At 43.2% G+C, this 44098-nt stretch carries 56 protein-coding genes and 14 tRNA genes; 63 read left to right on the top strand and 7 right to left on the bottom strand.

Features of this window, described 5'->3' with window-relative positions; genetic code table 11:
* The first annotated feature begins 2 nt into the window (after positions 1 to 2).
* The 14 genes from GKG41_RS20885 (at position 3) to GKG41_RS20820 (ending at position 7583) form a co-directional block, all read left to right on the top strand.
* Positions 3 to 74: transfer RNA gene (locus GKG41_RS20885), tRNA-Glu, on the top strand.
* Positions 75 to 129: 55 nt separating this feature from the next.
* Positions 130 to 202 (top strand) — tRNA-Thr (locus tag GKG41_RS20880).
* 57 nt (positions 203 to 259) lie between these two features.
* Positions 260 to 333 (top strand) — tRNA-Ile (locus tag GKG41_RS20875).
* Between the two features lie 23 nt (positions 334 to 356).
* Positions 357 to 430, top strand: a tRNA-Asp gene (locus GKG41_RS20870).
* Positions 431 to 455: 25 nt separating this feature from the next.
* A tRNA-Val gene (locus tag GKG41_RS20865) sits at positions 456 to 528 on the top strand.
* Positions 529 to 568: 40 nt separating this feature from the next.
* A tRNA-Leu gene (locus GKG41_RS20860) sits at positions 569 to 654 on the top strand.
* A gap of 154 nt (positions 655 to 808) precedes the next feature.
* Positions 809 to 1441 (top strand): DUF4317 family protein, encoded by a 633-nt coding sequence (locus GKG41_RS20855; RefSeq protein ID WP_154261754.1) that lies wholly within the window; start codon positions 809 to 811, stop codon positions 1439 to 1441.
* A gap of 3 nt (positions 1442 to 1444) precedes the next feature.
* Positions 1445 to 2068 (top strand): sce7726 family protein, encoded by a 624-nt coding sequence (locus tag GKG41_RS20850; RefSeq protein WP_154261753.1) that lies wholly within the window; start codon positions 1445 to 1447, stop codon positions 2066 to 2068.
* A 235-nt stretch (positions 2069 to 2303) separates the two neighbouring features.
* A complete protein-coding gene (locus GKG41_RS20845; protein ID WP_154261752.1) occupies positions 2304 to 3587 on the top strand; it encodes a DUF6070 family protein in 1284 nt (427 codons plus the stop codon).
* 53 nt (positions 3588 to 3640) lie between these two features.
* Positions 3641 to 4591 carry an NAD(P)-dependent oxidoreductase gene (locus GKG41_RS20840; protein WP_154261751.1) on the top strand — a complete coding sequence of 317 codons (951 nt, stop codon included), beginning with the start codon at positions 3641 to 3643 and terminating at the stop codon, positions 4589 to 4591.
* A 175-nt stretch (positions 4592 to 4766) separates the two neighbouring features.
* Entirely contained in the window at positions 4767 to 4991 is a 225-nt protein-coding gene (locus GKG41_RS20835) for a hypothetical protein (protein ID WP_154261750.1), read from the top strand.
* A gap of 74 nt (positions 4992 to 5065) precedes the next feature.
* The gene (locus GKG41_RS20830) at positions 5066 to 6112 is read left to right on the top strand and encodes an ABC transporter substrate-binding protein (RefSeq protein ID WP_154261749.1); all 1047 of its coding nucleotides are present in this window, start codon (positions 5066 to 5068) and stop codon (positions 6110 to 6112) included.
* Positions 6090 to 6866: an ABC transporter permease subunit gene (locus GKG41_RS20825; protein ID WP_347563373.1), complete on the top strand. Its 777-nt coding sequence runs from the start codon at positions 6090 to 6092 to the stop codon at positions 6864 to 6866. Before GKG41_RS20830 ends, GKG41_RS20825 begins: the two co-directional genes overlap by 23 nt.
* 3 nt (positions 6867 to 6869) lie before the next feature.
* Positions 6870 to 7583, top strand: coding sequence for an ATP-binding cassette domain-containing protein (locus GKG41_RS20820; RefSeq protein ID WP_154261747.1), 714 nt, complete (start codon positions 6870 to 6872; stop codon positions 7581 to 7583).
* Here GKG41_RS20820 and GKG41_RS20815 read toward each other — a convergent pair.
* Genes GKG41_RS20815 through GKG41_RS20805 form a run of 3 tightly spaced genes read right to left on the bottom strand, consistent with a single transcriptional unit; the run spans position 7516 to position 9561 of the window.
* A complete protein-coding gene (locus GKG41_RS20815) occupies positions 7516 to 8115 on the bottom strand; it encodes a TIGR04100 family radical SAM protein (RefSeq protein ID WP_154261746.1) in 600 nt (199 codons plus the stop codon). The genes GKG41_RS20820 and GKG41_RS20815 overlap by 68 nt on opposite strands.
* 17 nt (positions 8116 to 8132) lie before the next feature.
* Positions 8133 to 8687: a TIGR04002 family protein gene (locus GKG41_RS20810; protein ID WP_347563372.1), complete on the bottom strand. Its 555-nt coding sequence runs from the start codon at positions 8685 to 8687 to the stop codon at positions 8133 to 8135.
* A gap of 13 nt (positions 8688 to 8700) precedes the next feature.
* The gene (locus GKG41_RS20805; protein WP_154261745.1) at positions 8701 to 9561 is read right to left on the bottom strand and encodes a pyridoxamine kinase; all 861 of its coding nucleotides are present in this window, start codon (positions 9559 to 9561) and stop codon (positions 8701 to 8703) included.
* Positions 9562 to 10007: 446 nt separating this feature from the next.
* Here GKG41_RS20805 and GKG41_RS20800 point away from each other — a divergent pair, with 446 nt between their 5' ends.
* Positions 10008 to 10697 carry a Fic family protein gene (locus GKG41_RS20800; RefSeq protein WP_154261744.1) on the top strand — a complete coding sequence of 230 codons (690 nt, stop codon included), beginning with the start codon at positions 10008 to 10010 and terminating at the stop codon, positions 10695 to 10697.
* A 36-nt stretch (positions 10698 to 10733) separates the two neighbouring features.
* On the opposite strand, the gene GKG41_RS20795 is transcribed toward GKG41_RS20800, so the two are convergent.
* Positions 10734 to 11204, bottom strand: coding sequence for an 8-oxo-dGTP diphosphatase (locus GKG41_RS20795; RefSeq protein ID WP_154261743.1), 471 nt, complete (start codon positions 11202 to 11204; stop codon positions 10734 to 10736).
* Positions 11205 to 11405: 201 nt separating this feature from the next.
* On the opposite strand from GKG41_RS20795, the gene GKG41_RS20790 reads away from it, so the two are divergent.
* The 3 genes from GKG41_RS20790 (at position 11406) to GKG41_RS20780 (ending at position 13413) form a co-directional block, all read left to right on the top strand.
* Positions 11406 to 11924 carry a GNAT family N-acetyltransferase gene (locus tag GKG41_RS20790; RefSeq protein ID WP_154261742.1) on the top strand — a complete coding sequence of 173 codons (519 nt, stop codon included), beginning with the start codon at positions 11406 to 11408 and terminating at the stop codon, positions 11922 to 11924.
* A gap of 102 nt (positions 11925 to 12026) precedes the next feature.
* A complete protein-coding gene (locus GKG41_RS20785; protein ID WP_154261741.1) occupies positions 12027 to 12266 on the top strand; it encodes a hypothetical protein in 240 nt (79 codons plus the stop codon).
* A gap of 4 nt (positions 12267 to 12270) precedes the next feature.
* Positions 12271 to 13413, top strand: a complete 1143-nt coding sequence (locus GKG41_RS20780; protein WP_154261740.1) for a DnaJ C-terminal domain-containing protein — start codon at positions 12271 to 12273, stop codon at positions 13411 to 13413.
* A 460-nt stretch (positions 13414 to 13873) separates the two neighbouring features.
* On the opposite strand, the gene GKG41_RS20775 is transcribed toward GKG41_RS20780, so the two are convergent.
* A complete protein-coding gene (locus GKG41_RS20775) occupies positions 13874 to 14218 on the bottom strand; it encodes a helix-turn-helix transcriptional regulator (protein ID WP_154261739.1) in 345 nt (114 codons plus the stop codon).
* Positions 14219 to 14392: 174 nt separating this feature from the next.
* Between GKG41_RS20775 and GKG41_RS20770 the strand changes: the two genes are divergently transcribed.
* The 15 genes from GKG41_RS20770 to GKG41_RS20700 all read left to right on the top strand — a co-directional run bounded on the left by GKG41_RS20770 (position 14393) and on the right by GKG41_RS20700 (position 21979).
* The gene (locus GKG41_RS20770) at positions 14393 to 14653 is read left to right on the top strand and encodes a hypothetical protein (protein WP_154261738.1); all 261 of its coding nucleotides are present in this window, start codon (positions 14393 to 14395) and stop codon (positions 14651 to 14653) included.
* 17 nt (positions 14654 to 14670) lie between these two features.
* Positions 14671 to 14883: a hypothetical protein gene (locus tag GKG41_RS20765; protein ID WP_154261737.1), complete on the top strand. Its 213-nt coding sequence runs from the start codon at positions 14671 to 14673 to the stop codon at positions 14881 to 14883.
* A 65-nt stretch (positions 14884 to 14948) separates the two neighbouring features.
* Positions 14949 to 15146: a hypothetical protein gene (locus GKG41_RS20760; protein ID WP_154261736.1), complete on the top strand. Its 198-nt coding sequence runs from the start codon at positions 14949 to 14951 to the stop codon at positions 15144 to 15146.
* A 17-nt stretch (positions 15147 to 15163) separates the two neighbouring features.
* On the top strand, positions 15164 to 15403 hold the full coding sequence (locus GKG41_RS20755; RefSeq protein WP_154261735.1) for a hypothetical protein: 240 nt from the start codon (positions 15164 to 15166) through the stop codon (positions 15401 to 15403).
* The gene (locus GKG41_RS20750; protein ID WP_154261734.1) at positions 15396 to 15584 is read left to right on the top strand and encodes a hypothetical protein; all 189 of its coding nucleotides are present in this window, start codon (positions 15396 to 15398) and stop codon (positions 15582 to 15584) included. Before GKG41_RS20755 ends, GKG41_RS20750 begins: the two co-directional genes overlap by 8 nt.
* Positions 15577 to 15774 (top strand): hypothetical protein, encoded by a 198-nt coding sequence (locus GKG41_RS20745; protein WP_154261733.1) that lies wholly within the window; start codon positions 15577 to 15579, stop codon positions 15772 to 15774. The genes GKG41_RS20750 and GKG41_RS20745 overlap by 8 nt, the downstream gene beginning before the upstream one ends.
* A gap of 38 nt (positions 15775 to 15812) precedes the next feature.
* The gene (locus GKG41_RS20740; protein ID WP_154261732.1) at positions 15813 to 16076 is read left to right on the top strand and encodes a hypothetical protein; all 264 of its coding nucleotides are present in this window, start codon (positions 15813 to 15815) and stop codon (positions 16074 to 16076) included.
* A gap of 581 nt (positions 16077 to 16657) precedes the next feature.
* Positions 16658 to 17050 (top strand): hypothetical protein, encoded by a 393-nt coding sequence (locus tag GKG41_RS20735; RefSeq protein WP_154261731.1) that lies wholly within the window; start codon positions 16658 to 16660, stop codon positions 17048 to 17050.
* The gene (locus GKG41_RS20730; RefSeq protein ID WP_154261730.1) at positions 17050 to 17205 is read left to right on the top strand and encodes a hypothetical protein; all 156 of its coding nucleotides are present in this window, start codon (positions 17050 to 17052) and stop codon (positions 17203 to 17205) included. The genes GKG41_RS20735 and GKG41_RS20730 overlap by 1 nt, the downstream gene beginning before the upstream one ends.
* A gap of 16 nt (positions 17206 to 17221) precedes the next feature.
* On the top strand, positions 17222 to 17383 hold the full coding sequence (locus tag GKG41_RS20725) for a major coat protein (protein WP_154261729.1): 162 nt from the start codon (positions 17222 to 17224) through the stop codon (positions 17381 to 17383).
* A gap of 100 nt (positions 17384 to 17483) precedes the next feature.
* Positions 17484 to 19076, top strand: a complete 1593-nt coding sequence (locus GKG41_RS20720; protein WP_154261728.1) for a hypothetical protein — start codon at positions 17484 to 17486, stop codon at positions 19074 to 19076.
* Positions 19066 to 19320: a hypothetical protein gene (locus GKG41_RS20715; RefSeq protein ID WP_154261727.1), complete on the top strand. Its 255-nt coding sequence runs from the start codon at positions 19066 to 19068 to the stop codon at positions 19318 to 19320. Before GKG41_RS20720 ends, GKG41_RS20715 begins: the two co-directional genes overlap by 11 nt.
* Before the next feature lie 12 nt (positions 19321 to 19332).
* Positions 19333 to 20073: a zonular occludens toxin domain-containing protein gene (locus GKG41_RS20710; protein WP_154261726.1), complete on the top strand. Its 741-nt coding sequence runs from the start codon at positions 19333 to 19335 to the stop codon at positions 20071 to 20073.
* 99 nt (positions 20074 to 20172) lie between these two features.
* A complete protein-coding gene (locus tag GKG41_RS20705; RefSeq protein WP_154261725.1) occupies positions 20173 to 20979 on the top strand; it encodes a hypothetical protein in 807 nt (268 codons plus the stop codon).
* 10 nt (positions 20980 to 20989) lie between these two features.
* Positions 20990 to 21979, top strand: coding sequence for a tyrosine-type recombinase/integrase (locus tag GKG41_RS20700; RefSeq protein ID WP_154261724.1), 990 nt, complete (start codon positions 20990 to 20992; stop codon positions 21977 to 21979).
* A gap of 66 nt (positions 21980 to 22045) precedes the next feature.
* Here GKG41_RS20700 and GKG41_RS20695 read toward each other — a convergent pair.
* Positions 22046 to 22119, bottom strand: a tRNA-Arg gene (locus tag GKG41_RS20695).
* Positions 22120 to 22370: 251 nt separating this feature from the next.
* On the opposite strand from GKG41_RS20695, the gene GKG41_RS20690 reads away from it, so the two are divergent.
* The 30 genes from GKG41_RS20690 (at position 22371) to GKG41_RS20545 (ending at position 42967) form a co-directional block, all read left to right on the top strand.
* The gene (locus GKG41_RS20690; RefSeq protein ID WP_154261723.1) at positions 22371 to 22976 is read left to right on the top strand and encodes a cytidylate kinase-like family protein; all 606 of its coding nucleotides are present in this window, start codon (positions 22371 to 22373) and stop codon (positions 22974 to 22976) included.
* Between the two features lie 306 nt (positions 22977 to 23282).
* Positions 23283 to 23708: a DUF1700 domain-containing protein gene (locus GKG41_RS20685; RefSeq protein WP_173015676.1), complete on the top strand. Its 426-nt coding sequence runs from the start codon at positions 23283 to 23285 to the stop codon at positions 23706 to 23708.
* A gap of 330 nt (positions 23709 to 24038) precedes the next feature.
* Positions 24039 to 24275, top strand: coding sequence for a hypothetical protein (locus GKG41_RS20680; RefSeq protein WP_154261721.1), 237 nt, complete (start codon positions 24039 to 24041; stop codon positions 24273 to 24275).
* A 125-nt stretch (positions 24276 to 24400) separates the two neighbouring features.
* A complete protein-coding gene (locus GKG41_RS20675) occupies positions 24401 to 24730 on the top strand; it encodes a rhodanese-like domain-containing protein (RefSeq protein WP_072853788.1) in 330 nt (109 codons plus the stop codon).
* A 24-nt stretch (positions 24731 to 24754) separates the two neighbouring features.
* Positions 24755 to 25297: a phosphodiesterase gene (yfcE, locus tag GKG41_RS20670; RefSeq protein WP_154261720.1), complete on the top strand. Its 543-nt coding sequence runs from the start codon at positions 24755 to 24757 to the stop codon at positions 25295 to 25297.
* A 20-nt stretch (positions 25298 to 25317) separates the two neighbouring features.
* Complete coding sequence (locus GKG41_RS20665; RefSeq protein ID WP_154261719.1) at positions 25318 to 26472, top strand: class I SAM-dependent RNA methyltransferase; 1155 nt, start codon at positions 25318 to 25320, stop codon at positions 26470 to 26472.
* Between the two features lie 110 nt (positions 26473 to 26582).
* The gene (gene rdgB, locus GKG41_RS20660) at positions 26583 to 27197 is read left to right on the top strand and encodes an RdgB/HAM1 family non-canonical purine NTP pyrophosphatase (protein ID WP_154261718.1); all 615 of its coding nucleotides are present in this window, start codon (positions 26583 to 26585) and stop codon (positions 27195 to 27197) included.
* Positions 27198 to 27215: 18 nt separating this feature from the next.
* Complete coding sequence (locus tag GKG41_RS20655; protein WP_154261717.1) at positions 27216 to 27701, top strand: metallophosphoesterase; 486 nt, start codon at positions 27216 to 27218, stop codon at positions 27699 to 27701.
* 132 nt (positions 27702 to 27833) lie between these two features.
* Positions 27834 to 27908 (top strand) — tRNA-Pro (locus tag GKG41_RS20650).
* Positions 27909 to 27946: 38 nt separating this feature from the next.
* A tRNA-Gly gene (locus tag GKG41_RS20645) sits at positions 27947 to 28017 on the top strand.
* 25 nt (positions 28018 to 28042) lie between these two features.
* Positions 28043 to 28116, top strand: a tRNA-Arg gene (locus tag GKG41_RS20640).
* A gap of 7 nt (positions 28117 to 28123) precedes the next feature.
* Positions 28124 to 28197 (top strand) — tRNA-His (locus GKG41_RS20635).
* Positions 28198 to 28234: 37 nt separating this feature from the next.
* Positions 28235 to 28306, top strand: a tRNA-Gln gene (locus GKG41_RS20630).
* Between the two features lie 38 nt (positions 28307 to 28344).
* Positions 28345 to 28417 (top strand) — tRNA-Lys (locus tag GKG41_RS20625).
* A 95-nt stretch (positions 28418 to 28512) separates the two neighbouring features.
* Positions 28513 to 28593: transfer RNA gene (locus GKG41_RS20620), tRNA-Leu, on the top strand.
* A gap of 168 nt (positions 28594 to 28761) precedes the next feature.
* Entirely contained in the window at positions 28762 to 29874 is a 1113-nt protein-coding gene (locus GKG41_RS20615) for an ROK family transcriptional regulator (protein ID WP_154261716.1), read from the top strand.
* A 193-nt stretch (positions 29875 to 30067) separates the two neighbouring features.
* The gene (locus tag GKG41_RS20610) at positions 30068 to 31114 is read left to right on the top strand and encodes an NAD(P)-dependent alcohol dehydrogenase (protein ID WP_154261715.1); all 1047 of its coding nucleotides are present in this window, start codon (positions 30068 to 30070) and stop codon (positions 31112 to 31114) included.
* A gap of 114 nt (positions 31115 to 31228) precedes the next feature.
* Positions 31229 to 31480, top strand: a complete 252-nt coding sequence (locus GKG41_RS20605; protein ID WP_154261714.1) for a hypothetical protein — start codon at positions 31229 to 31231, stop codon at positions 31478 to 31480.
* Positions 31481 to 31674: 194 nt separating this feature from the next.
* Positions 31675 to 33195, top strand: a complete 1521-nt coding sequence (gene rho / locus GKG41_RS20600) for a transcription termination factor Rho (protein WP_154261756.1) — start codon at positions 31675 to 31677, stop codon at positions 33193 to 33195.
* A gap of 100 nt (positions 33196 to 33295) precedes the next feature.
* Positions 33296 to 33499, top strand: coding sequence for a 50S ribosomal protein L31 (rpmE, locus tag GKG41_RS20595; protein WP_072853805.1), 204 nt, complete (start codon positions 33296 to 33298; stop codon positions 33497 to 33499).
* Between the two features lie 147 nt (positions 33500 to 33646).
* Entirely contained in the window at positions 33647 to 34624 is a 978-nt protein-coding gene (locus GKG41_RS20590; RefSeq protein ID WP_154261713.1) for a DUF1385 domain-containing protein, read from the top strand.
* Positions 34621 to 35472 (top strand): peptide chain release factor N(5)-glutamine methyltransferase, encoded by an 852-nt coding sequence (gene prmC, locus GKG41_RS20585; RefSeq protein ID WP_154261712.1) that lies wholly within the window; start codon positions 34621 to 34623, stop codon positions 35470 to 35472. Before GKG41_RS20590 ends, prmC begins: the two co-directional genes overlap by 4 nt.
* A 13-nt stretch (positions 35473 to 35485) precedes the next feature.
* Entirely contained in the window at positions 35486 to 36562 is a 1077-nt protein-coding gene (gene prfA, locus GKG41_RS20580; protein ID WP_226904112.1) for a peptide chain release factor 1, read from the top strand.
* A gap of 31 nt (positions 36563 to 36593) precedes the next feature.
* The gene (locus tag GKG41_RS20575; protein ID WP_154261711.1) at positions 36594 to 37520 is read left to right on the top strand and encodes a sugar phosphate nucleotidyltransferase; all 927 of its coding nucleotides are present in this window, start codon (positions 36594 to 36596) and stop codon (positions 37518 to 37520) included.
* A 48-nt stretch (positions 37521 to 37568) separates the two neighbouring features.
* Positions 37569 to 38915, top strand: coding sequence for a phosphoglucosamine mutase (gene glmM, locus GKG41_RS20570; protein WP_072853813.1), 1347 nt, complete (start codon positions 37569 to 37571; stop codon positions 38913 to 38915).
* A 15-nt stretch (positions 38916 to 38930) separates the two neighbouring features.
* On the top strand, positions 38931 to 39968 hold the full coding sequence (locus GKG41_RS20565) for a tetratricopeptide repeat protein (RefSeq protein WP_154261710.1): 1038 nt from the start codon (positions 38931 to 38933) through the stop codon (positions 39966 to 39968).
* Positions 39969 to 40096: 128 nt separating this feature from the next.
* Positions 40097 to 40546 carry a transcriptional repressor gene (locus GKG41_RS20560; RefSeq protein ID WP_072853821.1) on the top strand — a complete coding sequence of 150 codons (450 nt, stop codon included), beginning with the start codon at positions 40097 to 40099 and terminating at the stop codon, positions 40544 to 40546.
* Positions 40547 to 41458 (top strand): metal ABC transporter substrate-binding protein, encoded by a 912-nt coding sequence (locus GKG41_RS20555; protein ID WP_154261709.1) that lies wholly within the window; start codon positions 40547 to 40549, stop codon positions 41456 to 41458. It abuts the gene before it with no gap.
* Positions 41459 to 41480: 22 nt separating this feature from the next.
* The gene (locus GKG41_RS20550) at positions 41481 to 42146 is read left to right on the top strand and encodes a metal ABC transporter ATP-binding protein (protein WP_072853824.1); all 666 of its coding nucleotides are present in this window, start codon (positions 41481 to 41483) and stop codon (positions 42144 to 42146) included.
* Positions 42143 to 42967, top strand: a complete 825-nt coding sequence (locus GKG41_RS20545) for a metal ABC transporter permease (RefSeq protein ID WP_154261708.1) — start codon at positions 42143 to 42145, stop codon at positions 42965 to 42967. Before GKG41_RS20550 ends, GKG41_RS20545 begins: the two co-directional genes overlap by 4 nt.
* Positions 42968 to 43023: 56 nt before the next feature.
* Here GKG41_RS20545 and GKG41_RS20540 read toward each other — a convergent pair whose 3' ends face one another.
* Entirely contained in the window at positions 43024 to 43890 is an 867-nt protein-coding gene (locus GKG41_RS20540; protein ID WP_072853828.1) for an AraC family transcriptional regulator, read from the bottom strand.
* Positions 43891 to 44098 lie beyond the last annotated feature (208 nt).

Genomic DNA, 44098 nt, shown 5'->3' with positions numbered 1-44098 from the left:
AAGGCTCCATGGTCAAGCGGTTAAGACACCGCCCTTTCACGGCGGTAACAGGGGTTCAAATCCCCTTGGAGTCACTTGACAAATAACTAATTATGTAAGATAATAGTTATATTGTCGGCAATAACTATTGCCGATGTGGCTCAATTGGCAGAGCAGCTGATTTGTAATCAGCAGGTTATCGGTTCGAGTCCGATCATCGGCTTGTATGAAACACTTGGCGAGGTCTTCTCGGACTTGTGAATAATACACATGTTATTTTGGACCTTTAGCTCAGTTGGTTAGAGCAACCGGCTCATAACCGGTCGGTCCTGGGTTCGAGTCCCCGAAGGTCCATTGTATTAATTTAATAGGTTTATGGCCCAGTGGCTCAGTTGGTTAGAGCGCCGCCCTGTCACGGCGGAGGTCGAGAGTTCGAGTCTCTTCTGGGTCGTTGTTATTACTAACAGTTTGTTTATGGGATCTTAGCTCAGCTGGGAGAGCATCTGCCTTACAAGCAGAGGGTCATAGGTTCGAGCCCTATAGGTCCCATTTTCACGGAAAAGTCCGAGCCGTGATTGTATCAGGACATGCCGCAGTGGCGGAACTGGCAGACGCACAGGACTTAAAATCCTGCGAGGGTTAAACTTCGTACCGGTTCGATTCCGGTCTGCGGCACTTAAGTGAAAAGCTTCAGGTTCTTATGAATCTGAAGCTTTTTTGTTTCCCCCAAGTGCTGGAAAAGCAAAAAGGGTAGCTTTGGAGGAGCTTCCGCGCTATAATGCATTTATACATAATCGAATAGAATGGGCAGAAAGGGTGAAGTGACAGAATGAAGAAAATTAACAGAGAGGATATGCTAGAGCTTACCCGGCGTATGACAGTGAAAAGAAACTGTTTTAGCAGGATTGCCGGGGCGTATATGGACGAGGAAGGTTATATAGACGGTACTTTTAACACTAATTTCTTAAAATTGTCTCCATCAGACCAAGCCGCCAATCTGCAAATTGCAAAAGCAATCCTATTTTCGAATACAAATGTAAACATAAAAGAGTACGGATTCACCGAAGAGGCAAAAGGTTCAGGGGATTTATGGCAGCTTTTTATGGGACTAAAGTCATGTGAATTAAAGAATGATGCTCTGCTGGATACCTTTTATGATTATGTCAGTGAACAATATAAATCAGAAAGACCATATGCCGTTTATCTGTTTTTTGGGGCATATGATGTACCCTTAAAAGCAAACGATAAGGAAGCTCTTTGGGAGTCAGAAGAAATATACTCCTTTCTGATCGGTGCGATTTGTCCGGTCCACGGTGAATATGAGGCGGAAGCACCGGAATCCGGATTTTTGTTTCCCGCTTTTAAAAACCGAAGCGGGGATGAATATCATATTAATATATATCATGCAGATGAAGACCTTCCTCATACAGAATTGTTTAGCGGTAAGATAAGGGTGGAGTAACGTATGTTATATGATAAGGATTTAAGAGAGCCTTTATTTGACTATTTGGAAGATTATTTTGGGAAGATAAGGATTTTAGAAGAAAAGCAAGTAGGAAAATCCAGGGCTGATATTGTAATGGTTATGGAAAAAGCACTTGTGGGGATCGAGATTAAAAGTGACGCAGATACGTATGCAAGACTTGCAGGACAAGTTAAGGATTATGATCTTTTTTTTGATTATAATATTGTTGTGGCTGGCACAACTCATGGGATACATATTAAGGAGCATGTTCCTGAATGGTGGGGAATTATAACTGCTGAGGAGGCAGACCATTCCGTTGATTTCTACATGTATCGCAAGATGCAGGCAAATAAAGGGGTCAGTTTGAAGAAGCAGTTATCCCTTCTGTGGCGGCCGGAGCTGGCCCATATCCAGAAGCTGAACGGCATGGCAAAGTATAAGGAGAAAAGCAAAAAGTTTGTTATTGAAAAGATAGGGGAGAAGATCCCTGCTGAGATTCTGAAACCGCAGATAAGTGAAGAGCTGTTTGAGAGGGATTATAATTTGATTGCAGAGCAGATACAGGAATTCAGGGCGCGGGAAAACAGAAATGATTCGAGGCTACGGAAAAGGAGATCCGGGTGAAAGATAAAAAATGATCGAATATGCTTGATTTTTAAATACTACAGATGTAATATTTATTGGGAGGTGTTTATGCTTTTAGCAGTGTCTGATATATTCAAACGGAAATCTTACATGTGTAGGAATGTATAAGATATGCAGCAAAGGAAGACAGGGTACAATATTGAGAGATGATAAATGGGAGACATACGATGGAAGATAGAAATGAAAGAATTATGGGAAAGGAGGTTAGCTCACAGTGAAAGGGTACAAGACTTTGTGGCATCCGGTGTTCCTTATCGGTCTGCTTCTGCTGGGGGGCTGCCAGGGAAAAGAGAATCATAAACCGGAAACCCTTCAGGCAACTGAATCTAAAAAAGCAGCATCTGAAGATAGTGGGGCAGCGGAGGATCAGGAAATGGGGTATGATCTTCCTGTTGAGGAGAAAGACAGGCAGGAGGCAGAGGCAGAATGCCAAACCGCAATGGAAAAAGTAAAGGAAACGTATCTTAATAACGGCTGTGGGGGAACTTCAGGAGGAGCTATAGGTGGAGAGACAGCCGAGCTGATGCTGGAAGAGCTGAAAGAGTTAGGAAGCCCGACAGCCGATCTGGGGTTCGGGTATAATATGAAGAATTATGAATCCATGGATAGTTTTTTGTCTTCTTCGCTAAAAGGGAAAGAGGGGGAGGTAACGCTCTATGAGCTTTACCCAGACGGGGGAGTCGGCAGAAAAAAATTCAGATTTGACGGAAGGCATATGTTTGTATGGTATACTAATGCAACATGGAGTAAATCAGATGCCCCTTTGATTTCTGAAACCTCTTATACCCGGATAAAAGATTGGGTGTACACTGAGAAGGGGTGGTTCAGCTATGAGCTGCCGGAGGCGCCGGATATCACAGACAGTATTATGAATGGCAATACTACCATACGGGTCAGGCCCATAAAAGAAGAATACAGAGAGATTGCAGCAAAATATTTGAGACCGGTAGGATACCAGGGAAATAATCTGTTCTGTTCCAATTGGGATGAGGATCATATGGAAGAGCTGGATTATAACGGGCTTTTTCAATATTTGTATCCTATGGAATATCAGAAAAGTTTTCCTTCGGACCAGTATGGAGAGGGGATCCCCAGAGAAGAGTTCGAGAGCCTGCTTTCTAAATATTTGCCGGTTACAGGAGAACAGCTGAAGCAATATGCGGTTTATGATCCGGAAGGGCAGAGATATGGGTGGGTGAGGCTTGGGTGCGGCAATTATATTCCAAATGCGTTCGGGAACTCAGAGCCTGAGATTACGGATATGAGAGAAAATGAAGACGGTACGATTACCCTGACAGTGGATGCAGTCTGTGTAATGACGGGGAATGATAAGGCAATGAGCCACGAGCTTACCGTAAGGTTCACGGAGGAAGAGGGAATACAATATGTAAGGAATCAGGTTCTGGGGGATGGCCTGGAGAGGATTCCGGAATATCAGAGAAGGTTAACCTTCCCTATCTCAAGTCTTTCCTGTCCGATTAAAGTGTGGTATACTTAAGTACAATAAAGATAGTGTATGCAGAATATAAATGGAGCGGGAAGGGAAGAATTATGAGCGACAAGGTAGTAGTTTTAAACGGGGAAAAGGTAAATTATGACGGCAGGATCGATTATTCTGTGTTAGCCCGTGAGGTAACCGTGTATGAGGATACACGGGAAGCGGATATTCTGGAGAGAATACAGGGGCATAGGATTGTTGTGACCAAGGAGATGCCTCTGAAGAGGGAGATAATTGAACAGTTTCCCGAGTCTGTAGCTCTTATCTGCGAGGCAGGCACGGGCTACAACAATATCGATCTGGATGCCGCCAGGGCAAAGGGAATTCAGGTATGCAACATACCGGCCTATAGTTCCAGCCGGGTGGCCCACACAGCGATAATGATGCTGCTGAATCTCAGTTCATCCATGCAGAAACAGATGAGTATGCTGGCCCGGGGGGATAAGTGTAACTTTACCAAATGTCTGCAGGTAGACCATGTGGAAGTAAATGGGAAAACGTTAGGCATTATCGGTGCCGGTAATATCGGGCGTGAAGTAATAAAAATTGGAAAAGCTTTGGGAATGAACATCCTGATCTACACCAGAACGCCGGGTACGGATGAGGAGGGCGTGCGGTATACCACATTCGAAGAAGTTATGAAAAACAGTGACTATGTATCTCTGCATTGTCCGCTGACACCTCAGACAAAGCATATCATCAATCAGGAGGCGCTGGAACTGATGAAGCCGTCGGCATTTTTGATTAACACCTCCAGAGGTGCTCTGGTAGATGAGAAGGCATTGATTCAGGCGCTTCAGGAGCAGAAGATTGCGGGTGCCGGCCTGGATGTCCAGGAGACCGAACCCCCTGCAGAGGACAATCCCTTGTATAACCTGGAAAACGTAATCCTCACCCCTCATATGGGATGGAAGGGATTAGAGACAAGGGAACGGCTGGTACAGATTCTAAAAGACAATATACAGGGATTCCTGTCAGGGAATCCTCAAAATATTGTAGCATAACAAGTAAGGGACGGGAACCGGGGTGTTCTTCGTCCCCTTTTCATGTTATTTTGGAGGCGACTATGAATAAGATACTGGTAATTGAAGAGGATAATGATTTGTTAGAAGGACTTTTGTTTATGCTGGAAACGTAGGGATATCGGGCTTTCGGGGCAGGCACCATGAAGAGAGTACTTTGCTGCGGTTTCTGGAGGAGAATTCGTGGTACGAGAAAAAGAAATTTACCATTGTGGCCATAGTGAGCCGGCCAATGGGGAATAATGATCAGCCTACAGGGAGTGTGAGCACGGGGATTATCGCCGGAGTGATAGGGGTGAATCTGCTGGTAAGAACGGCGGCGGTCATATTTCCCTCTCGGGAGATTGTAAGGGGATATATGATACAGGAAATTAATGAGTGATAAATAGATATCATCTTGGAAAAATTCCGAAAAAGTGATAAAATAATAGCAATTCGTAGGAAAAGAGGAATGATATGAAAAAGAAAAAATGGTGCAGCTTTTTTCTGGCTGTTTGTCTATGTGCGTTCATGCTGTCTGGCTGCGGGACAGGTAAGTCCTCCCAAAGTGAGGATAACAGCAAAAAGACGGAGCAAAAGGAAGACAACAGTGAGAAAGAGGCTGTGGAGAACACAGCAGATACTTCAGAGAGAACTGGTGTACGGATAGGTGCACTCAAGGGTCCCACAGCTATGGGTATGGCACAGATGCTGGATGATACGCAGTATGAGTTTTCTATTGCGGCATCCCCCGATGAGATTATACCTTTGATTGTCCAGGGGCAGCTTGATATAGCGGCAGTCCCTGCCAACCTGTCTTCGGTGCTGTATCAGAAAACCAATAAGCAGGTAAGTGTGATGGCAGTAAATACCCTTGGCATTTTGTATCTGGTGGAGAATGGGGAGGCTGTTAAGACCGCAGAAGATCTGAAAGGAAAAACCATATATGCCAGCGGGAAAGGGGCGACTCCGGAATATGCTCTGAATTATGTTCTTTCAGCTAATGGCATAGATCCCCGGAAAGATGTTACTATTGAGTATAAATCAGAGCATGCCGAGGTGGTGGCGGCGCTTGCGGCAGACCAAACGGCTGTGGGACTTCTTCCCCAGCCCTTTGTCACAACAGCACTTATGAAGAATAAAGGATTCAGAGTGGCACTGGATTTAAATGATTTGTGGGAATCTTCACAGGAAGAGGGAAGCCGCCTTGTGACAGGTGTGATTATTGTGAGAAATGAATTTTTACAGGAGAACCCTGAAAAGGTAAATAAATTTTTGGATGCCTACAAAGCATCTGTGGATTTTGTAAATTCTGATGCGGAGGCAGCTTCTGTCATCATAGATGCACATGATATTGTGGCAAAAGAAGTGGCAGTAAAAGCAATCCCGGAATGCAGCATAACCTTCGTGGAAGGCCAGGAGATGAAGACAATGCTCTCCGGTTATCTGGAAACCCTTCTGGATCAGAATCCTGAGACAATCGGAGGGGCAATGCCGGATGATGACTTTTATTTCCAGAGATAAAACACAGAGACATTCAGTATTTTGGAAAACAGGTGCAGTCTTATTCTGGCTGCTGCTGTGGCAGCTGGCAAGCATGGGACTACAGCAGGAGATACTTTTGGCATCTCCTGTTTCTGTTGCCGTAAAACTGGGACAACTGGTTTTTACGGCAGATTTCTGGACCTCCGTAAGCTTTAGCTTTATCAGAATTGTGTCAGGATTTCTTCTGGCTTTAATCCTGGGAATTCTGCTGGCCGCCCTGGCATCCCGCTTTTGGGTGTTCTCTGTGCTGCTTCGGCCGTTGATAACAGTCATAAAGTCAACACCCGTGGCCTCTTTTATTATCTTATGCCTTATCTGGATTCCCTCCAGGAATCTGTCAGTGTTTATCTCTTTTCTCATGGTACTTCCCGTGATTTATACAAATATATACCAGGGCATCCGGAATACGGATCAAAAGCTGCTGGAGATGGCCCAGGTGTTTTCCATGGGAACAGGAAGAAAGATCGTGTATATTTATGTATCCCAGCTGCTGCCCTACCTTATATCTGGGTGCAGCCTTGCTCTAGGACTGTGCTGGAAGGCTGGCACGGCGGCCGAGGTGATAGGGATTCCTGCAGGTTCTATCGGAGAAAAGCTCTACCATGCCAAGATATACTTAAATACTCCCGACTTATTCGCGTGGACCATTGTAATTATCGGGGTAAGCTTTTCATTTGAGAAGTGCTTTTTGATGCTGCTCCGCGGTATGGTGAGAAGAATAGAAAGGACGTAGTGTATGGACATAATAATGAAAGATATCTGTAAATCATACGGCGGATTGGCCGTCCTGGATCATTTCACCCATACCTTTGGGAAGGGAATGGCAACTTGTATTATGGGACCTTCGGGATGCGGAAAGACCACGCTGTTTCGGATTATGCTTGGGCTTGAGGAGCCGGAACAGGGCAGTGTTACAGGCATTCCTACTGGAGCCCTGGGGGTGGTTTTTCAGGAAGACAGACTGTGTGAGAATCTCAGCGCTCTGACTAATCTGCGCATGGTATGCAGCAAAGCATGGAAAAATGATGAACTGAAGAGAGAAATGGAGCGATTAAGACTCTCGGAGGCCTTTCACAAGCCTGTCAGAGAACTGAGCGGCGGGATGAGACAACGGGTGGCAATCTTAAGGGCCCTCGTGAGCGGTGCGGAGTGTTTTTTTATGGATGAGCCGCTGAAGGGGCTGGACGAGGAGACAAAAGCCATCACCATTTCGTATATCAAAGCGCATACAGCGGGTAAAACCCTGCTTGTAATTACACACGATGCCAGAGAGGCAGAGAGTTTTCATGCGGAGGAGATCATAAATATGAAGGCGCCTGGAAAGAACGGGCAGGGGGATACACCCCCCGCCGTGTCCATTCCCCAAAACCGGCAGATGCTGTCTATGAAGCAAAATGCCGGATCCGAAGTTCGATCCCCAGGGAATCAGCCAGAGCCTGGCAGGTTTTAATTTCGTCAGGGGGTAGTACATCTACGATGGATAGCTTTACGGAAGGAATGTTTCCCCTGCAGGCGGAAGCAAAATCCAGAAGCCCCTGAAAAGCATCCGGCCGGAACGGACGGGATACGGCATTATATTTATCTGCATCCGGGGCGTTTAGGCTGATAGAGACAGCATCTACGACACCTGCAAGGAGAGGGATGATATCTTTCTTGTGATAGAGGTTTCCCAGCCCATTTGTATTTACACGTATGGACAGCCCATAGGTCTCCCTGGCATACGCTGCAGATGCCAGCAGATTCTCCAGGGCGCAGGTGGGTTCTCCATAGCCACAGTAGACCAGCTCCTTGTATCCATTAAAGTCAAATGCATCCATGGCAGCCAGAATCTCGTCCAGAGAGGGATCCTTTTTGTGCCATAAGGTCTGGGCATCCCCAATTCCCTCCTCCTGTCCCCGGATGCAGAAGGTACATCTGCAGTTGCACTTATTTGTAATGTTAGCATACACTTGATGCTTGTATGTATATAAGATTTCAGCCATAAGTAAAAGGCTCCTTTCTAATCGGCGTGAGCCGTTTTTTTTATGGGATGAATTAACTGCTCTGTTCTGGACTTGATGTGGACCTTATCCAGGGCAGCTGCAAATACCAAAAATACCAGGGCACTGCCCCCGGACTGGATGGCACTGCCTGTAAGGGATGCCAGTAGTGCGCCGAAGGCACCGAATAAGACATAATCTGCCAGATAATAACCCGCAGCTGAAAGCAGGGCGGAGAGGAAAGGAGCAATTATATTTCTTTTTGTTAAAAGCTTTCCTGTCTGACTGGTAAAGGGGAGTACAATCAACATTTTAATGATGATTGTAGCAGGTGCCCACATAGGAGCAGTGAGCAGATCGGCCAGGCCGCCTCCGATGGCCGCCGCCGCCAGCGCGTAGGGGCGGGGCAGGATTACGGCTGCCACATAGATCAAAGCGTCTCCGAAATGTATATATCCGCCGTTTGCCCCGTAAGGCACATGGAAGATATAAGCAGTCATAACGGTAATCATGGAAGCAAAAAGCCCTGTTAACGTGAGCAGTACGGTAGTCTTGGTATTTTGTTCTTTCATCATCTATTCTCCTCTCTTACTGCTTCGGCAGCAGATAATGCAGATATTTTTCAAAATTTACACCATCGTTATAAGGAATCCCTTCTCTGACAGAATCCCTAAGTGCATCCTCCAGGAAAGAACCGGCGAGGAGGACTGTCTGAGCAAGGGAATCCCCCCGTGCATACCCTCCGGCCAGCACAGAGGCGAAGAGATCGCCGGTACCAGAAAAACTTCCATCCATATCAGGGAAAGAGGCCAGACCGCTTTCTCCAGGGGAAACATAAAGATTCCCTATTTTCTTGCTGCCCTCTGCAGGATCCTGAAAATGGATGCCGGTGACCACCACCGCCCTGGTCCCCTTTTTACAGAGCGCCTGAGCCATCTCTCTCACCGTGTCCAGGAGAACCTGGGGGTTCCCCGATTCGGGAAGACCATGGAAATCTGTACCCGTTAGGAGACAAAGCTCCGTAAGATTGGGAGTTATAAGATCTGCCTGAGCGGCTAATAATTTCATTAGCCGGCAAAGCTCATCACTATACATTCCGTAGGTATGCCCGTTATCACCCATCACAGGGTCCACCAGAAGAAAGGTTTCCTTTTGATAGAAGGTATCCAGAAATGAAAATATTTCATGGATCTGCCGCTCATTGGCTACGTATCCAGTATAGATCCCGGTAAATTCTACCTGCATTTTTTCCCATTCCCGGCGGTAATGCTCCATTTTTTCCGTATAGTCATCACAGTAGTAACTGGGATATCCTGTCTGGGCTGTGAGCAGAGCCGTGGGAAGCGGGCAGGGCTGCACCCCCATGGCCGACAGCACTGATATGGCAGCCGTGAGTGAGCATCGGCCAAATCCGGATAAATCGTTAATTACAGCTATCTTCTTCGTCATAATGTAGTTCCTTGTTTCCTTGTATTTTTGTGAGTAAGCAGTAAATCATAAGCAGATATACGCGTTTTTCTTGCTATGCATGATATCATATCACAAAAGTGGACATATTAAAAAGTCCAGATATATAATATTTGACCGGTCCAGTTTGAAGTATGATGAATGAACTCCTTTCAAGTTATGTGCAGGATAATGGATTGTACAAAAGTGAATACAAAAATTTTTTAGCATAAACCAAAAAAGTTTAAAATTATATTGTTGTTCCCGGGATTCTGTGGTAGAATGAGTGCAAGCAGCAGTTTGAAAGAAGTCTGTCAGGGATTGTGGGGTTTCGTAGAAGTCTTTAAACCGTCTGCGGTCTTTTTAGAGAAAGTAGTGTAGCAAATCAGGCAGTAAACGGACGGTGGGGGCTGTCCGTTTACACACAAGAAAACAGGAGGTTGATTCTTATGTATGAAGATGTTGTAGCATTTTGGCAGGCAAACCAAGTTACAGAACAGGAATTAAATGAATTCTGCATGCTGTTCGCGTATCACTGCAATGCCATTGGAAACCCGCAGACAACCCTTGAGGCAACGAAAGGAATCTATGAACACGGAGGGGTATCCAATTTTACCGGAGATCTGCATACGCTGATTGAGATTGAGAACCAAAAGTATATGGCTGTCTATCTGAAGGATAAGGTAGAGGCCAGAGAGCCTCTGTCTGTGGAACTGGTAAGGGCAGTACATAAAAAATTGATGGACAGATGCTATGATAGTGAGATATACGCCAAAGGAGAGAGGGCTGGAGAGTTCAAAAAAGGGAGCTGCGCCGTGCGCGTAGAGCTGGAGGATGTATGTTCCACCGTGAAGCAGACCAGTCAGGATGGAATCCTTCGGGCAGCAGCCTATTTTCACCTGAACTTTGAAGAGATCCGGCCGTTTGCTGACGGCAATGGACGTGTGGGCGAGATACTTATGAACTACTATCTTATCACTCATAACTATCCCCCTACGATCATATTCGTGGAGGATAAAGACAGGTATTTTGCAGAGCTGCATAAATTTGATGAGACCTCAAATATTGACGGATTCATCCAGTTTTTAAAAGAGCAGACAGTAAAAACATGGAAACTGTGCACAGAGGGGAAACTTTAGACAGGAAAGGCCGGGGAGTTCATTCCCCGGCTTCTTTTAATGAAGGATATCGGTGCCGTCCAGGCAGGCCTCTGCAAGGGTATCTCCTTCATAACGCAGTTTTAACGAGAAGAAGGGAGCATTCTCTTCCAGCAGACGAAAGAATATACGGTCACCCTCCCAGAGGTTTAGCTCTGAGAGCTGTTTTTTGGGAACCCATTCAAGGGTGCCCTCATCACAAGATATCATTTCTCCTTCATACTTGTCTGCCGTATAAAGGCACATATATTCCGGTTCCCAGCGGTCAGAAAGGAAGGTAACCAATCCCCGAAAGGAATAAGAGGTGAGCGTCAGGCCTGTTTCTTCTTTCACCTCTCTGAGCAGACATTCCTCCGGACTCTCACCGTCCTCGAAATGTCCGCCCACTCCGATCCATTTATCCTTATTTATATCAATTTTTTTCATGATGCGGTGGAGCATCAGATAGCATTCATCCTTTTCAATATAGCATAGTGTGGTCAGTCCCATAATTTCCTCCTGCAGTTATTGCGCATTTACTTTTCTATTCACACGGCGCTGCCCGGCAAAGCGTATTACCGGGAGCAAAGTGAACAGGAACGTATTTACTCATTATAGCGCAGAAACGGAGAGATTACCAGATGACAACAGGCAAAGATAAGCTTATACTGTAAACATAACAGATAAATTGCTAAGACGGAGGATTTCGCTATGATGAGACATGCAAGGCGCGAAGATCTAGAGGCGCTGCTGGATATTTATAATCATGAGGTACTATTTGGGACGGCAACTTTTGATCTGGAAAAAAAGACTCTAAGAGAGTGGGAAGCATGGTATGTTCTTCATACCGGCAATTACGCTTTAAGAGTATGGGAGGAGGACGGCAGGGCAGTAGGATATGCCACATTATCCCCTTACAGAGAAAAAGAGGCTTATTTGGGCACCGTAGAGCTGTCGGTTTACGTTCACAGGGAGTATCAGGGGAGAGGGATCGGGACAGAGCTGATAAAGGAAATCTTAAGGATTGCCAGAGAGAATCCTGCTGTTCATACGGTAGTTTCCGTTATCACAGGAAGTAATGACAGGAGCCGGAAGCTTCATGAACAATTGGGATTCGTCTATTGCGGAAAAGTCAGGGAGGCCGGATATAAGTTTGGAACCTATCTGGATATAGATACATACCAGATCCTGGTAACCCAGACAGGGGATTCTGGAATCCAGAAAAAGTAATATCAGGAAATTGGATGATTTTAGTTGATATTCCGTATCATTTGACTTAAAATAAGGATAAGCAGGAAAGCAGAGCAGGGCACAAGAGACGGAGGGATAGCCATGGAGTATCATTACAGCCAAAAGCAGATTTGGAATCAGCCAGGTTCTATTCTGGAATATATACAGCAGGTAGATATCTGCAATAAAAACAATTTGATGCATCTGGATGAATTAATATCCCTGGTGAAGCTGTCAGGGATGAAAGAGATAGAAGGCTATCTGCAGAAATCCATTGCTGATCTGGAAAACAGCCAGCTGTGGATTAAAATGGCCCTGTCAGCTTTGCAGGACGGGAGGTGATTGTATGGTGACGGAGAATTATTATCAGATACTGGGAGTTTCTTACCATGCAGACGAGTCTGAGATCAAAAAGGCATACAGACGGCTGGCAAAAAAGTATCATCCCGACAGTGACGGGAAAAACAAAGAAATGTTCCAGAAGATTGCCGAGGCATACAGGGTGCTGAGTGATCCAAAGCTGCGGCAGCAGTACCGTTATATGGGACATGAGGCCTTCCGGAAAAGCCACGGACGGAACAGTTTTTATTATCAGTATACGTATTCTTATGAGGAAAAGGAAGAAGACTGCTCCGGATGCGGTTCCTGCGGCGGGCATGATCACAGCGGCAGGAGCAGTCACAGCCACACAAAGGAAGGACACTGCGGTTCCTGCGGGGAAGGGCGTACCAGAGAAGAGGAGCCAGATGAGATTCCGCCATCCAGTATTCGCGCAGCGGTACATCTCACTATGGAAGAAACACTGAGGGAAGTGGTTAAGGAAATTACTATTCAGTATCAGGAGGAATGTCCCAGCTGTCACGGAAGCAGAAAGGAACCTGGTACAGGGGGAAAAGTGTGCCCGGAATGTATGGGTCACGGCAGAAATATGGTATATGCAAATGCAAGATATGATTCCGGAAGGAGAGAAGAAACCTGCCGTACTTGTCAGGGAACCGGGGAGATTCCGGAAAAGGCCTGTCACAAATGCGGCGGACGGGGTTACATTATGGTGTCGCAAAAAGTAAAAGTAAAGATACCTCCCAATTCCTGTCCCGGCCAGTTTTATTTTTTCCAGGATATTGTATGCGAACCGGGATTTGACAAAGAGCTAAGGAATTTGTTTGTAATTGTGCTTATTGACGAGCATCCTCACTTTGAGAGGCGGGATTATCATATACATGCTTCCATGAGTGTGGATTTTGTAACTATGACCCTCGGCGGGGAGATAAAGGTAACGACTTTGGAGGGAATTGTCCCCTATACATTGGCACCTGGAACAGAGGCGGGAACAAGGATACGCCTGGCAGGAAAGGGACTTCCGGCTCCCAAGAAAACGGGGGGAGGCAGAGGAGACATCTATGTAACCCTCCAGGTAGGAATTCCAAAGACGCTGTCGCCAAAACAGAAGGAAGCCCTGCTGACATTCGGAAAGTATATGGGTAAATAAATACAAAAAAGCCTTGTTTAATCTATAAACAAGGCTTTTGCCGTGCGTTAGAGGATTCGAACCCCCGGCCTTTTGGTCCGTAGGCTTGTACTATCCGAAAACTCGTTTTCAGATACTTTTGATGGCTGCAGCTCCTATTTTCAGATAATTTAATGATTTTTTGTGTTAATATGTAGTGATGTAATTTTCTGGATAAAAATTGACACTTTTGGTTGTGATATTTTATCTGTAAATGGTATAATTATGTCAAATACTAAAGAGGGGGTGTCATATGTTATTGTTTTTTGGTACGGGATTTTTATTGACATTGTTTAGTTACTTGATAATTATTTTTGCTATAATTGGATTTATAACAACTATAAAATGGTTTTTTAAGAGAGGTAAAAAGAAGAGGTAGGTTTTCCTACTTCTTTTTTTAATGGTATATGTTTCCAGTTTTTACCACTCATTACCATTTTTTTTAACCAGTCTTCGATTTTGATGATTTTTCCGAAAGATTGCTATACATTTTAGCGGCTCCTTTGATTTCTGAAATATATTCTTTCTTAGAAATATCCGGTAGTTCTTTAAAATAAAATAGCAGTTCTTTTTCTTCATTGTTTAATTCTTTTGTATCATATCCGAATAATTCATTTGGCGTTACATTCAAATATGATAGTAATTTGCTTATTTTATCTGCGGTAGGCTGTGAACCTCTTTTCCATCCTTGGAACGTAGATTGCTTGATTCCTGTGTCTTTTTCTAGTTTGTATTTAGATATTTTTTTCTCTTCCATGATTCTTTCAATATTATCTATTAAATTCATAAAAAATTCCCTTCGAAATAATGTTAAATATGATATTAAAAATGCTTGACTACTATCAAATTTGATAGTATAATATAACTATAGAAAGAAAGTGACACTTTCTTACGGTAGTAGTAACTATTAATTATATCAGATTTTTTTCGATTAGTAAAGAATCGGGAAGGTGAGGGAAAAATGAAGATTAAGAAATTTAAGTGCATTATTGACAATGGTGATGAAATTTTCAGAGAGTACATACCAGCAACTAGCAAGCGTCAGTTGATGGATGCATGGGGTAATATGGGTGATTTTATTAAAATCATAGAAATGCCCGAATATCTACCTTCAGCGGCCGCAGTGAGAAAAACGTTATCTGAAAATGGATATGGTAAGGCAGAGTGTGATTTTGTGTATAGAATTTTATCTAATTTTGTTGAGGGAACGGAAGCGGACTAATGGAAGGTGAGGTTTTTATGGGAAAAGAATTTGATTTAGGACATGCAAGAGAATTTTTAGATACTTTAGTTGATGATTTTTTAAAAGGTAATCCTGAAGGCTGTGAATTCTCTGTTTTTGATTTTGGCTTAAGGCGGCTCGAAGGACAGCTATCTTATGCTAATCTTTGTGGGATTATTACTGATGATGAATATGTGCAGTATGAGTCTCGGATAAAGATATCTAAGTAATATAGTAATGGCAGTGTGGGGGCTTCGGCCCTCACCTCACCCATAAATAAAAAGAGGAAATCAAGATGAAAAAATTAAAAGATTTAAAAATTGGCAGTTATTTTACACTAAAAGAAATTGAAAATCCTAAAGCTGAACAAGTATATATTAGAGGGGAATATGATAGGTCTTCTAAAAGCTTTAGCTGTGAAAAATTTAGTGATACAAATTCAGAAAGATTTTTTAGAAGTGATAAAGAAGTTTTTACAGATTTTATTTTTTAAGTTAAGGATGTGTGCTTATGACTTTAAAGCAGAAGCAGAGATATATTGAAGAATACATGCAAGGTGTTGTAATAAATTTTGAAAAACATTGTGAACGTGGCTATGATGAGAATTGTATGCAGGATTTTGGTGAGTATGCGTGGGTGCTTTCTCAGTTAAGTGGTTTTTCTAATTTCGGTTTAGTCTCGATGGAACTGACCCATGAATTATTAAAAAGAATTTGTAAGGCTAAAAATGGAGGTGATAATCATGTATAAAATTTCGCTGATAACAAATGATATGTCCTTTTTGGTGGAATTTGCGCATGATACTGGGGGTACAATTGGTCTTTCTGATGATGGCTCTATATATTACCTTTTTTATGCCGATTATGAGCAATTTTTACAGGCCCGTGGGCAACTGCACAGCTATATAAAGGGTGGTGATATCCTTGTTTGACAAGGGACATGCGGTATACATGACGGCATTTGATATTATCGACTATGACCGTTATTTGGCAACGCAGATTAGATATTATCAGGACTGCCAGTTTACCGGGTGCAAGGTCAGTAAAAAACAATATCTGGCATATCTAAAAATGCGCAGTCAGCTTATTGATATTATGGGACGTCAAGAGTTTGGTGCATAAAAAATAAATATAAATTTAAAAAAGAGAGGTAAAAAATTATGAAATTAACAGGTACATTTATTTTATCAGGAGCTTTTCAGCAGGTGGGGAAAAAGGACCCTAGTAAGACTTATTATCTGGTTTTGTTCCGGGAGTTGGACGGGGCACAAACAATGCAGTGTATGGCCAATGAGCAGGTATTTGCGGATGCCAAAAAACTGCCAGAGTTTTCCAGGGTAACGGCCTTGGTGGACTTCAATCCTACATATAATTCTATCCGTCTTGAGGGCATTTCCGGCGTTCCCGCCGCTAAAGTGTCGTAAATCGTGACTTGCTGTCGGTATACCGCCTGTAGGGCGGCTTATCCGACAAACATAAAATCAAGGTCTAAAGCGGAGACTTCCTGCACACAGCGGGAAGGATTCCAGCTTTAGATAAAAGAGAATTCGGCTTGATTACCCCCTCTTTTTGTTTTGGGTAGTAAGAGGTTAATGAAAGGGTGAGGCGTTTTGAAATCTGATAAAATTATGGTTTTTGTATTGGTTTCATCTGTTGTTTGTTTTATGACTATAGTGATTTTTTGGGCTTTTATTGATATGAAAAAAGAACTGGATACGACTAAAGTTGAACATATTGTATGTGAAACTTGGCAGTATTGTCCAAATTGTGGGTACTGTCTCGGTGAATGATATGCTCACTATATTGAGCTAAAGTGTTGTGTATACCAACTTGCAAGAGAAGGGGTGACTTATGTATCTACTTGACTTGGTAAAGGTTTTAGTGGTTTTAGGTATTATATATGTTTGTATTTGCATTCTGATAAAGGTTAAAGAATTGTTCCGAGAATTTTTTGAATTTCGTAGCTTTCGTAAAAAAACTCCTGTTATTAAGGAGGTACAAAAAGATGAATGATGAGTTGCTACAACAAATATTAGAAGCTATTAATGGAACAAATGAACGGTTGGATAACCTGCAGATGACAGTAGAAGGGATGGGAAAGAATGAAGAAAGTAGTAACAATGCGGGGAAGACCCCCGTGGTGGAAGAGGATAACAGCAAAGTGGAAGAATCTTTGCTGGATATCGGACAAAATGTTGCTGAAATTAAAGGCGTATTATCGGATGGGAAGTCTCAAGAAGTAGCTGCAGCGGCTACGGAAAATCCTGATTATACACAAATTTTAACGCAGGTGAAAGAAAGTACTATGGTAGGCAATACAATCTCCCTGTATCTTTGTATGGGAGTTGCGTTAATATTCGGAATACTTTTAGCAAGAACTGTATGGAGGAAAATGTGATGAATCCAGAGGAATATATATTATTGGATTATTTTTCAAGTTTGAATACGGAATTTTGTAGCTTTATGGCTGAAGGTATTGCTCTTGGTACGATTTTGATTTTTATTACTTATGGTATTTTTAAGGCATTCAGCCTTTTAAATATAAAAAAATAATAGGAGGTAGAATTTTATGAGTGAAGCGATGTCAACAGCATTCGAAACTGCTTTAACAGCAGTTAAGACTGATGTAACCGGAATGGTTACAACTGCACTTCCAATCGGTATGGGTATTATGGGACTTTTCCTTGCTATCCGTTTGGGTGTCGGATTCTTCCGCAGTGTAGCCAACTAATTTTTTTGTAACTATTAACTTTACCCCTGGTTTTATACTTAATTAGTCAACGGTACGGATTGAAGTCCGTGCCGTTTTCTAAGTTTTGGGAGGTGTGATATTGAAAAAGTGTAAACGCATATTATGTTTTTTGATTGCGGCATTGCTTGCTGTGATGAATTTTAGCCTCGTGTATGCGTCTGAAGGCGGGGGCGGTTCATCAGGCGGCGCTGGGGCATCTTCGGCTATAGATTATGGGCTTGCGCAGATGGGGGTAACTGCGTCTCCTGAAATCCGGGAACAAATTAGAAATTCCGATTATATGCAGAAATATTCCGAAGGTGTTTCATATAAAGAAGTTGAAAAAGATGGGAAAAAATACATACAGTTTGATTCTGCCTATTGGGGCGATTTGCATAATGCCGCACTTGATGCCATGCGTAATAGTGCTGGATGTTCTATGGGCGTTTCTTCTGGTATTTTTCCAAATGGTAAGCTATGTACGCCTGAAAGTTTTTTGGAAATGTGGACTACGATTACACCGTCCCAGTATGCTACCTTATTATCTTTTTTAAAGGGTAAAAATGTATTATTTATGAAAGATTATTCTACCTGGTATTTTTATATTTTAGATACTAGCAAGTACTATTATAGCCATTATGCTTCTTCTAGTTCTTCTTATATTCAAGCGTATGATCCGGTTACAAATAGTACGTTTTCGTATGGGGATTTATACTCTATTAATTTTAAAGAAGCTACTTGTTATCTCGGGCCTTTTTCACATAACTATAAAAATTTTAATAATAACAATGTATCTTATTATTATTTACCTACTTTAAAAATATTTTCATCCCCGGCTAAAGTAAATAGTTATATAAACAAGTCATCTATGTATGCTATTGATAATTTTTACAATTTTGATGTTAATGCACAGTATTCCATATCTAAAAACATGTTTGAAACAAATAACTGGGAGACTGTGCAGAATACTACTTATAATTCGGTGACAAATAATATATCAGAAGTTAATAGTAATGCGTCTATAACGCCAGATGAATTACAGGGCATTGTTGATGCTGGAATCGGTAAAATTTTAGAAGCATTAGACAGTATTAATGATAATTTGGATGATGTTGTTCAGAATCTGGATGACTTATTATCTGCAATAACTGCTTCTGGGAATAATCAGGTTGCTTGGCTGGCAAAGATATATAATCTACTGGCTGAACGGTTGGACGGCTCTGGCGGCTCCGGGGGTGATATCGCCTTTCCCCCAGACCTATCGGAAAAATTGGATGCCATATTGGCTGAACTTGTCCTATCAAATACAAAATTGGATTCTATCATTGACAATATGAGTGATTTGGAAGATGCAATTGAGCAGAGTGGTGGAGCTAATAATTTTCTTTTAGGACTTTTTAATAAATTTAAGGATGTTGGGAAGGAAGCTCAACAGCGGTTTCCTACTTCTATTCCTTGGGACCTTATGATTGTACTTAAGAAACTAGCTGCTACTCCTGAAACGCCTAAATTTGATTTTGCTATTAAAATAGAGCGGTATGGTATAGATGTACCCTTAACTTTGGATTTGGAGCAGTTTGCTCCTTTGTCTAAGGCTTCCAGAGCATTGTTGTCCCTGACTTTTGTTTTGTTTCTTATGACTATGACAAGGAAGCTGTTTTTAGATGGAGGTGGCGCTAAGAATGTTGGATAAGATAGATTTTATTGTTGATATTGTAATTAAGATTCTTCAAGCTATAATTATGCTTCTTCCTTTGTCTCCGTTTCAGAAAATGACAGATGCCATTGAGAGTTTTGACTTCCTTGGATTTTTGAACTATTTTATTCCGTTTGATGTTTGCTTGACCATGCTGGAAGTTTGGTTGGCCGCAGTGGCTATTTATTACATAGTTAAGAATTTGGATAAGATACTTGAGTTTGTAAAAAAGATTTTTTAGTGGGGTGATCGTATGATATATTTCTTTTCTGGGACTCCCGGCAGTGGCAAGAGTCTCCATGTCGCAAAGATGATTGACCAGTGGCACCGCCGTGGTAAAAATGTCATAGCGAATTTTGAAATTAATGAACATTTCTGGGATAAGAAGCATCTTTCCCGGCAGGCGGATATTCTGGAGGTAGGCAATGACGGGCTGACGGTTGATTTTCTGCTGGATTATGCTGATAAGTACCATGCACGGAATGAGAAAGGCCAGATTAAGGAGAAACAGACTCTTCTGATAATTGATGAGTGTCAGACCATGTTTAACTCCCGGAGCTGGAACCAGCGGGGGCGTTCTCAGTGGGTTGTATTCTTTACCCAACACCGTAAGTTCGGTTATGAGGTGGTTTTGATATCGCAGCATAAGGACCTGGTTGATAAGCAGATTAGGAATTGTTTTGAATACAATTATGTGCATCGGAATATCAAGAATTTTAAGTTTTTCGGCTGGCTCCTTTCCCGGTTTATTCCCGGCAAGAACTTTATTGTTGTGTCGGTTACCTGGATGACAACGGGTAAACATGATCATGCCAATTTTTTGTTTGGCATGAAACGGTATTTTAGTCTTTATGACAGCTATAAAATATTCGACACAAAGAATCTGCGTCAGCTTTCGCCAGCCGCTGGCCCTCAAGACGGGGTTAGGGGACCCGACGTAGGGGCCGGCGGCGGCGACGCCGACAGGCGCCCAGAGGGGTGTTGCTCTACTTGACTATAGCAACACTTAAGAGTATTTTCCGCCGTAGGCGAACAAATTTATTGTTTTTGTTTTTATATTACGTACATTAAATAATGTTGGGTGGTGGATTTTTTGTACAATGTACGGATAAAAAACTATGGTAATGGCCAAGTGCAGACGGCTATTTACAGCCATCCGGTATACACCGGAAAGAAAGCTGAATATGAATCTACGAAAGAATTTGAAACGAATCCTTTTAATAATGAAAAGACACTCGTTATTGATGATTTCGACTATTTTGAAAAAGAACATGAGCGAAGCGTTTTAAATTCTATGAAAAGGTCTAAAAATAAGATTTATGATTTGACACGTGCAAATATTTGGGATTGGTTTGTGACTTTAACTCTTAATCCTGAAAAAGTTAATAGATATGATTATTCGGACTGTACCAAAAAGGTATCTCAATGGCTGAAAAATATGCAAAAGGATTGTGGACTTGATTTTAAATATGTCGTAGTCCCGGAAAGACATAAAGATGGTGCATATCATTTTCATGGATTGTTTTCGCAATGTGGAAATTTGGATTTTGTTTTTTCTGGTCATTACGACAAACAAAAACGGGAGATATATAATATTGGAAAATATAAATTAGGATGGGCTACGGCTACAAAGGTATCAAATAATCAAGCGGCTACTAAATATATGACAAAATATGTTACAAAGGATTTGATGGAGCATACAAAGAATAAAAAGAAATATTGGGCTTCAAGAAATTTGAATGTTCCTACTGAATATACGGAAATGTTGGATTTATCAGATGCTAGATTATTGCATGAGGAATTAGTTTCTTTTAGTGATATTCAGCATTATAAATCGATTGGGTATGAAGTAGGGACAGCAAGACGAAATGTGAGTTACTATGAAACAATAGAAGAATAGGGGGTAAAACATGGGAATTAATATGCAACAGGCTTTCGAATTATTTATTTTTGATAGGGAAACATATTGTGGTGAAAATACAGTCCGTAACTATAAAAATACATTAGGATATTTTTTAAGATTCCTGATGAGAAAGTATAATTGTGATTTATGTAAAATTGATGCAGACAGTATTACAAACTTAGATTTGCAAGAGTATGTCATATACTTGCGTAATAAGACTAAATTGGATGACCATCCTTTTAAACCGACTGAAGATAAACATATTACAAATACAACTATTCGTACATATTCGATTGACCTTCGCACTTTTTTCAACTTTCTTTTTCGGAATGAATATATTGAAAAAGACTTAATGAAAAAGTTTAAGTTGATAAAAAGGGAAAAGAAGCTTGTTTTACCAGTATTTTCTGATGAGGTAAAAACGATTGACTCATGTTTTAATCTTCGAACAATGACAGGTATAAGAAATTATTGTATTGTTCATTTGATGCTTGATGCAGGTTTGCGGTCTGGTGAGGTATGTAAATTACATTTAAATGATATTAACTTTTTGCAGAATCATATAATAGTTATAGATGGTAAAGGAAAAAAAGATAGAATTGTTCCTTTAGCAAAAAAATTAAAAAAATGTCTTCATGAGTATATTACTTTATATCGTCCTTATACTGGTCAAGAACATGATTTCTTATTTTGTTCGGTTAACGGTAGTTTGGAGCCAATTTCCGGTGATACAATAAAATCTTTATTTTCTCGTATTAAGAAAAAAACGGGATTGGAAAGATTGAAACCGCATTTATTAAGACATACTTTTGCAACGTCCTTTATTTTGGGCGGTGGCGATATGGAGTCTTTAAGATTGTATATGGGACATTCTGGATATGATGTGACACAAGATTATCTTCATCTTGCTAATACGTATAGCCGTATGGGGTCTGATATCTATAAATTGGATAAGATATTCTTCAGGTCGTATTATGGGGGATATGGTGTATCGTGAGAAGGTGTCAATCTTCCTGCAGGAAGAAAAGAAAGCCCCTGAAATCCTAGATTTCAAGGGCTTTGCCGTGCGTTAGAGGATTCGAACCCCCGGCCTTTTGGTCCGTAGCCAAACGCTCTATCCAGCTGAGCTAAACGCACACTTTAGTTGCTGCTGTCCGTAGCAACATTAGTTATTTTACAACAGAAAATAGTGGTTGTCAATAGGTTTTCTAAAAAAATATATTTTAGTATACTGTCAGGAGAGGGGAATATTGTTTTCCATGAAAAAATAAAATTGACAAAATAATACATGGCTTATACAAAATAGTTAGGAGAATTCCGTTGAGCGGATATGAATTATATGATAAGATTAGATTATACAAAACAAAGAGATTGGAGCGATGCATAGGATGGGAAACAGAGTTATTACAATTGGCAGACAATACGGAAGCAACGGCAGAATTATAGCTCAGAGACTGGCAGAAAGGCTGGGAATCCATTATTATGACCGGGAGCTTGTGGATTTGGCTGGTCAGAACAGTTCCATACCTTACGAAGAACTGCGAAAAGTAGACGAAAAACGGGCCAATCCCTGGCGATATCCTGTCGAGGACGATGTGCAGATGGAACGCAGATTCCGGTTTGAGCCAATGAATGACGTTTTATTCAGCGAACAGTCTAAGGTTATACGCGATCTTGCCAAAAAAGAAGACTGTGTCATTGTGGGAAGGTGTGCAGATTACGTACTGAGAGCATATCCCTTCTGTATCAAAGTATTCATATACGGAGCACTGGAAGAGAGGATCAAGGTAATAATGGAACGGGCTTCTGTGGACGAGAAGGAGGCAGCGACACTGATTCGTAAGATGGATAAGCAGAGAAGGTACTACTACAATTATTATACAGATGAGAAGTGGGGGGATTTGAGCAGGTATGATTTATCGGTGGATAGCTGCCGGTTTGGAATCGAGGGAGCACTGGATATTTTGGAGGCTGCTTACCGCACGGGAAAATAAAGTTTCTTACAGGAATTGAGAAAAGAAGGTTTGGGTATAATGGACTATAGTACAAATTATAGTCCATTTTCTATTTGAGGTGAAGGCAATGCCTATGTCTTTATGGGAAATAAAAAATTAATTCTGTTTATAAAACCTTCAGAAAAAATACCATTGTATCTTAGCGCCCCTATGATATAATAACAGAAATGAACCAAGTGAAGGCATTTGGCGAATGGGCGGAATATATATATCAGAGCTGTGAAAGCAGACAGCAGATCAGACAGAACCATGAGTTACCGCAGGAAAGGATGGAAAGTCACTCAAATGAGTAAAGGGGAATTTTTAGATACTTTAAGAAGTAAGTTAACCGGGGAAATCCCTCCGGGGAAGGTAAGAGAGAACATAGATTATTACAGCCAGTATATTAATGATAAAGTTAGAGCGGGAATTGCCGAGCAGGATGTGATTCAGATGCTGGGGGATCCGCTTCTGATAGCAAAGACAATTATTGATACACAGGGATGCAGTGAGGCCAGTGACGGCGGCACTGCATATTCCTATGAGACAGAGTCGCAGGAATCCCGGGGCAGGTCTTTTGGACGGGGCGGCACTATGAAAACCTGGCAGATAGTGTTGATCGTATTAGTGATACTGGCAGTGCTGTTCAGCATTCTGCGGGTACTGGTACCGATTATACTGCCGATTGTGTTAATTGGCTTTGTGATTTCATATTTTTCGAAGAGACGGTAGTAAAAGAGGGATTGCCTGTAAGGCAGTCCCTCTTTTGAAAGATTAAATTTCTATACTCACTCATAAATAAAAAGAGAAATAGCCGGTAGGGGAGCTACCGGCTATTTCGAGGGGAGTATAAATAATTAAATAAGGGGTTATAATGTAAAAAAAATTTTTTGAAGGGTAAATTCTTTTTACTAGATTATTATAATATAAAAGGAAGAAAAAAGCAATAATTTAATTTATTTTTGTACCTTAAAGTATTTGGCAGGATTTATGAGGAATATTTCCCGGATAACAAGGAATAATAAGAACGTAACAAAAAACGTTATTCAGGAGGTAGTAATTATGTCCAAAAATTACAGTGACGAAACATCAACCAAAAACAAAATGAACAACGAGTACAATAACCAGTCTTCCAACTACTCAAACAGCGAGAGCAATTCCCAGAACAATAACTCTCAGTACAACAACTCCCAGAACAGAAGCTCTCAGAACAGCAATTCTCAGAATAACAATTCTCAGAACAGCAATTCTCAGAACAAAAGCTCTAACAAATCTTCAAATAAGAGCTCTAACAACTAAGAATCCAGATTCTATTCTGGAACTTAAAGGCGCAGCAACGTAAGTTGCCGCGTCTTTTTTCCGTTTGGGAGCTTACACAGGTAAATTTTCCCAACATATACTGAAAGAAAAAGGATAAATTTGTTATGGTAACAGTAGACACAATTTCAGTAAGTATGTTAGACAGCTATTGTGGTGACAATAGCGTTATTATTATAGATTTGCGCTCCAGAGAGGAATTTGAAGAGAGTCATTTTAAAGGGGCTGTGAACATTCCCTATGAAGAATTAGAATATGCCAAAAGATTTCCAAAAAGCAAGACACTGATTCTTTATTGTGACAGAGGGGGTGCCAGTCTGTTCGCCGCCAGGGAATTGATGAAGAAAGGGTATCGGACAAAGTCTGTTGTTGGCGGATTCCGGGCTTATAAAGGACCCAACTTGTATTTTGGCGGTAATCATAGTAGAATGAGGTAATAACTGTTCAAAGGAGAAATTTTTATGAAATACTTGATTGCTTCAGATATTCATGGGTCAGCCTACTATTGCAGGGAGATGCTGCAGGCCTATGAACAGGAAGGTGCAGATAAAATACTTCTATTGGGAGATCTTTTGTACCATGGACCCCGCAATGATCTGCCCAGGGAATATGCTCCCAAGGAAGTGATTCATATGCTGAACAATTATAAACAGAAAATATACAATGTGAGAGGGAACTGTGACGCGGAGGTGGACCAGATGGTCCTGGAATTTCCTGTGATGGCGGATTACTGCATTATAATAGAAGAAACACGAACTATTTATGCGACCCATGGCCATGTTTATAATCAGGATCATCTGCCCCCGCTGCAGGAGGGTGATGTGCTTCTGCACGGTCACACTCACGTACTTAAGGCAGAGCGCAGGACAGGCTATACCCTTCTGAATCCAGGAAGTGTATCCCTTCCGAAGGAAGGGAATATCCCCACCTATGCGGTGCTGGAGAACGGAAGGTTCAGCATCAAGGGATTTGACGGAACCGTGGTGAAAGAGATTCAATTATAATTAAGAAAAAGAGGACAAGAATGGAACGAATGGAATTAATTGCCCCCTGCCATTTTGGGCTGGAGGCGGTACTGAAAAGGGAAATCATAGACTTGGGGTATGATATTAGTCAGGTAGAGGATGGAAAAGTGACCTTTTGGGGGGATGCAGAGGCAATAGCCTATGCCAATGTATTTCTCAGAACTGCTGAGAGAGTGATGATTAAAGTCGGAAAGATACAGGCTACAACATTTGAGGAGCTTTTTGATAAGACAAAGGAGCTTCCCTGGGAAAATTATATACCCAAAGACGGGAAGTTTTGGGTGGCGAAGGCAAATTCTATAAAGAGTAAGCTGTTCAGCCCGTCAGATATACAGTCTATTATGAAGAAAGCAATTGTAGAGCGCTTAAAAGGAAAATACCAGGTAACATGGTTTGAGGAAGACGGTCCCAGTTACCCGATTCGTGTATCTTTTCTAAAAGATGTGGCTACGATAGGACTTGATACTACCGGAACCTCTCTTCATAAGCGGGGCTACCGGCAGTTGACTGCCAAAGCCCCTATTACAGAGACACTTGCGGCATCTTTACTTATGCTCACTCCCTGGAAGAAAGACAGAATTCTGGTAGATCCCTTCTGTGGCAGCGGGACATTTCCTATTGAAGCCGCTATGCTGGCAGCAGACATAGCTCCGGGAATGAACCGCTCCTTTCTGGCAGAAGACTGGAAAAATGTAGTGGGCAGAAGGCATTGGTATGATGCTGCCAATGAAGCAAGGGAACGGATGGATACGAAGATAGACGTGGATATTCAGGGATATGACATCGACGGCGACGTGGTTCGATCTGCAAGAGAGAATGCCAGAGCGGCAGGTGTAGAGCATCTGATACATTTTCAGCAGAGGGAAGTGAGCCAGCTTCGGCACCCTAAGAAATATGGGTTCCTGATTACCAATCCTCCTTATGGGGAACGTTTGGAAGATCGCAGCCAACTTCCTGGTCTGTATACAGAGATAGGGGAGAGCTTTGCCGCTCTTGACTCCTGGTCCATGTATCTAATCACCAGCTATGAGGATGCAGAGAAATACATTGGCAGAAAGGCAGATAAAAACAGGAAAATTTATAATGGAATGCTGAAGACATATTTCTATCAGTTTTTGGGGCCGAAGCCTCCCAAAAAGACGAAACCGGAATAAAATTGAGCCTGCCACGGGGAATGCTGGTCCATGTTGATAAAAGCAGTTGTCCTGCCCCGTGAATTGTGGTAAAATTCTTGCAAGTATTATATAAAGAAGAAGGTGCAGGAATGAGTCGTATTATATTTGCAACCGGCAACGAAGGTAAAATGCGTGAAATCCGGGAAATTCTCAAGGACTTGAATATGGATATTCTGTCTATGAAAGAGGCTGGGATTGAACTTGATATTGTAGAAGACGGAAGCACGTTTGAAGAAAATGCATTGATCAAAGCCAGGGCCATTGCGCAGACGGATGTGTGCAGAGCGCATGGAGATATTGTGCTGGCGGATGATTCCGGACTGGAGGTAGACTATCTGAATCTGGAGCCTGGGATTTATTCTGCCCGCTATATGGGAGAGGATACTTCTTACAGAATTAAAAATCACAACATTATCCAACGCCTGGACGGGGTCCCGGAGGATAAGAGGACTGCAAGATTTGTCTGCGCCATAGGTGCGGTTTTTCCTGATGGCAGGGTGATTACTACAAGAGGAACCATTGAAGGAATTATCGGATGGGAAGAGAGGGGAAGCAATGGTTTCGGATATGATCCCATCTTCTATCTGCCGGAATATGGATGCAGCACTGCCGAACTGTCTATGGATGTTAAGAATAAACTGAGCCACCGTGGAAATGCTCTGCGGGCACTGAAAGAAAAGATGTTTCGGGAACATCTTATATAGACAGGGAGGGGGCTGCGGATGAAGATATTAGTGGTTAGCGATACCCACGGACGTGAACGGAATCTGGAACGGGTACTGGAGAAGGTTGCCCCGGTAGACGCACTGATTCATCTGGGAGATGCAGAAGGGCATGAGGATTATATAGAATGCCTGGCTGGGTGTCCTGTCTATATTGTCTCCGGAAACAATGATTTTTTTTCTGATCTTCCCAGAGAAAGAGAAATACAGCTGGGGAACTACAAGGTGCTGCTGACCCACGGCCATTATTACGGAGTTTCCATGGGAACAGAGCGGTTGGAGGAAGAAGGGAGAGTTCGGGGCGTTCAGATCGTAATGTACGGTCATACTCACCGGCCTTTGATTGAACAGCTGGAGGGTATCACGATCCTGAACCCGGGGAGCCTTTCATATCCCAGACAAATTGGAAGGGAACCCAGCTTTCTTATCATGGAGATTGACAGAAAAGGGGATGCTCATTATACTATAAACTACCTGAAAAACTGAAAGAGTATAAAATAGAAAAATATGTATTTTGTTGATTAAAAGTGTTGACATATGGAAAATGCTATGGTATATTATATCTTGCGTTGAGCAAAAAAGAGGTAAAGTGAGCTCAGCAGACAACAAAATACATCTCGGGGTGTGGCTCAGCTTGGCTAGAGCGCCTGGTTTGGGACCAGGAGGTCGCAGGTTCGAATCCTGTCACCCCGACTGTCGTAAAGTTATTGCAGTAAAGACGATAACATTGTGCGGGTGTAGTTCAATGGTAGAACACTAGCCTTCCAAGCTAGATACGTGGGTTCGATTCCCATCACCCGCTTCTCTAATCTCATTAGAGAGGAAATGTGCTTGTAGCTCAGTTGGATAGAGCAACGGCCTTCTAAGCCGTGGGTCGGGGGTTCGAATCCCTCCAGGCACGTTGTATGGTGGGTATAGCGCAGTTGGTTAGCGCGCCAGATTGTGGCTCTGGAGGCCAAGGGTTCGAATCCCTTTATCCACCTTGCGCTGTGTGCTGATGAGTGTACAGCTTTTTTTATTGGGCTATCGCCAAGCGGTAAGGCACAGGACTTTGACTCCTGCATTCGCTGGTTCAAATCCAGCTAGCCCAGCTCTGGGACCTTGCCGATTGGAGACAGGACCAGACTATGGGATATTAGCTCAGTTGGTAGAGCACTTGACTTTTAATCAAGTTGTCCGGGGTTCGAATCCCCGATGTCTCATTGCAAAGGTATAAACTTTTGGTTTATACCTTTTATTATACGGCGAAGCCGTAAGCCTGCCCGAAAGGGAAGCGTTCAGAACTATAGAGTTATATGCGGATATGGCGGAATTGGCAGACGCGCTAGATTTAGGTTCTAGTGTCCATGACGTGCAGGTTCAAGTCCTGTTATCCGCAGTACATTTAGGAAATAAAGAAATGTCCAGCTTTTCTGAATGCACAGAGTCTTTTCTCGATTGTGGGAGAAGGCTCTTTTTGTTTTTCTGTGCATTTCCTTGCATTTTCTATGGCTAATATCTATAATGTATTTTATTAAATGAATGATAAAAGTGGAAGGAATGGAATATGCCGGTAAATATATTAGAGACAAAACGCATGAATAAAGCCAGAATTGCCAGGTTTATATCTGGACAGGGCAGTACCTCAAAGGCAGAGATATCCAATAAACTGAATCTGAGTATGCCTACCACACTGCAGAATGTAAAGGAATTAGTGGAGGCGGGGATCGTGGTGGAAGAGGGAGAATATGAGTCCACCGGCGGCAGAAAAGCGAAAGCGCTGTCTATTGTAAGAGATGCCGGGTATGCGGCCGGTGTTGACATTACAAATAATCATATTACTATGGTTATGGTAAATACAAGAAAAGAAATTATTCAGTCCCACAGAATACGCCGGCCTTTCCAAAATAGTATCCAATACTATGACTGTCTGGAACAGGGGATCCGGGAATTTATCAGGAAGGCAGGGACAGAGAAAGGGAAGATCATAGGGGTTGGTTTTTCCCTTCCGGGTATTGTGGACAGAGCGCAAAAAATCCTCATACGTTCTCATACACTGAATGTTGAGAATGTCAGCTTTCGCAATCTGGAAAGCTCTTTGGGATTTCCGTGTGAGCTGGAGAACGACGCAAACAGCGCAGCGTGTGCGGAACTGGACGATAAAATCACGAATGCGGTTTATCTTTCTCTTAGTAATACAATCGGCGGTGCCTTATACCTCGGGGGGCAGCTGTACAAAGGAGAAAATTTCAGAAGCGGGGAGTTTGGGCATATGGTAATAGAGCGCAATGGCAGGACTTGTTATTGCGGAAAAAAAGGCTGCATTGACGCGTACTGTTCAGCAAAAATTCTGCAGGACTATGCCGGCGGCAGTCTGGAAGATTTTTTTGAAAAGGTCAGGAATCAGGACGCTGAGGTTCAGGAAGTATGGAATGACTACCTGGACAGTCTGGCCATTGCAGTCACAAATCTGCGGATGGCCTTTGACTGCAGTATAGTTCTGGGCGGATATGTAGGAGGATATCTGGAGGAATTCATGCCGGAGCTGGCAAAAAGAGTTTTGCAGGACAATAAGTTTGATTTGGATACCTCCTATCTAAAGACAGGGAAATATAAATTCGAAGCATCTGCGTATGGAGCCACACTGGGATTTGTGGATTCGTTTTTTGAAACTGTATAGACTTGGTGTACAAGGGTATGTTCCTGTTTTGGGGAAGATGCCCTTTTACAATTTTGCTAAAAAAAGATATCATATTTGGCTAAAATATAGATTCTACTGCAAGGGGATTGACATATATGGCATTATGGGTAATAATATAATTACTTTAATAAAATAATTTATAAAAGATAAAACAAAACAGGGAGAAGAGAACATGGAAGGTAAGATGAAAACGGCAGTTATGCTTGGAACAGGACATATGGGATTTGAGGAGCGCGATATTCCAAAAGTGGGGGACAGCGAAGTGTTGGTAAAACTCGAATATGTAGGGATTTGCGGGAGTGATCTCCATTATTACGAGACAGGTGCAATTGGTGATTATGTGGTAAAACCGCCTTTTGTTCTTGGACACGAGCCAGGAGGAACCGTTGTGGAGGTGGGGAAAGAGGTGAGACATCTAAAGGCAGGAGACAGGGTAGCTCTGGAACCGGGGAAAACCTGCGGTCACTGTGAATTCTGCAGGGAAGGAAAATACAATCTCTGCCCTGAAGTGGTGTTTTTTGCCACGCCTCCTGTAGACGGTGTTTTTCAGGAATATGTGGCTCACGAGGCGGACTTGTGTTATAAACTTCCTGAGAATGTAAGCACCCTGGAAGGGGCACTCATAGAACCGCTGGCTGTTGGATTCCATGCAGCCATTCAGGGAAATGCTCACCTTGGCCAGAAAGCCTTGGTAATGGGAGCCGGATGTATCGGTCTGGTGTCCATGATGGCATTAAAGGCAAGAGGGGTTTCTGAAGTATACGTGGTAGATATTATAGAAAAACGTCTTCAAAAGGCTATGGAATTAGGAGCTGACGGGGTGATAAATGGTGCCCAGGAAGATGTAATCGAACGTGTAAAACAGATTACCGAAAACAGGGGAATGGATCTGGTCATAGAAACGGCGGGGACAGAGATTACTACAAGACAGGCAGTCCGGGTTGCTAAAAAAGGATCGGATATTGTTTTGGTGGGGTACAGTAAGAGCGGTGAGATAACGCTTCCCGTGAGCCTCATTCTGGATAAGGAGCTGACTCTTAAGAGCGTATTCCGCTACCGTCACATCTATCCCATGGCCATTGAAGCAGTGGCATCGGGCAAGGTAAATTTAAAGGGGATTGTAACGGATATATTTCCCCTGGACGAGGTACAAAAAGCAATGGACTACAGCGTGAACAATAAGAATGATATTGTAAAAGCCGTGATTCAGATCGCATAAAGCAAATAAAGTTGGAAGCACCTTTTGCCGGATTCCTTGACAAAGTACCAGTGAGGATATAAGATAATAGGGAAAATGCCTGTCTGAAAAGAGAAGAAATTAAAGGTGATACATATGAAGATAAACAGTAATAAAACAGACCTGGATAAAAAGAGGGAAGAAGAGAGGCGTAAGCTGAGGCGCAAGTTTCAGATGTGCCTCCCGCTGGGAGCTCTTGTACTTTTGCTGGCGCTGCTGTGCAAACAGTTTGCCTATCTAAGCGATTTTACCATTGGGTTCCTTGAGGGGATCGCAATAGCCTTACTGGTGGCCGGAGTAGGCTATCTTATCTGGTGCAAAGTGAAAAAAGAAAAGCCGTTTGAATAACCATAATACCAAGCAGGAGCCTAACGCTCCTGCATTTTTAAATTCTGCTTTCCTTTTATATTGAAATGTGATAGGATAATCAAAGATAATAATATCTTGATTTTTATAGACTATATATAAATCTTTATGATCGCTGTCGTTTCAGACAAGAAATCCAGTAGAAGCATTTCTAAAAAAGAGAGGACAAGACTATGATGAGAGAAAAGTATGAATCCCTGTCCCTTGGTGCTTTGAAAGAAGTGGCTAAGGCAAGAGGACTGAGGGGGATTTCTACGTTGAAGAAAAGTGCATTGATTGACAGAATGCTGGAAGAAGACGAAAAAGAAGAAAAAACGGCAAAAGAAATGCCTAATGAGACAGAGGAAAGAAGTGAAGGGAAGGCGGATCCTGTACAGAAGTCTGAGCCGGCGGCAAAAGCGGAACAAGCTGCGAAACCTGAGAATGCATCCAAAACAGATCATCCCCAGAGGGCTGAGCGTGTCCACAGGACAGAGAATACTCAGCGGCCGGAACAGACTTATGTGAAGACGGAAAGAAAGAGCGATGCCAGACAGGAGGAAAAGCCTCCTATGGACCAGTCGCAGCTGGACAGCGGACAGACAGCCTGCGGGATTCTGGAAGTGCTGCCGGACGGCTATGGATTTATCCGGTGCGCCAATTATCTCCCGGGGGAGAATGATGTCTATGTATCCCCGTCTCAGATTCGCCGTTTTAATTTAAAGACAGGTGATATTCTGAAGGGCAACACCAGAGTGAAGAGCCAGAATGAGAAGTTCAGCGCCCTGCTGTACGTGACCTCCATTAATGGGATCTCACCCAATGAGAGTGTGAAAAGGTACAATTTTGAAGATATGACGCCTATCTTCCCCAATCAGAGACTTCGCCTGGAGCGCCAGGGCGGAAGTGTGGCTATGCGGATTGTAGATCTGCTGAGTCCTATCGGAAAGGGACAGAGAGGTATGATTGTATCTCCGCCGAAGGCAGGTAAAACAACTCTTTTGAAGGATGTAGCCAAGTCCATACTGAGAAATAATTCGGAGATGCATTTGATTATACTTCTGATAGATGAACGTCCTGAGGAAGTGACAGATATTAAGGAAAACATACAGGGAAAGAATGTGGAAGTAATATATTCTACCTTCGACGAGCTTCCGGATCACCATAAAAGAGTGTCGGAGATGGTAATTGAACGGGCAAAGCGTTTGGTAGAGCATAAAAAAGATGTCACCATTCTTCTGGACAGTATTACCCGTCTGGCCAGGGCCTATAACCTTACTGTCCCCCCAAGCGGACGTACCTTGTCCGGAGGTTTGGATCCGGCTGCCCTCCATATGCCGAAACGATTTTTCGGAGCTGCGAGAAATATGCGGGAAGGGGGAAGCCTAACCATTCTGGCTACAGCCCTCGTGGACACCGGGAGTAAGATGGATGATGTCATCTATGAGGAATTCAAAGGCACCGGTAATATGGAACTGGTACTGGACAGAAAGCTCTCAGAAAAGAGGGTATTTCCTGCTATCGATATTCCAAAGTCAGGCACAAGAAGAGAAGATCTCCTCCTTTCCAGAGAAGAACAGGACGCTGTGGATTCCATGCGTAGGGCACTGAACGGAATGAAGACAGATGAAGCGGTAGAGAACATTTTGAATATGTTTGTCCGCACCAGGAATAACCAGGAATTTATACAGATGATCAAAAAGCAAAAAATTGTCTAAAGAACTTGCAATTTATAATGGATTATGATATAATTTGAAAGCTGTTTAAATATCAGAACACAAAGTAACAAGAATGAAATAGATTGATGAGGTGAAAAAAATGAGAGAAGGTATCCATCCAGAGTACCACCAGGCAACTGTAACTTGTAACTGTGGTAATACGTTTACAACAGGTTCTACCAAACCGGAGATTCACGTAGAAATCTGTTCCAAATGCCATCCATTCTATACAGGACAGCAGAAAGCTGCACAGGCACGCGGACGTATTGATAAGTTTAACAAGAAATACGGTATCACAAAATAATAATTGGACTGGTGTACGCCGGCAGAAAGTCGTGCGACAGCATATAACAAAAGAATTACCCGTGCTTGCGCGAGTAGTTCTTTTGTTCATTTACAGGAAACTTATGTGTGGTAAATGAACCATGAGCATAGGCAGAAAGGAATGTGCATGAAATCATCTAATATTGGCGGACAGGCTGTTATGGAAGGAATCATGATGCGGCATAAAGATAAGTACTCTATCGCCGTCCGTAAACCTGACCAGGAGATTGAAGTAAAGGTCGAGGATTATAAAAGTTTTATAAAAAGTAAAAAGCTTCTTACGATTCCCATTGTCCGCGGTGTGCTTAATTTTATTGATTCTCTGGTTGTGGGAACCCGGTGCCTGATGTATTCCGCCTCATTTTTTGAAGAGGACGAGGAGGAAGAGCAGAAGAAACAGGAGTTTACCGGTGAAGAATTAAAGAAATATGAGGAGAAACAGGAAAAACAGAATAAAATATTAATGACAGTAACTGTAATACTTTCCGTGGTGATTTCTGTGGGTCTGTTTATGATACTTCCCTATTTCATTGCCAGTCTGCTTCACAGGGTAAATGCGTCGGATACCGTGGTTGCCATTGCCGAGGCATTTGTGCGGATTGGTCTTTTTCTTTTATATCTGGTAGCTATTTCAAAGATGAAAGATATCCAGAGAGTATTTATGTATCACGGTGCAGAACATAAGTGTATCAATTGTGTGGAACATGGTATGGATCTGACGGTGGAAAATGTAATGAAAAGCTCCCGGCTTCATAAGCGCTGCGGAACCAGCTTTTTATTGATCGTCATGGTAGTCAGTATTATTTTCTTTCTGTTTATCAGGGTTCCTTCGCCAGTGATGCGTGTGGTAGTCCGCCTTCTGCTGGTTCCCGTGATTGCGGGTGTTTCCTATGAGTTTATCAGACTGGCGGGCAGCAGCGAGAATCCGCTGGTTACTGCATTAAGCAAACCAGGTATGGCGCTGCAGAAGCTCACAACCAGAGAACCGGATCCAGATATGGCTGAGGTGGCCATTGCCGCTGTGGAGGCTGTCTTTGACTGGAAGGCGTATCTGGAGGAAAATTTTAACCGTTCAGGGGAGAAAGCAAAGGAAGAATCTGCATGACTACGCTGAAAGAGCTTTTGGCTTACGGGAGGAAAGGATTAACTGAGGGAGGAATAGAAAACGGGGCTCACGATGCATGGCTGCTTATGGAACACGTATGTAACATAGACAGAAGCTCCTACTATGTACACCCTGAGAAGATGGTAACGGAGGAAACGGCGGAAGAATACCGACTGCTGGTTGAGAAGAGAAAAGGGCATATTCCCCTGCAGCAGCTCACAGGAGAGGCCTGGTTTATGGGTCTGCCGTTTTATGTGAATAAGAATGTACTGATTCCCCGCCAGGATACAGAATGTTTGGTAGAAGAGGTTTTGAAACGTGGGAGTAAGGCTGCGCGTATCCTGGATCTCTGCACTGGCAGCGGATGTATTCTCCTGAGTATTCTCCATGAGCTGCGTTTGGTGAAAGGAAACCCTGTCCGGGGGGTTGGCGCGGATCTTTCTGCCCTAGCTCTGGAAGTGGCGGAAAAAAACCGGGAGAGACTGGGAATCGAGGCTGAACTGGTACAAAGTGATTTGTTTGAAATGATTGAGGGAACCTTTGATATGATTGTTTCTAATCCTCCCTATATACCTTCCGGCGTGCTAGAAGGGCTAATGGAAGAGGTGCGTGACCATGAGCCCCAAATGGCTCTGGATGGAGGAGAAGACGGGTATGATTTCTATCGAAAGATTATCCGCAGTGCTCCGGCATATTTGCGCGGGGGAGGTTGGCTTTGCTTTGAGATTGGATATGATCAGGGAAAGGGACTGGAAGCTCTCCTCAAAGAGGAAGGGTTTCAGGAGATTCAGATTATACAAGATCTGGCCGGACTTGACCGGGTTGCGGTAGGCCAGTGGAAGAGTTAGAGGAGGAAAACCTGTGTTTGATAAATTAGAAGATATTTTAATTCGCTTTGAGGAAATTCTGGGGGAATTAAATGAGCCTACAGTGGCCAATGATCAGAGCCGTTTCCAGAAGCTGATGAAGGAGCAGAGCGATCTGCAGCCTATTGTGGATGCCTATAAGGAGTACAAGGAGAGCAGGCAGACTGTAGAGGACAGTATTTCTATGCTGGAGGATGAGTCGGACGCTGAAATGAGAGAGATGCTGAAGGAGGAACTATCCCTTGCCAAAAAGAGAATTGAGGAGCTGGAGCATGAACTGAAGATACTTCTGCTGCCCAAAGACCCCAATGACAGCAAAAACGTTATTGTGGAAATCCGGGCGGGGGCCGGGGGAGATGAGGCAGCCCTCTTTGCTGCTGAAATTTACCGGATGTATGTAAAGTACGCAGAGGCTAACCGCTGGAAAACAGAGATGATGAGTCTGAACGAGAACGGGATCGGGGGATTTAAAGAAGTTACCTTTATGATCAACGGCAACGGTGCATACTCCAAATTAAAATACGAAAGCGGTGTGCACCGGGTTCAGAGGGTGCCGGAAACAGAGTCCGGGGGACGGATTCACACATCTACGATTACCGTAGCCATTATGCCTGAGGCCGAGGAAATAGATTTCCATCTGGATATGAATGATTGTAAATTCGACGTGTTCCGGGCATCCGGAAACGGAGGCCAGTGTGTAAATACCACGGACTCAGCAGTCCGTCTGACCCATATTCCTACAGGAATTGTTATTTCCTGTCAGGATGAAAAGTCTCAGCTGAAAAATAAAGATAAGGCATTAAAGGTACTCCGTTCCCGCCTGTATGAGATGGAATTGGAGAAACAGCACGATGCGGAGGCGGAAGCGAGAAGAAGCCAGGTTGGAACAGGAGACCGGTCCGAAAAGATACGAACTTATAATTTCCCTCAGGGCCGTGTAACAGATCACAGGATTAAATTGACGCTGCACCGTTTGGATAGTATAATGAACGGAGATTTGGAAGAAATTATAGACAGCCTGATCGCAGCAGACCAGGCGGCTAAGCTTAGCAATCTTCAGGAAGATTACTAAGAAATACTTTGATAGGGTACAGGAGGAACAGATGAAAAAAACAGCTTTAGTTATCATGGCGGCAGGAATCGGAAGCAGATTTGGCGGCGGCGTTAAACAGCTGGCACCTGTGGGACCGAATGGTGAAATAATCATGGACTACTCCATCTATGACGCATTAGAAGCGGGATTTAATAAAGTGGTATTTATTATCAGGAAAGATCTGGAGAAGGACTTTAAAGAGATTATCGGCCGGCGAATCGAAAAAATTGTTGAGGTAGAGTACGCATACCAGGAACTAGACCAGCTTCCGGAAGGCTTTAAAAAGCCGGAGGACCGCACAAAGCCCTGGGGAACCGGGCAGGCAGTGCTCAGTGCCAAAGAACTGATAAAAGAGCCTTTTGCAGTAATTAATGCAGATGATTACTATGGAAAAGAAGCGTTTGTCAAAGTGCATGATTACCTGGTAAAGGAACAGCCAAGACAGGAAGAGACTCTTTCCATCTGCATGGCTGGTTTTATTCTGGGAAATACCCTGAGTGATAACGGTTCGGTGACAAGAGGTGTATGTCAGGTAGACAAAGACAGTCATCTGGTCAAGGTAACGGAGACTCACAATATCGTAAAGACAGAAGGCGGGGCAGGAGTGCTGCAGGAGGACGGCAGTATCCTTCCTCTGGATGCGGAAAGTTATGTGTCTATGAACATGTGGGGGCTTACCCCGGAATTCCTCGAAGTTCTGGAAGCGGGGTTTGTGGAGTTTCTTTCAGAACTTACCCCGGAAGATAGTAAGAAGGAATATCTTCTTCCAACCATTGTGGACGGACTTATCAGAGAGAAGAGAGCAGAAGTGACTCTCCTGGAGACCAGAGACACCTGGTTTGGGGTGACCTACAAAGAGGATAAGCAGACAGTTGTGGATGCCTTTGCAGAGTTAATCCGCAAAGGGATCTATAAGGAAAAGCTTTTTGATAACTAGAAACCGCACACAGAAGATGTATTGATTGAATAAGTGAGGAGTAGAAGTATGGGCAAATATTTTGGAACAGACGGATTCAGAGGAGAAGCAAATGTTAATCTTACGGTAGAGCACGCGTATAAGGTAGGCAGATTTCTGGGTTGGTATTTTGGCCAGAACCACAAGGCACAGATCGTGATTGGAAAGGATACCAGAAGAAGCAGTTATATGTTTGAGTACTCACTGGTTGCCGGACTGACAGCGTCCGGGGCGGATGTATATCTCCTGCATGTGACAACAACCCCCAGTGTATCCTATGTGGTGCGCACTGAGAACTTTGACTGTGGAATTATGATCTCTGCCAGCCATAATCCCTTCTATGACAATGGGATCAAAATTATTAACGGACAGGGACAGAAGATGGAAGCCTCCGTGGAGGAGCAGATAGAGGCATATATTGATGGAAAGATCCCGGAGATACCTTTTGCGCTGAAGGAGAATATCGGTCGCACCGTAGATTTCTCAGCGGGCAGAAACCGCTATATCGGATACCTTATCTCCATTCCTACAAGAGCATTCAAGAATATGAGAGTGGGTCTTGACTGTGCCAACGGGAGTGCATCCGCTATCGCAAAAAGTGTATTTGATGCACTGGGAGCTAAGACCTATGTGATCAACAATGAGCCGGACGGCACCAATATAAATACCAACTGCGGCTCTACCCATATTGAAATTCTTCAGGAGTTTGTAAAGGAAAAACAGCTGGATGTTGGTTTTGCCTATGACGGAGACGCCGACAGGTGTATTGCAATTGACGATCAGGGAAATATTGTAGACGGCGATATTATCCTTTATGTCTGCGGCAAATATCTGAAGGAGCAGGGAAAACTGAACAACAATACTATTGTTACTACTGTTATGTCCAATCTGGGCTTATATAAGGCTTGTGACAGAGAAGGGATTTCTTATGAAAAGACAGCTGTAGGAGATAAGTATGTCTGCGAGAATATGATGGATAACGGTCATATGCTGGGAGGCGAACAGTCAGGACACATTATATTTGCACACCATGCCACTACGGGTGACGGAATCCTTACCTCTCTGAAGATTATGGAAGCTGTGCTGGAGAAGAAACTGCCGCTCAGCACTCTGGCCAGTGAAGTTAAAATCTATCCTCAGCTGTTAAAGAATGTAAGAGTCTTTAATAAGCAGGAAGCCAGAGAGAATGCGAAGGTAGTTGAGATTGTAGAACAGGTGGGAAAAGATTTGGGCGATGAAGGCCGTATCCTGGTAAGGGAGAGCGGAACAGAGCCGGTGGTCCGTGTTATGGTAGAGGCCGCCACGGATGACATCTGCAGGGAACAGGTTAACAGAGTCATTCAGGTAATGGAAAGAGAACAGTTGATCGCTGAATAATAAGAGGAACGCAGAATGATAAAATATAAGGGGATACTTATTATGAGCTGTGTTCTGTGCCTGACGGCAGGCTGTGGAAGCGATAAGCTCAGCCACTACGAAGAAGGCGTACAGGCGCTGGAGCAGGAAAGCTATGAGGATGCCATTGGGAGCTTTGAATTGTCTGTGGCAGATGACAAAAAGGTGGCAGAGTCCTATCGGGGAGAAGGGATCGCTTATCTCAAGCAGGGAAACTATGAGGAAGCAATTACGGCGTTCCAGAGTGCTCTGAAGAGTCTGGATGGCAAAAAAGAAGGGATGCAGAAGGATATCAGGTATTATCTGGCCACAGCCGAATACCAGGCCGGGATTCTGGATAACGCGCTGAATACCTGCAACGATATACTGGACATGGAGACAGATAAGGATGCTTACTTTCTGCGGGGCCAGATTTATCTGGCACAGGATGACTATGATAATGCCAAGTCGGATTTTCAGAAAGCAGTAGATAAATCAGAGGATTACGAGGATTTTCTTAACGTTTACCGTGCATATCGGGAAAAGGATATGAAAGCGGACGGGGAAGAATATCTGGAGGAAGCTCTGAAAATTGAAGCCAGGGACGAACAGGATGAATATGACAGAGGAAGAGTTTACTATTATCTGGAAGATTTTGAGAATGCCAAAAAAGAACTGATTCATTCCATGAATAACGGGAATCCGGATGCCGCACTTCTGCTGGGCAAGGTGTATGTGGCCATGGGGGATACCTCCAGCGGCAGACAAATGTATCAGCAGTATCTGGCGGATAAAGGGGAATCCGCCAAGGCATATAATGGCATGGCATACTGCGATATTGCGGACGGAGAATACGACAGTGCCCTGGAGAATATCCAGAAGGGTCTGGAACTCAACGATCCTCAGGAAAATCAAAGTCTGCTGTACAATGAAGTGGTGGTGTACGAGAAAAAGCAGGAGTATGGGACTGCAAAGGAAAAAATTGCTGCATATTTGGAAAAATATCCTTCAGATCAGGATGCGATCAAAGAAAGTACATTTCTGCAGACCAGATAAATATAGAAAAAGAGCCGGTTTAAGAACAACCAGGCTCTTTTTTAATATTGCAAAGCCCCTTGACAAATCTTGCGTGCATGGTATCATAATACATGCGAATGATTAGCATTTGCATAAGGAGTGATGGGATGAAAGAAAAACAGACAGAGAACATATGGGGACGGGGGTTTAAGCGCACCAAGCAGAGAGAAGAGGTATACGGGATTTTGGAAAAATCGGCGGTTCCCGTAACTGCCCAGGAGATTTATAAGATACTGCTGCTGGAAAAACCCAAAGAATGCCAATATGCATTGTCTACTGTATATCGAGTTCTGAATGCCTTCGAAGAACATCATTTGGTGAAGAAAAGTTTTCTTCCTGGGGAGGATATGGCCCGCTATGAGCTGGAGCGAAATATTCACGAGCATTATGCAGTCTGTCTGGTATGCCATAAAAGAGTGCCTATCAGCAAATGCCCTTTTGAGAGCGGAGGAATTCAGGTGGCGGAGGATGGATTTGATATTACCGGTCACCGCATTGAGCTCTACGGATACTGCAGAGCGTGCAGACAGAGGGACAATAGGACAGGAGACAGATAAATGAAAAGAGTAACAGGATTGGTTTTGACAGGCCTCATAGCTGTATGTGTGTTATCGGCATGCAAACCAGAGGCTGGGGAAGAAAAGGATGGAAAATTAAAGGTTATGGCAAGCTTCTACACCATGGGTGATTTTGCCCAGAAGGCCGGAGGGGATGAGGTTGAGGTTACGACTATGGTTCCCGCGGGAACAGAACCCCATGACTGGGAGCCGGAAGCTCAGGATATTGCTGCACTGGAGGAGGCTGATGTATTTATTTACAATGGTGCTAAGATGGAACACTGGGTGAAAGATGTGCTTAACACATTAGAAAATAAGGAGCTAATTGTAGTAGAAGCTGCAGAGGACATAGAACTGCTGGGAAGCCATGGGCATCAGGGGGAAGAGGGAGTCTATGATCCCCATGTGTGGCTGGATCCCCGGAATGCCGAAAAGCAGATGGAGACAATAGGGGAGGCACTGGAAAAAGCGGCGCCGGATAAGCAGGAGTATTTTCAGGAAAACTGCAGCAAATATAAAGCAGAGTTTGCTCAACTGGATCAAGAGTTTGAAGAACAGCTGGAACCTCTGCCGGGGAAAGACATTATTGTGGCACACGAGGCATTCGGGTACCTGTGCCAGGCTTATGGACTGAATCAGATAGGTATAGAGGGGCTTTCCCCGGACTCGGAGCCGGATCCTGCCAGGATGGAAGAAATTATAGAGTTTGCCAGGGAAAATAAGGTGAAAACCATTTTTTTTGAGGAGCTGACCAGTCCTAAGGTGGCGAATACCATTGCAAAAGAAACAGGAGCTGACACAGCGGTGCTGAATCCTTTGGAGGGACTGACGGAGGAAGAGATAGAGGAAGGAAAAGATTATTTTTCTGTTATGAGAGAGAATCTTCAGGCTTTGGTGAAAGCTTTACAGTGATAAAAGGAGAGCGAGAGACAGTATGAGTGTTATAACGATGAAGGACGCGGAATTCTCCTATGAAGGAGCCCCGGTTATCTGCAGGGGAAACCTGAGGATAGAAGAAGGAGACTTTGCTGTTCTGGTAGGGGAAAACGGTGCGGGTAAAAGTACTCTGTTAAAATTGGTTCTGGGAGAACTTACCCCGTCAGTGGGAGAGGTGCGGATATTTGGGACAGACCCTGGAAAAGTATTTAAAAACTGCCAGATTGGATATATCCCCCAGAACAGCATTGCCCTGAATCAGGGATTTCCTGCAACTGTGGAGGAAATTGTGCTGACCGGGCTTTATGCGCAAATTGGAAGGTTTCATTTCCCCAAAGCCGTTCACAGGAAAAAGGTGGCAGAGATGCTGGGCAGGATGGGGATGGAGGAATATAGGAAGTGCAGAATTGGAGAGCTTTCAGGAGGCCAGCAGCAGAGGGTTATGCTGGCTAGGGCATTGGTGGGAGAGCCTTCTCTGCTCATACTGGATGAACCTACTACCGGCATGGACTCCAAGTCTATAGAAGAGTTCTATGAGATCCTGTGCAGTTTTAACCGGGAGGCGAGGCTTACGATACTGATGGTGACACACGGAGCGCTGCGGGAATGCCAGGGAATCAACCGGATTTTCCGCATAGAGGAAGGCAGGGTGGCAGAGGAATGAGTGTACTTCAATACGCTTTTATGCAGAAGGCCTTTATCGTAGGGATTCTTCTGGCAATTATAACGCCCTGTATTGGGATGACTATTGTATTAAAGCGAATGTCTATGATCGGGGATGCCCTGGCGCATTCCTCGCTGGCAGGAGTGGCGTTTGGCCTCCTTCTGGGTATCAACCCTGTACTGGGAGCTACCGCATTCTGCATCTTTGCAGCCCTTGGCATTGAAGGGATTCGAAAGAAAACTCCCAGATATTCGGAGATGGCTATCGCTATTGTTATGTCTGCCGGAATTGGGCTGGCAGGGGTGTTGTCCGGATTTGTAAAAAATAGTGCTAATTTTAACAGCTTTTTATTCGGAAGCATTGTGGCCATAAGCGATCTGGAGCTCTGGATGGTGATTCTTGTGAGTGTTCTTGTATTGCTTGTTTTTTTACTTCTTTACAAAGAACTGTTCTATGTGGGGTTTGATGAAAGGGCAGCCAGAATATCCGGAGTTTCGGTAAAAACGGTTAATTTTGTTTTTACTCTGTTAACCGCTCTGACTGTTTCTATTGCCTCTCGGACCGTAGGGACTCTGATTGTTTCATCTATGCTGGTAGTGCCTGTTGCTTGTGGGATGCAGATTGGAAAGAGTTACCGTAATACTCTCATCCTCTCTATATTTTTAGCAGTTTTATTTACGGTGGCGGGGCTTACCGTGTCTTATTACGGGAAACTAAAACCGGGTGGGACAATTGTGCTGACAGGGGTACTGGTCTTTGTCATAATTGTGGTCTTTAAATCAATCAGGATAAAATATAAAAAGTATAAGGCAGTCCAATGAGAGGAGAGAGTGAAGATGCAGACTCTCCTCAGGCATAGGAAATAGACTGTCCGGATTCATGATAGTGCTGAGAATGCATTCTTTCTGTATGAACCCGGGGAGAGGCCGCATTCCCGGAGGAAAACTTTATTAAAGTAAGTGACATTATCATATCCTACAGTGGTAGAAATATTGATAATCTTTTCATTTGTAACCAGCAATAATCTTTTGGCTTCTCTTATGCGCAGAGCATTTATATATTCTGAGAATGTTTTTCCCATTACTCTTTTAAACAAACGGCAGAAACTGGCACCGCTGAGGAAGATCAGCTGTGCCATTTCTTTTTGTCTGATAGTTTTACGGTAATTCATTTCTATAAAGTCCAAAACCGGCTGGAGACGTATCAAATCTTTTAGCTGTGTTCCAAATATTTTTGGCTGTCTAATCTGGCAGTTCCGCAATAAATATACATATATTTTTTCTATATCAGCTTTCATACTCAACTCAAAAGCCACTTCTTTCTGAAAAAATTCATTTTTTAAATCCCCAAAAAGATGATAGAGCACGTCGTTTTCTGTAATTTGTATCTTGCGCTGGAAATTAGAAGGGCTGCTGTCAAAATAATGGTGATACCTTGATATCATTGATTCTGTAAATGTAAGAGAAAATGTATTGGATTCTACTTGTATGACCATGATTTCAGAATCCGGCTCCATGGCTTTTGTTGCATGTGGTTCTCTGGCATCAATAATAACAAAGTCTCCCGGCATACATGGGATACAGGAATCATTGACCCATATTTGATAGACTCCTTTCAGACAATAGATGAGTTCTAGAAATTCATGCCAATGCCAGGAACTGTTTGTATGATAGAAAAAAACTGAAAAAGGCAGCTGCGAATCTTCACTGTGCAATGAGTTTGTAATACTGTTTTCTAAGTACATAAATCCATCTCCTATACGATACACCATATGGGAAAGGGCAGGTATAAAGGGGTGCCCTTGGGTATAAACTAAAGAAACTTAGAGTGTTATTTTAATAATATTAAAGCACAACGGGAAAGTCAACGATAATATGCATTCTGCGGAGCCCAGCGGACTCTGATGCGTTTCAGAGCGGACGCTATGCGGATCATAACGGACGCCCCAAAAC

The organism is Lactonifactor sp. BIOML-A5, from assembly GCF_009677585.1.
Lineage (GTDB): Bacteria > Bacillota > Clostridia > Lachnospirales > Lachnospiraceae > Lactonifactor.
Note: the sequence above shows the minus strand (reverse complement) of the source record. Positions and strands in the feature narration are given on the sequence as shown.

What these genes read in the sequence shown, in the direction of transcription:
- GKG41_RS20820 (WP_154261747.1), top strand. Translation starts at nt 6,870, where the DNA reads ATGGACATAATAATGAAAGATATCTGTAAATCATACGGCGGATTGGCC.
- GKG41_RS20775 (WP_154261739.1), bottom strand. Translation starts at nt 14,218, where the DNA reads ATGAATTTAATAGATAATATTGAAAGAATCATGGAAGAGAAAAAAATA.
- GKG41_RS20665 (WP_154261719.1), top strand. Translation starts at nt 25,318, where the DNA reads ATGGAACGAATGGAATTAATTGCCCCCTGCCATTTTGGGCTGGAGGCG.
- GKG41_RS20590 (WP_154261713.1), top strand. Translation starts at nt 33,647, where the DNA reads ATGAAATCATCTAATATTGGCGGACAGGCTGTTATGGAAGGAATCATG.
- GKG41_RS20780 (WP_154261740.1), top strand. Translation starts at nt 12,271, where the DNA reads ATGGTGACGGAGAATTATTATCAGATACTGGGAGTTTCTTACCATGCA.
- glmM (WP_072853813.1), top strand. Translation starts at nt 37,569, where the DNA reads ATGGGCAAATATTTTGGAACAGACGGATTCAGAGGAGAAGCAAATGTT.
- GKG41_RS20555 (WP_154261709.1), top strand. Translation starts at nt 40,547, where the DNA reads ATGAAAAGAGTAACAGGATTGGTTTTGACAGGCCTCATAGCTGTATGT.
- rpmE (WP_072853805.1), top strand. Translation starts at nt 33,296, where the DNA reads ATGAGAGAAGGTATCCATCCAGAGTACCACCAGGCAACTGTAACTTGT.
- GKG41_RS20685 (WP_173015676.1), top strand. Translation starts at nt 23,283, where the DNA reads ATGAGTAAAGGGGAATTTTTAGATACTTTAAGAAGTAAGTTAACCGGG.
- GKG41_RS20810 (WP_347563372.1), bottom strand. Translation starts at nt 8,687, where the DNA reads ATGATGAAAGAACAAAATACCAAGACTACCGTACTGCTCACGTTAACA.
- rho (WP_154261756.1), top strand. Translation starts at nt 31,675, where the DNA reads ATGAGAGAAAAGTATGAATCCCTGTCCCTTGGTGCTTTGAAAGAAGTG.
- rdgB (WP_154261718.1), top strand. Translation starts at nt 26,583, where the DNA reads ATGAGTCGTATTATATTTGCAACCGGCAACGAAGGTAAAATGCGTGAA.
- GKG41_RS20815 (WP_154261746.1), bottom strand. Translation starts at nt 8,115, where the DNA reads ATGGCTGAAATCTTATATACATACAAGCATCAAGTGTATGCTAACATT.
- prmC (WP_154261712.1), top strand. Translation starts at nt 34,621, where the DNA reads ATGACTACGCTGAAAGAGCTTTTGGCTTACGGGAGGAAAGGATTAACT.
- GKG41_RS20725 (WP_154261729.1), top strand. Translation starts at nt 17,222, where the DNA reads ATGAGTGAAGCGATGTCAACAGCATTCGAAACTGCTTTAACAGCAGTT.
- GKG41_RS20615 (WP_154261716.1), top strand. Translation starts at nt 28,762, where the DNA reads ATGCCGGTAAATATATTAGAGACAAAACGCATGAATAAAGCCAGAATT.
- GKG41_RS20605 (WP_154261714.1), top strand. Translation starts at nt 31,229, where the DNA reads ATGAAGATAAACAGTAATAAAACAGACCTGGATAAAAAGAGGGAAGAA.
- GKG41_RS20755 (WP_154261735.1), top strand. Translation starts at nt 15,164, where the DNA reads ATGACTTTAAAGCAGAAGCAGAGATATATTGAAGAATACATGCAAGGT.
- GKG41_RS20560 (WP_072853821.1), top strand. Translation starts at nt 40,097, where the DNA reads ATGAAAGAAAAACAGACAGAGAACATATGGGGACGGGGGTTTAAGCGC.
- GKG41_RS20550 (WP_072853824.1), top strand. Translation starts at nt 41,481, where the DNA reads ATGAGTGTTATAACGATGAAGGACGCGGAATTCTCCTATGAAGGAGCC.
- GKG41_RS20765 (WP_154261737.1), top strand. Translation starts at nt 14,671, where the DNA reads ATGGGAAAAGAATTTGATTTAGGACATGCAAGAGAATTTTTAGATACT.
- GKG41_RS20855 (WP_154261754.1), top strand. Translation starts at nt 809, where the DNA reads ATGAAGAAAATTAACAGAGAGGATATGCTAGAGCTTACCCGGCGTATG.
- GKG41_RS20655 (WP_154261717.1), top strand. Translation starts at nt 27,216, where the DNA reads ATGAAGATATTAGTGGTTAGCGATACCCACGGACGTGAACGGAATCTG.
- GKG41_RS20790 (WP_154261742.1), top strand. Translation starts at nt 11,406, where the DNA reads ATGATGAGACATGCAAGGCGCGAAGATCTAGAGGCGCTGCTGGATATT.
- GKG41_RS20700 (WP_154261724.1), top strand. Translation starts at nt 20,990, where the DNA reads ATGGGAATTAATATGCAACAGGCTTTCGAATTATTTATTTTTGATAGG.
- GKG41_RS20770 (WP_154261738.1), top strand. Translation starts at nt 14,393, where the DNA reads ATGAAGATTAAGAAATTTAAGTGCATTATTGACAATGGTGATGAAATT.
- GKG41_RS20680 (WP_154261721.1), top strand. Translation starts at nt 24,039, where the DNA reads ATGTCCAAAAATTACAGTGACGAAACATCAACCAAAAACAAAATGAAC.
- GKG41_RS20785 (WP_154261741.1), top strand. Translation starts at nt 12,027, where the DNA reads ATGGAGTATCATTACAGCCAAAAGCAGATTTGGAATCAGCCAGGTTCT.
- GKG41_RS20545 (WP_154261708.1), top strand. Translation starts at nt 42,143, where the DNA reads ATGAGTGTACTTCAATACGCTTTTATGCAGAAGGCCTTTATCGTAGGG.
- GKG41_RS20740 (WP_154261732.1), top strand. Translation starts at nt 15,813, where the DNA reads ATGAAATTAACAGGTACATTTATTTTATCAGGAGCTTTTCAGCAGGTG.
- GKG41_RS20825 (WP_347563373.1), top strand. Translation starts at nt 6,090, where the DNA reads ATGACTTTTATTTCCAGAGATAAAACACAGAGACATTCAGTATTTTGG.
- GKG41_RS20805 (WP_154261745.1), bottom strand. Translation starts at nt 9,561, where the DNA reads ATGACGAAGAAGATAGCTGTAATTAACGATTTATCCGGATTTGGCCGA.
- GKG41_RS20540 (WP_072853828.1), bottom strand. Translation starts at nt 43,890, where the DNA reads ATGTACTTAGAAAACAGTATTACAAACTCATTGCACAGTGAAGATTCG.
- GKG41_RS20840 (WP_154261751.1), top strand. Translation starts at nt 3,641, where the DNA reads ATGAGCGACAAGGTAGTAGTTTTAAACGGGGAAAAGGTAAATTATGAC.
- GKG41_RS20610 (WP_154261715.1), top strand. Translation starts at nt 30,068, where the DNA reads ATGGAAGGTAAGATGAAAACGGCAGTTATGCTTGGAACAGGACATATG.
- GKG41_RS20750 (WP_154261734.1), top strand. Translation starts at nt 15,396, where the DNA reads ATGTATAAAATTTCGCTGATAACAAATGATATGTCCTTTTTGGTGGAA.
- GKG41_RS20675 (WP_072853788.1), top strand. Translation starts at nt 24,401, where the DNA reads ATGGTAACAGTAGACACAATTTCAGTAAGTATGTTAGACAGCTATTGT.
- yfcE (WP_154261720.1), top strand. Translation starts at nt 24,755, where the DNA reads ATGAAATACTTGATTGCTTCAGATATTCATGGGTCAGCCTACTATTGC.
- GKG41_RS20795 (WP_154261743.1), bottom strand. Translation starts at nt 11,204, where the DNA reads ATGGGACTGACCACACTATGCTATATTGAAAAGGATGAATGCTATCTG.
- GKG41_RS20575 (WP_154261711.1), top strand. Translation starts at nt 36,594, where the DNA reads ATGAAAAAAACAGCTTTAGTTATCATGGCGGCAGGAATCGGAAGCAGA.
- GKG41_RS20850 (WP_154261753.1), top strand. Translation starts at nt 1,445, where the DNA reads ATGTTATATGATAAGGATTTAAGAGAGCCTTTATTTGACTATTTGGAA.
- GKG41_RS20800 (WP_154261744.1), top strand. Translation starts at nt 10,008, where the DNA reads ATGTATGAAGATGTTGTAGCATTTTGGCAGGCAAACCAAGTTACAGAA.
- GKG41_RS20830 (WP_154261749.1), top strand. Translation starts at nt 5,066, where the DNA reads ATGAAAAAGAAAAAATGGTGCAGCTTTTTTCTGGCTGTTTGTCTATGT.
- GKG41_RS20565 (WP_154261710.1), top strand. Translation starts at nt 38,931, where the DNA reads ATGATAAAATATAAGGGGATACTTATTATGAGCTGTGTTCTGTGCCTG.
- GKG41_RS20730 (WP_154261730.1), top strand. Translation starts at nt 17,050, where the DNA reads ATGAATCCAGAGGAATATATATTATTGGATTATTTTTCAAGTTTGAAT.
- GKG41_RS20715 (WP_154261727.1), top strand. Translation starts at nt 19,066, where the DNA reads ATGTTGGATAAGATAGATTTTATTGTTGATATTGTAATTAAGATTCTT.
- GKG41_RS20690 (WP_154261723.1), top strand. Translation starts at nt 22,371, where the DNA reads ATGGGAAACAGAGTTATTACAATTGGCAGACAATACGGAAGCAACGGC.
- GKG41_RS20735 (WP_154261731.1), top strand. Translation starts at nt 16,658, where the DNA reads ATGAATGATGAGTTGCTACAACAAATATTAGAAGCTATTAATGGAACA.
- GKG41_RS20710 (WP_154261726.1), top strand. Translation starts at nt 19,333, where the DNA reads ATGATATATTTCTTTTCTGGGACTCCCGGCAGTGGCAAGAGTCTCCAT.
- GKG41_RS20760 (WP_154261736.1), top strand. Translation starts at nt 14,949, where the DNA reads ATGAAAAAATTAAAAGATTTAAAAATTGGCAGTTATTTTACACTAAAA.